At 41.5% G+C, this 46,854-nt stretch carries 43 protein-coding genes and 5 pseudogenes (1 of these 48 only partly in view); 44 read left to right on the forward strand and 4 right to left on the reverse strand.

Annotated elements, in window-relative coordinates; all coding sequences use genetic code 11:
• The 35 genes and pseudogenes from ETB99_RS02200 to ETB99_RS15325 form a co-directional block, all read left to right on the forward strand.
• Positions 1-178: the 3' portion of a proline--tRNA ligase gene (locus ETB99_RS02200; RefSeq protein ID WP_077429652.1), read on the forward strand. 1,517 nt of this gene lie to the left of the window's left edge; 178 of the gene's 1,695 nt are visible here — the last part of the coding sequence; the start codon falls outside the window, past its left edge; the stop codon is at positions 176-178.
• Between the two features lie 83 nt (positions 179-261).
• Positions 262-4,554 (forward strand): PolC-type DNA polymerase III, encoded by a 4,293-nt coding sequence (locus ETB99_RS02205; protein ID WP_171699797.1) that lies wholly within the window; start codon positions 262-264, stop codon positions 4,552-4,554.
• Positions 4,555-4,702: 148 nt separating this feature from the next.
• On the forward strand, positions 4,703-5,173 hold the full coding sequence (rimP, locus tag ETB99_RS02210) for a ribosome maturation factor RimP (RefSeq protein WP_077429654.1): 471 nt from the start codon (positions 4,703-4,705) through the stop codon (positions 5,171-5,173).
• Positions 5,174-5,200: 27 nt separating this feature from the next.
• Complete coding sequence (gene nusA / locus ETB99_RS02215; RefSeq protein WP_006322329.1) at positions 5,201-6,304, forward strand: transcription termination factor NusA; 1,104 nt, start codon at positions 5,201-5,203, stop codon at positions 6,302-6,304.
• Between the two features lies 1 nt (position 6,305).
• Positions 6,306-6,590, forward strand: coding sequence for an RNase P modulator RnpM (rnpM, locus tag ETB99_RS02220; RefSeq protein WP_009732926.1), 285 nt, complete (start codon positions 6,306-6,308; stop codon positions 6,588-6,590).
• Positions 6,580-6,879 (forward strand): YlxQ family RNA-binding protein, encoded by a 300-nt coding sequence (locus ETB99_RS02225; RefSeq protein WP_077429657.1) that lies wholly within the window; start codon positions 6,580-6,582, stop codon positions 6,877-6,879. The genes rnpM and ETB99_RS02225 overlap by 11 nt, the downstream gene beginning before the upstream one ends.
• Before the next feature lie 18 nt (positions 6,880-6,897).
• The gene (gene infB / locus ETB99_RS02230) at positions 6,898-9,081 is read left to right on the forward strand and encodes a translation initiation factor IF-2 (protein ID WP_077429658.1); all 2,184 of its coding nucleotides are present in this window, start codon (positions 6,898-6,900) and stop codon (positions 9,079-9,081) included.
• Positions 9,078-9,356, forward strand: coding sequence for a DUF503 domain-containing protein (locus ETB99_RS02235; protein WP_004891008.1), 279 nt, complete (start codon positions 9,078-9,080; stop codon positions 9,354-9,356). Before infB ends, ETB99_RS02235 begins: the two co-directional genes overlap by 4 nt.
• 14 nt (positions 9,357-9,370) lie before the next feature.
• Positions 9,371-9,730, forward strand: a complete 360-nt coding sequence (gene rbfA / locus ETB99_RS02240; RefSeq protein WP_003394813.1) for a 30S ribosome-binding factor RbfA — start codon at positions 9,371-9,373, stop codon at positions 9,728-9,730.
• 47 nt (positions 9,731-9,777) lie between these two features.
• The gene (gene truB, locus ETB99_RS02245; RefSeq protein WP_006322302.1) at positions 9,778-10,674 is read left to right on the forward strand and encodes a tRNA pseudouridine(55) synthase TruB; all 897 of its coding nucleotides are present in this window, start codon (positions 9,778-9,780) and stop codon (positions 10,672-10,674) included.
• Positions 10,675-10,683: 9 nt separating this feature from the next.
• A complete protein-coding gene (ribF, locus tag ETB99_RS02250; protein WP_077429659.1) occupies positions 10,684-11,655 on the forward strand; it encodes a bifunctional riboflavin kinase/FAD synthetase in 972 nt (323 codons plus the stop codon).
• Positions 11,656-11,737: 82 nt separating this feature from the next.
• Complete coding sequence (gene rpsO, locus ETB99_RS02255; protein WP_004891005.1) at positions 11,738-12,007, forward strand: 30S ribosomal protein S15; 270 nt, start codon at positions 11,738-11,740, stop codon at positions 12,005-12,007.
• Between the two features lie 109 nt (positions 12,008-12,116).
• Positions 12,117-14,225, forward strand: a complete 2,109-nt coding sequence (gene pnp / locus ETB99_RS02260; protein ID WP_077429660.1) for a polyribonucleotide nucleotidyltransferase — start codon at positions 12,117-12,119, stop codon at positions 14,223-14,225.
• Between the two features lie 144 nt (positions 14,226-14,369).
• Positions 14,370-15,332, forward strand: a complete 963-nt coding sequence (locus tag ETB99_RS02265; protein ID WP_171699798.1) for a polysaccharide deacetylase family protein — start codon at positions 14,370-14,372, stop codon at positions 15,330-15,332.
• Positions 15,325-16,566 (forward strand): M16 family metallopeptidase, encoded by a 1,242-nt coding sequence (locus ETB99_RS02270; RefSeq protein ID WP_171699799.1) that lies wholly within the window; start codon positions 15,325-15,327, stop codon positions 16,564-16,566. Before ETB99_RS02265 ends, ETB99_RS02270 begins: the two co-directional genes overlap by 8 nt.
• A 57-nt stretch (positions 16,567-16,623) precedes the next feature.
• Positions 16,624-16,860: a YlmC/YmxH family sporulation protein gene (locus ETB99_RS02275; protein WP_004891000.1), complete on the forward strand. Its 237-nt coding sequence runs from the start codon at positions 16,624-16,626 to the stop codon at positions 16,858-16,860.
• Between the two features lie 114 nt (positions 16,861-16,974).
• Positions 16,975-17,877 carry a dipicolinic acid synthetase subunit A gene (dpaA, locus tag ETB99_RS02280; RefSeq protein ID WP_004890998.1) on the forward strand — a complete coding sequence of 301 codons (903 nt, stop codon included), beginning with the start codon at positions 16,975-16,977 and terminating at the stop codon, positions 17,875-17,877.
• Entirely contained in the window at positions 17,874-18,467 is a 594-nt protein-coding gene (gene dpaB, locus ETB99_RS02285) for a dipicolinate synthase subunit B (RefSeq protein WP_004890997.1), read from the forward strand. The genes dpaA and dpaB overlap by 4 nt, the downstream gene beginning before the upstream one ends.
• 105 nt (positions 18,468-18,572) lie before the next feature.
• Positions 18,573-19,622, forward strand: coding sequence for an aspartate-semialdehyde dehydrogenase (gene asd, locus ETB99_RS02290; protein WP_077429663.1), 1,050 nt, complete (start codon positions 18,573-18,575; stop codon positions 19,620-19,622).
• Between the two features lie 22 nt (positions 19,623-19,644).
• The gene (gene dapG / locus ETB99_RS02295; RefSeq protein WP_077429664.1) at positions 19,645-20,874 is read left to right on the forward strand and encodes an aspartate kinase; all 1,230 of its coding nucleotides are present in this window, start codon (positions 19,645-19,647) and stop codon (positions 20,872-20,874) included.
• Positions 20,875-20,886: 12 nt separating this feature from the next.
• Entirely contained in the window at positions 20,887-21,756 is an 870-nt protein-coding gene (dapA, locus tag ETB99_RS02300) for a 4-hydroxy-tetrahydrodipicolinate synthase (RefSeq protein WP_006322288.1), read from the forward strand.
• A gap of 102 nt (positions 21,757-21,858) precedes the next feature.
• On the forward strand, positions 21,859-23,520 hold the full coding sequence (locus ETB99_RS02305) for a ribonuclease J (RefSeq protein WP_077429665.1): 1,662 nt from the start codon (positions 21,859-21,861) through the stop codon (positions 23,518-23,520).
• Positions 23,521-23,630: 110 nt separating this feature from the next.
• Positions 23,631-24,344 (forward strand): ClpP family protease, encoded by a 714-nt coding sequence (locus ETB99_RS02310; protein ID WP_077429666.1) that lies wholly within the window; start codon positions 23,631-23,633, stop codon positions 24,342-24,344.
• Entirely contained in the window at positions 24,341-24,565 is a 225-nt protein-coding gene (locus ETB99_RS02315; RefSeq protein ID WP_004890988.1) for a YlzJ-like family protein, read from the forward strand. The genes ETB99_RS02310 and ETB99_RS02315 overlap by 4 nt, the downstream gene beginning before the upstream one ends.
• A 64-nt stretch (positions 24,566-24,629) precedes the next feature.
• Positions 24,630-26,864, forward strand: coding sequence for a DNA translocase FtsK (locus ETB99_RS02320; RefSeq protein ID WP_129000157.1), 2,235 nt, complete (start codon positions 24,630-24,632; stop codon positions 26,862-26,864).
• Positions 26,865-27,066: 202 nt separating this feature from the next.
• Positions 27,067-27,792 (forward strand): GntR family transcriptional regulator, encoded by a 726-nt coding sequence (locus tag ETB99_RS02325; RefSeq protein ID WP_077429668.1) that lies wholly within the window; start codon positions 27,067-27,069, stop codon positions 27,790-27,792.
• A 112-nt stretch (positions 27,793-27,904) separates the two neighbouring features.
• The gene (locus ETB99_RS02330) at positions 27,905-28,978 is read left to right on the forward strand and encodes a BMP family lipoprotein (protein ID WP_171699800.1); all 1,074 of its coding nucleotides are present in this window, start codon (positions 27,905-27,907) and stop codon (positions 28,976-28,978) included.
• A 121-nt stretch (positions 28,979-29,099) separates the two neighbouring features.
• Positions 29,100-30,629, forward strand: coding sequence for an ABC transporter ATP-binding protein (locus tag ETB99_RS02335; RefSeq protein WP_171699801.1), 1,530 nt, complete (start codon positions 29,100-29,102; stop codon positions 30,627-30,629).
• Positions 30,626-31,672 (forward strand): ABC transporter permease, encoded by a 1,047-nt coding sequence (locus tag ETB99_RS02340; RefSeq protein ID WP_077429671.1) that lies wholly within the window; start codon positions 30,626-30,628, stop codon positions 31,670-31,672. The genes ETB99_RS02335 and ETB99_RS02340 overlap by 4 nt, the downstream gene beginning before the upstream one ends.
• Complete coding sequence (locus ETB99_RS02345) at positions 31,673-32,626, forward strand: ABC transporter permease (RefSeq protein ID WP_077429672.1); 954 nt, start codon at positions 31,673-31,675, stop codon at positions 32,624-32,626.
• Positions 32,627-32,690: 64 nt separating this feature from the next.
• Positions 32,691-33,152, forward strand: a pseudogene (locus tag ETB99_RS02350) (aldehyde dehydrogenase family protein); the annotation flags it as partial.
• Positions 33,153-33,172: 20 nt separating this feature from the next.
• Positions 33,173-34,087, forward strand: coding sequence for a proline dehydrogenase family protein (locus tag ETB99_RS02355; RefSeq protein ID WP_077429674.1), 915 nt, complete (start codon positions 33,173-33,175; stop codon positions 34,085-34,087).
• An 85-nt stretch (positions 34,088-34,172) separates the two neighbouring features.
• On the forward strand, positions 34,173-35,630 hold the full coding sequence (gene putP / locus ETB99_RS02360) for a sodium/proline symporter PutP (protein ID WP_171699802.1): 1,458 nt from the start codon (positions 34,173-34,175) through the stop codon (positions 35,628-35,630).
• A gap of 301 nt (positions 35,631-35,931) precedes the next feature.
• Positions 35,932-37,176 (forward strand): GntP family permease, encoded by a 1,245-nt coding sequence (locus ETB99_RS02365; RefSeq protein ID WP_171699810.1) that lies wholly within the window; start codon positions 35,932-35,934, stop codon positions 37,174-37,176.
• A gap of 6 nt (positions 37,177-37,182) precedes the next feature.
• A pseudogene (locus ETB99_RS15325) lies at positions 37,183-37,356 on the forward strand (CapA family protein); the annotation flags it as partial.
• 208 nt (positions 37,357-37,564) lie between these two features.
• Here ETB99_RS15325 and ETB99_RS02370 read toward each other — a convergent pair.
• Positions 37,565-37,939: a zinc ribbon domain-containing protein gene (locus tag ETB99_RS02370; protein WP_077429677.1), complete on the reverse strand. Its 375-nt coding sequence runs from the start codon at positions 37,937-37,939 to the stop codon at positions 37,565-37,567.
• Between the two features lie 164 nt (positions 37,940-38,103).
• Between ETB99_RS02370 and ETB99_RS02375 the strand changes: the two genes are divergently transcribed.
• Positions 38,104-38,766, forward strand: a complete 663-nt coding sequence (locus ETB99_RS02375; protein WP_171699803.1) for a DUF975 family protein — start codon at positions 38,104-38,106, stop codon at positions 38,764-38,766.
• A gap of 30 nt (positions 38,767-38,796) precedes the next feature.
• On the opposite strand, the gene ETB99_RS02380 is transcribed toward ETB99_RS02375, so the two are convergent.
• A complete protein-coding gene (locus tag ETB99_RS02380) occupies positions 38,797-39,444 on the reverse strand; it encodes a GGDEF domain-containing protein (RefSeq protein WP_253263523.1) in 648 nt (215 codons plus the stop codon).
• A gap of 472 nt (positions 39,445-39,916) precedes the next feature.
• Between ETB99_RS02380 and ETB99_RS02385 the strand changes: the two genes are divergently transcribed.
• The 8 genes and pseudogenes from ETB99_RS02385 to ETB99_RS02420 all read left to right on the forward strand — a co-directional run bounded on the left by ETB99_RS02385 (position 39,917) and on the right by ETB99_RS02420 (position 45,691).
• Positions 39,917-41,407 (forward strand): malate:quinone oxidoreductase, encoded by a 1,491-nt coding sequence (locus ETB99_RS02385; protein WP_171699804.1) that lies wholly within the window; start codon positions 39,917-39,919, stop codon positions 41,405-41,407.
• A 90-nt stretch (positions 41,408-41,497) separates the two neighbouring features.
• The gene (locus ETB99_RS02390; RefSeq protein ID WP_043966531.1) at positions 41,498-41,677 is read left to right on the forward strand and encodes a hypothetical protein; all 180 of its coding nucleotides are present in this window, start codon (positions 41,498-41,500) and stop codon (positions 41,675-41,677) included.
• A gap of 75 nt (positions 41,678-41,752) precedes the next feature.
• Positions 41,753-42,199, forward strand: a complete 447-nt coding sequence (locus tag ETB99_RS02395; protein ID WP_043966532.1) for a MarR family winged helix-turn-helix transcriptional regulator — start codon at positions 41,753-41,755, stop codon at positions 42,197-42,199.
• A gap of 68 nt (positions 42,200-42,267) precedes the next feature.
• Entirely contained in the window at positions 42,268-42,429 is a 162-nt protein-coding gene (locus ETB99_RS02400) for a hypothetical protein (RefSeq protein ID WP_171699805.1), read from the forward strand.
• A 119-nt stretch (positions 42,430-42,548) separates the two neighbouring features.
• Positions 42,549-42,911, forward strand: a complete 363-nt coding sequence (locus tag ETB99_RS02405; RefSeq protein ID WP_253263524.1) for a HipA domain-containing protein — start codon at positions 42,549-42,551, stop codon at positions 42,909-42,911.
• A 4-nt stretch (positions 42,912-42,915) separates the two neighbouring features.
• A pseudogene (locus ETB99_RS02410) lies at positions 42,916-43,670 on the forward strand (HIRAN domain-containing protein).
• Between the two features lie 931 nt (positions 43,671-44,601).
• Positions 44,602-44,832: pseudogene (locus tag ETB99_RS02415) on the forward strand (PCYCGC motif-containing (lipo)protein); the annotation flags it as partial.
• Between the two features lie 136 nt (positions 44,833-44,968).
• A complete protein-coding gene (locus ETB99_RS02420; protein WP_171699806.1) occupies positions 44,969-45,691 on the forward strand; it encodes a ZIP family metal transporter in 723 nt (240 codons plus the stop codon).
• A gap of 211 nt (positions 45,692-45,902) precedes the next feature.
• On the opposite strand, the gene ETB99_RS02425 is transcribed toward ETB99_RS02420, so the two are convergent.
• Both ETB99_RS02425 and ETB99_RS14905 read right to left on the reverse strand, forming a co-directional pair.
• Positions 45,903-46,352, reverse strand: coding sequence for a hypothetical protein (locus ETB99_RS02425; protein WP_050368667.1), 450 nt, complete (start codon positions 46,350-46,352; stop codon positions 45,903-45,905).
• 183 nt (positions 46,353-46,535) lie between these two features.
• Positions 46,536-46,772 (reverse strand): annotated as a pseudogene (locus ETB99_RS14905) (insertion element protein); the annotation flags it as partial.
• Between the last annotated feature and the right edge of the window lie 82 nt (positions 46,773-46,854).

Consider the following 46,854-nt stretch of genomic DNA (forward strand, 5'->3'; position numbering starts at 1 on the left):
TCGTGCCGAGCGTCCGGGTGTGAAATTCGCTGACAGCGATTTAATCGGCTTACCTGTGCGTGTAACAGTCGGAAAACGTGCAAGTGAAGGAATTGTCGAAGTAAAAGTTCGCAAAACAGGTGAAACAGAAGAAGTACATGTGTCGCAATTAGTGGAGACTTTGCGCCGATATTTGTAAAAGGCAGAGAGGGGGATCCCCCTCTTTCTGTCGTCTATCACTCCCAACCAACGTACAAAAAAAGGGAGGTTTAACGAACAACGATGAGAGAAGAACAAAAAGAGCGATTTTCTATTTTACTACAACAACTACAGCTCACTTCTTCGAGTATAGCAAACGACTTAGCACACGGACGGATTAACAAAGTTGTTGTTAATAAACAAACGAAATGTTGGCATTTTTATTTTCAATTTCCTACGATTTTACGAGCGAATGTATATGCCGAGTTTCGTAAACGATTAATCGAACAATTTCGCCATATCGCCCATGTGCAATGCACAGTTGTAGCAGAGGATCAAACGTTTACTGCTGAAGATGTCGCGATGTATTGGCCGATTTTTATTGACACGATTCAACAAAACTCGCCTCTTCTTTCCTTGCTCGCGCAACAGCAACCGGCAGTAAAAGGAACGAAAGTCACTGTGCAAGCGCGCAACGAAGCAGAAGCGATTGCACTAAAAAAAAGATTTGCGCCATTGTTTACTGAGACGTATGTATCGTTTGGCTTTCCTCACTTACAATTAGAAGCGGGCGTGAAACATGATGCGCAACAGTTTGAACAATTTTTAGCTCAAAAACAAAAAGAAGATGAAGAACGAGCGTTAGCCGCATTTATGGAAGCGATGCCGAAACAAGAAGAGACAAATATAACCGAAGCAAGCGGCCCGCTTGTAATTGGCTATCAAATTAAAGATGAAGAACATATTCGTTCGCTCGATCAAATTGTGGAAGAAGAACGTCGTGTCGTCGTACAAGGATACGTCTTTGATGCCGAGGCAAAAGAACTAAAAAGTGGCCGTACGTTATTGACGTTAAAAATGACGGACTATACAAACTCTATTCTTGTGAAAATGTTTTCACGCGATAAAGAAGATGCGGAATTAATGCAACGTGTAAAAAAAGGTATGTGGGTTAAAGTGCGCGGTAGCGTGCAAAACGATACGTTTGTGCGCGATCTTGTGCTCATTGCGAACGACCTAAATGAAATAAAGCCGAACGAGCGACAAGATACAGCCGAGGAAAAACGTGTGGAATTGCACGTCCACACACAAATGAGTCAAATGGATGCGGTCGCTTCGATTACAAAACTCGTTGAACAAGCGAAAAAATGGGGACATGAGGCGATTGCTGTGACGGACCATGCCGTTGTTCAGTCATTTCCTGAAGCGTATAGTGCGGGAAAAAAATATGGTGTGAAAATTTTATATGGACTAGAGGCCAATATTGTTGATGACGGGGTACCGATCGCTTACAATGAAGCGCATCGACGGCTCATGGACGATACGTTTGTCGTGTTTGACGTGGAAACGACAGGACTGTCGGCCGTATACGATACAATTATTGAATTAGCGGCGGTCAAAGTCAAAAATGGAGAAATTATTGATCGCTTTGAGTCATTTGCAAATCCGCATCATCCGCTCTCGGCAACGACCATTGAATTAACGAAAATTACAGATGATATGGTAAAAGATGCACCAGATGTCGAAGAAGTATTAGAAAAATTTTATCATTGGATCGATGACTGCGTGCTCGTTGCCCATAATGCAACGTTTGATATTGGCTTTTTAAATGCAGGATTTAAGAAAATCAATCGTGGCAAAGTAACTAATCCAGTGATTGACACACTTGAACTTGCTCGTTACTTATATCCAGAGCTAAAAAACCATCGTTTAAATACGCTTTGTAAAAAATTCAATATTGAATTAACCCAGCACCATCGCGCCATTTATGACGCAGAAGCGACAGGGTATTTACTCATTCATTTGTTGAAAGAACTTGATGAAAAAGGAATTCACTACATTGATCAATTAAACGAAGCATCAAAAGAACAAGGAGCGTTTCAACGATCTCGGCCGTTTCATGCCACGTTGCTTGTCCAAAATGAAGTGGGGTTAAAAAATTTATTTAAACTCGTATCGCTTTCACATGTGAACTATTTTTATCGTGTTCCCCGTATTCCGCGTTCCGTCTTGCAACAACATCGTGAGGGTATTTTAGTCGGATCAGGATGCGATAAAGGGGAACTATTTGAAGCGATGATGCAAAAAGGGATCGAAGAAGCAGAGGCGATTGCCCCGTTTTATGATTTCCTTGAAGTGCATCCGCCAGAAGTATACGCTCCGCTTATTGAAATGGAATATGTACGCGACGAAGAAGCCGTAAAAGAAATTATTACAAACATTGTACAGCTTGGCGAACGGCTCGGCATTCCGGTTGTTGCGACAGGAAACGTGCATTACATGAACCAAGAAGATAAAATTTATCGCAAAATTTTGATTCATTCACAATCCGGTGGCAATCCGTTAAATCGTCATGAACTGCCAAACGTTCACTTCCGTACAACAAACGAAATGTTAGAAGCATTTTCGTTTCTTGGTGAACAAAAAGCAAAAGAAATTGTCGTTACGAATACAAAAAAAATTGCCGATCTCATTGGAGAAGTGAAACCGATTAAAGATGAGTTGTACACCCCAAAAATTGAAGGAGCAGACGAAGAAATTCGGCGAATGAGTTACGAACGAGCGAAGAGCATTTATGGGGACCCGCTTCCGGACATCGTTGAGAAACGGTTAGAAAAAGAGTTGAAAAGCATTATTGGTCACGGCTTTGCAGTCATTTATTTAATCTCTCATAAACTCGTAAAAAAATCGCTTGATGACGGCTATCTTGTCGGTTCACGTGGTTCAGTTGGCTCATCGTTTGTTGCGACGATGACTGAAATTACAGAGGTGAACCCGCTTCCGCCGCATTACGTTTGCCCGAACTGCAAACACTCTGAGTTTTTCGATGATGGTTCGGTCGGCTCGGGATTTGACTTGCCTGATAAAGACTGTCCAAAATGTGGCGCGCGGTACAATAAAGATGGGCACGATATTCCGTTCGAGACGTTTTTAGGATTCAAAGGTGATAAAGTACCGGATATTGACTTGAACTTCTCAGGCGAGTATCAACCGCGAGCGCATAACTATACGAAAGTGCTATTCGGTGAAGATAACGTATATCGTGCTGGAACGATTGGTACAGTTGCTGACAAAACGGCGTACGGATTTGTCAAAGGGTATATAAGCGATAAAAATCTTCATGTACGTGCGGCAGAAATCGATCGTTTAGCTGCTGGATGTACGGGAGTGAAACGAACGACAGGGCAACATCCAGGAGGTATTATTGTCGTTCCAGATTACATGGACATTTATGATTTTACGCCAATTCAATATCCAGCCGACGATACAGAAGCAGAATGGCGGACGACGCACTTTGATTTCCACTCTATTCACGACAATTTATTAAAACTCGATATTCTCGGGCACGATGATCCGACAGTCATTCGGATGTTACAAGATTTGAGTGGAATTGATCCGAAGACGATTCCAACAGATGATCCTGAAGTGATGAAAATTTTTAGTAGCACAGAATCGCTCGGGGTGACACCGAAACAAATTATGTGTAACACAGGAACGCTCGGTATCCCAGAGTTCGGTACGCGCTTCGTTCGTCAAATGTTAGAAGAAACAAAGCCAAAAACGTTTTCCGAGCTTGTGCAAATTTCGGGCTTATCGCACGGGACGGACGTTTGGCTTGGCAACGCGCAAGAGCTTATTCAAAACGGCACATGTACGCTATCAGAAGTGATTGGATGTCGTGACGACATTATGGTGTATTTAATTTACCGCGGTTTAGAACCGTCATTAGCATTTAAAATTATGGAATCCGTCCGTAAAGGAAAAGGATTAACGCCAGAGTTTGAAGAAGAAATGCGTAAACATGACGTACCAGAATGGTATATCGAATCATGCAAAAAAATTAAATATATGTTCCCGAAAGCGCATGCGGCAGCCTACGTTCTTATGGCGGTACGCATTGCGTACTTTAAAGTGCACCACCCGCTTCTTTACTATGCATCGTATTTTACCGTACGTGCAGAAGATTTTGATTTAGATGTCATGATTCAAGGATCTGCGGCGATTCGTCGACGCATTGAGGAAATTCAAGCGAAAGGGCTTGATGCGTCAGCGAAAGAAAAGAACTTGCTAACCGTACTTGAAATCGCGCTAGAAATGTGTGAACGGGGTTTTTCGTTTAAACATATTGATTTGTACCGCTCACAAGCAACCGAGTTTATTATTGATGGCAATTCGCTTATTCCGCCGTTTAATGCCATTCCGGGACTTGGGACGAACGTAGCGCATAGCATCGTACGTGCTCGTGAGGAAGGCGAGTTTTTATCGAAAGAAGATTTGCAACAACGCGGCAAAGTATCGAAAACGATTTTAGAATATCTTGAAAGCAGAGGCTGTTTGCAGTCGTTGCCGGATCACAATCAATTATCACTCTTTTAAATGAGTTGCAATTTTTTTGCCAATATGTTATAGTTCTAGTGGAAATGGTAAAGATAATGGACAAAAAGAGTGGGGAAACCCACTCTTTCGTATTGATTCGAGATTCCTTGCTGTTGCAAGGGATTTTCTTGCAGTTAGGAGGACCAATATGAAAAAAGTTACACACATCGTCGAAGAGCTTGTCACCCCGATCGTCACGCATATGGGGTTGGAGCTTGTCGATATTGAATATGTGAAAGAAGGTAAAAATTGGTTTTTGCGTGTGTTTATCGATTCCCCAACGGGAGTTGATATCGATCAATGCGGTGTCGTAAGTGAGCGGTTAAGCGAAAAGCTTGATGAAATCGACCCTATTCCCCACAATTATTTTTTAGAAGTATCATCACCGGGGGCGGAGCGTCCGCTTAAAAAGACGAGAGACTTCGAACGCGCTGTCGGAAAAAACGTTTATGTGAAAACGTATGAACCGATTGACGGTCAAAAAGAGTTCGAAGGGTTGTTGACCGCGTTTGATGGGCAAACCGTGACGGTAGAAGTGAAAGTGAAAACAAAGAAAAAAACAATCACGATTCCATATGAAAAAGTAGCTAGTGCACGGCTAGCTGTCATCTTTTCTTAATTCACATTAGAGGGGGACGACCGGTTCATGAATACAGAGTTGTTAGATGCTTTAACGGCGCTTGAGCGCGATAAAGGCATTAGTAAAGAAGTGTTAATTGAAGCGATAGAGGCGGCGATCGTGTCCGCTTATAAGCGCAATTTTAATCAAGCACAAAACGTTCGCGTTGATTTTAATCAAGAAACGGGAACGATTCGCGTATTTGCTCGCAAAGAAGTCGTTGATGAAGTGTACGATTCACGCTTAGAAATTTCCCTTGACGAGGCGAAGCGAATCAATCCGAATTATCAAGTAGGCGATGTCGTTGAAATTGAAGTAACACCGAAAAACTTCGGGCGCATCGCTGCCCAAACAGCGAAACAAGTCGTCACGCAGCGCGTCCGTGAAGCGGAACGAGGCGTCATTTATGCCGAATTTGTTGATCGTGAAGAAGATATTATGACTGGCATTGTACAGCGGACGGACTCAAAATTTATTTACGTCAGCCTTGGCAAAATCGAGGCGTTGCTTCCGGTGAGCGAACAAATGCCGAATGAAACATATAAGCCGCATGATCGCATTAAAGTGTACATTACAAAAGTGGAGAAAACGACAAAAGGACCACAAATTTACGTATCGCGTACACATCCAGGACTACTAAAACGATTGTTTGAATTAGAAGTGCCGGAGATTTATGACGGTACGGTCGAAATTAAGTCTGTTGCACGCGAAGCAGGAGATCGCTCGAAAATTTCCGTTCATTCGGATAACCCAGAAGTCGATCCGGTTGGTGCATGTGTTGGACCAAAGGGACAACGAGTGCAAGCGATTGTAAACGAGTTAAAGGGCGAAAAAATCGATATCGTTCGCTGGTCAGCCGATCCAGTCGAATTTGTAGCCAATGCGTTAAGTCCATCTAAAGTGCTTGACGTCATCGTGAATGAAGAAGAGAAAGCGACGACGGTCATTGTACCGGATTATCAATTATCGCTTGCGATCGGAAAACGTGGTCAAAATGCTCGTTTAGCGGCAAAATTAACAAATTGGAAAATTGATATTAAAAGTCAATCGGAAGCGGAACAATTAGGTATTTACCCTCGTTCTTCATCATCGTTCCAAGTTGACGAAGAGGAGATTAGTGAGGTGGAATAATATGCCAAAAAAAATTCCGATGCGTAAATGTGTTGTCACAGGGGAAATGAAACCGAAAAAAGAGCTCATTCGCATCGTTCGTTCGAAAGAAGGCGATGTGTCGATTGATCCGACGGGAAAAAAAGCCGGGCGCGGTGCGTACATTACGTTAAGTAAAGAATGCATTTTGCTTGCGAAAAAGAAAAATACACTTGCGCATCATTTAAAAGCGACTATTGACGATTCGATTTACGAACAGCTATTACAGCTTGCTGAGAAGGAGAACGGAGAAACAAATGAATCATAAACCATGGGTCTCTTTTCTCGGACTGGCGAATCGGGCGCGCAAAGTCATTTCGGGAGAAGAGCTTGTTGTAAAAGAAATTCAGCGTAAACGCGCGAAGCTTGTCATTTTATCGGAAGATGCGTCAGAAAATACAAGAAAAAAAATTTCCGATAAATGCGCGTTTTATCGCGTTCCGCTTTGTTACGTAGATAATCGCCACGAATTAGGTGGGGCGATTGGAAAAGGAGCACGGGTTGTTGTAGCGATTACAGATGAAGGATTCGCACAAAAGCTGAAAACGATGCTCTAACATTTTGGGGGTGAATGTATGTCAAAAATGCGTGTATACGAATATGCGAAAAAACATAATGTGTCAAGTAAAGATGTCATCCATAAACTGAAAGAAATGAACATCGATGTATCCAATCATATGACGATGATTGAAGCGGACGTTGTTGAAAAATTAGATCGTTCATTTAACAAAGGACAAAAACAAGAACAAAAACAAGAAGCAGAAAAAGAAGAAAAGAAGGCACCTGTGAAAAAGCCTGTTTTAGAACAGTTTGAAGAAGACGAAGATGAGGTCATTCAAACGAAAGTACCGATTAAAAAAGCAGTAGTTAAAAATCGCGAAGGGAAAAAACACGACTTGCAAATCCAACAAAAAGAAAAGAAAATTTTCAATAACAAAAAAAATAAAAAACAAAAACCTCAGCAAGCTCCACAACAAGAAGTGCAAAAGAAAAAAGAAAAAGAGCTTCCGAAAAAAATTACATTTGAAGGTTCATTAACGGTTGCTGAGCTAGCGAAAAAACTAGGTAAGGAGCCTTCTGAAATTATTAAAAAGTTATTTATGCTCGGCATTATTGCAACGATTAACAAAGATTTAGATAAAGATGCGATCGAGTTAATTTGCTCCGATTACGGTGTGGAAGTAGAAGAAAAAGTAACGATTGACGAAACAGAATTTGAGACAATTGAAATTGTCGATAACCCAGAAGATTTAGTCGAACGTCCACCTGTCGTCACGATTATGGGACACGTTGACCACGGAAAAACAACGTTGCTTGACTCGATTCGTCATACGAAAGTGACAGAACAAGAGGCAGGCGGTATTACACAACATATCGGTGCGTACCAAGTCATGGTGAACGGCAAAAAAATTACGTTTTTAGATACACCGGGTCATGAGGCGTTCACAACGATGCGTGCGCGTGGAGCGCAAGTAACGGATATCGTCATCCTTGTTGTTGCAGCCGATGATGGTGTAATGCCACAAACTGTTGAAGCGATTAACCATGCGAAAGCGGCAAAAGTTCCAATCATCGTCGCGGTCAATAAAATCGACAAACCAACAGCAAATCCAGATCGCGTCATGCAGGAGTTAATGGAATACGAACTCGTTCCAGAAGAATGGGGCGGAGATACAATTTATTGTAAATTATCGGCGTTAACGGGTGAAGGGATTGACAACTTGCTCGAAATGATTTTGCTTGTGAGTGAAATGGAAGAATTAAAAGCAAATCCAAACCGCCGTGCGACAGGAACGGTCATTGAAGCAAAATTAGATAAAGGTCGCGGTCCGGTTGCCACGCTTCTCGTTCAATCGGGTACGTTGCGTGTTGGTGATCCAATTGTTGTTGGTTATACGTACGGACGCGTGCGGGCAATGACAAACGATCTTGGTCGTCGCGTGAAAGAGGCAGGTCCATCTACCCCTGTTGAAATTACGGGATTAAACGAAGTACCGCAAGCAGGCGATCGCTTCATGGTATTCGAAGATGAGAAAAAAGCGCGTCAAATTGGCGAAGCGCGTGCGCAAAAACAAATTGCTCAACAACGAAGTGTAAAAGCGCGTGTCAGCCTAGACGACTTGTTTGAAAAAATTAAGCAAGGCGAAATGAAAGAGTTAAACATTATCGTCAAAGCGGATGTACAAGGTTCCGTCGAAGCGCTCGTTGCCGCATTGCAAAAAATCGAAGTCGAAGGTGTGCGAGTGAAAATTATTCACTCTGGTGTTGGGGCAGTAACAGAGTACGACATTATGCTTGCCTCGGCATCGAATGCGATTGTTATCGGCTTTAATGTTCGTCCGGATGCGAACGCCAAACGTGTCGCAGAAGCAGAAAAAGTAGACATTCGTCTCCACCGCATCATTTACAAAGTCATCGAAGAAATTGAAGCGGCGATGAAAGGGATGCTTGATCCGGAGTATGAAGAAAAAGTCATCGGCCAAGCAGAAGTTCGTCAAACGTTTAAAGTATCGAAAGTTGGTACAATTGCAGGATGCTATGTAACAGATGGGAAAATTACGCGCGATAGTAGCGTTCGCCTCATTCGTCAAGGCATCGTCGTTTATGAAGGACAAATCGATACGTTAAAACGTTACAAAGACGATGTAAAAGAAGTGGCACAAGGATACGAGTGCGGAATAACGATTAAAAACTTTAACGATATTAAAGAAGGCGACGTTATCGAAGCGTATGTCATGCAAGAAGTGGTACGTAAATGATCGGATACGTCGAATGTGAATGCATCATTTACGACGTCCAATCATTAAAAGAAAAGCGAGCCGTGTTGCAACGCATTGTCACACGGCTCAAACAAAAATATAATATATCAGTAGCTGAAGTCGATTATCAAGACGTATGGCAACGAACGAAGCTCGGAATTGTAGCTATTACGGCCGAACGAGCTGCGACAGAACAAGAGCTTCAACGTACGTTGCAATTCATTGATTCGTTTCCAGAAATCGAACGAACAGTTACAACATTCGAGTGGTTTTAATCGAGGTGATGATCATGAGTTTGCGAGCCACACGTGTAGGCGAACAAATGAAAAAAGAGTTAAGTGATATTATCGGTCGCAAACTAAAAGACCCACGCATTGGCTTCGTTACTGTAACAGATGTTCGAGTAACGGGCGATTTGCAACAAGCAAAAGTGTATATTTCTGTTCTTGGGGATGAAGAACAAAAGAAAAATACGCTCAAAGGATTAGCAAAAGCAACTGGATTTATTCGTTCGGAAATCGGTCAGCGTATTCGTTTGCGCAAGACGCCAGAAATTTACTTTGAAATTGATGAAACGATCGATTACGGACAACGCATTGAAAGTTTAATTAAACAAATTTCTGAAGAAAAAGAACATAAAGAAGAATAATGGATAGACATGCGTCTATCCATTTCCGCTATTTTAGAGGTGAAGCGATGGACGGAGTGTTATTGTTACATAAACCTGCGGGCATGACGTCGCACGACTGCGTCATGCGCATTCGTAAGCTATTTCAAACGAAAAAAGTTGGTCATACAGGAACGCTCGATCCTGACGTACGTGGTGTGTTGCCCATTTGCATTGGCAAAGCAACAAAAATTGTTGAGCTATTAACAGCGGAGAAAAAAACGTATGAAGGAGAAGTGACGTTAGGGATAGCAACGACAACAGAAGACGCATCGGGCGATGTTGTTTCAATCAAACCGATAGAGCGGTCGATCGCTCGCCATGAAATTGAACATGTATTGGCTAAGCTGACAGGGGAAATTGAACAAACTCCACCGATGTATTCTGCAGTAAAGGTAAATGGAAAAAAATTGTATGAGTATGCGCGTGCAGGGATTGATGTCGAACGACCGAAACGACATGTACATATTTACGAGTTGCAACTCCTTGATGACAGGCAAGTATTTGCAGGTGAGCGTATATCGTTTCGTTTTCGGGTGACGTGTAGTAAAGGGACATATGTGCGTACACTTGCGGTTCAAATAGGCGAACAACTTGGATACCCAGCGCATATGTCCCGCCTTGTTCGCACAGCGTCCGGATCGTTTACGCTTGATCAATGTGTGACATTTGCTGACATCGAACAACACTTGTCGGCTGGTACTGCACATATGCTACTTTTACCGATTAAACGAGCGTTAGCCCATTTGCCGACATATGTACTGAATGATGAAGAAGAGAGAAAAGTAAAAAACGGAGCGCTTTTGCCAGCCCTGTCTGACATGTCTGCGCGTCTATTGATGATAAATAAGCAAGGTGAAGCATTAGCGATTTACATGCCTCATCCGACAAAGCAAGGCTGTATGAAACCTTTAAAAGTATTGTAGGTGAAAACAATGAAAACGATTTGGCTTTCCCATCCATTAAACGAAAAAAACAATGGTCCGCTTGTCATGGCACTCGGATATTTTGACGGTGTTCATCTTGGGCACCAAAAAGTGATTCAGACAGCGAAGCGAATTGCGGACGATCATCAATATAAAAGTGCGGTTATGACGTTTCATCCGCATCCGTCTGTCGTGCTAGGGCGCTCGAAGCAACATGTTCGTTTTATTACGCCATTAAAAGAAAAAGAAAAACAAATAGCTAAACTCGGTATCGATTATTTATACGTCGTTGAATTTACACCAGCATTTGCACATTTGTTGCCACAACAATTTGTCGATGAATATATCATCGGACTCGGTGTGAAACACGTTGTGGCAGGGTTTGACTTTACGTACGGTCGCTTAGGAAAAGGAACGATGGAAACGTTGCCTTTTCATTCTCGACAGCAATTTACACAAACGGTAATCCCGAAACAGACGTTTGGCGAAGAGAAAATTAGTTCGACATATATTCGCCAGTGTTTAGCTGAAGGGGACGTTGAGCAACTTCCGCATTTGCTTGGGCGATTATATGAAGTAACAGGCAAGGTTGTTCATGGGGATAAACGCGGGCGTACAATCGGATTTCCAACGGCGAACGTTGCGCTTGACGATGATTACATCATTCCGCGTATCGGGGTATATGCGGTAACGGTCACGATCGACGGTAACACGTGGACGGGAGTATGTAACGTTGGGTATAAGCCGACATTTCATACGGAACAGCCGAAAGAGCCAACGATTGAAGTGCATGTATTCGATTTCTCAGCAGACATTTACGGTGCGAGCGTATCGATCCAATGGCATAAACGATTGCGTGATGAACGAGCGTTTTCTTCTGTTCAAGAGTTGATTGAACAAATTCATCGCGATGCGCAAGTGGCACGCGAATATTTTCAAAACCCCCTTGCATTTTATCGGAAAAACATGTATTCTATTTAATGTATGTTAACCATTGCTGGGCAATACGAGTCACCGCCGTTTGCTCGGTAATTGGGGCTGAAAAAAGAGGAGGTGAACAAGGATGGCATTAACACAAGAGCGTAAAAACGAGATCATCAACCAGTTCAAAATTCACGAAACTGACACAGGTTCTCCTGAAGTACAAGTTGCTATCCTTACAGAGCAAATTAACAACTTGAACGATCATTTACGCGTTCATCGTAAAGACCATCATTCTCGTCGTGGTCTTTTGAAAATGGTTGGTCGTCGTCGTAACTTACTTACGTACTTACGCAACAAAGACATCAACCGTTATCGTGAATTGATCAACAAACTCGGATTACGCCGATAAGTAAAAAGCGGGAGCATTCCCGCTTTTTATTAGTATTTGCACCGATATTTGATTATACTAAAACAAATACGATTTTTCATTTGTACATAGAGAGGGGTACTCGGTTTATATGGAACAAGAAAAACATGTGTTTTCGATCGACTGGGCAGGTCGGCCGCTAACTGTTGAAATTGGCGAATTAGCCAAGCAAGCAAACGGCGCTGTATTAGTGCGTTACGGCGATACGGTCGTATTGAGCACAGCGACAGCATCGAAAGAACCAAAAAGCGTAGATTTTTTTCCGTTAACGGTGAACTATGAAGAACGGTTATACGCTGTCGGTAAAATTCCAGGGGGATTTATTAAGCGCGAGGGGCGTCCGAGTGAAAAAGCGATTTTAGCGAGCCGTCTCATTGACCGCCCGATCCGTCCATTGTTTGCGGAAGGATTTCGAAACGAAGTGCAAGTTGTCAGCATGGTCATGAGCGTTGATCAAGACTGCTCACCGGAAATGGCAGCCATGTTTGGGTCTTCCCTTGCGTTAACGATTTCCGATATTCCGTTTGAAGGACCGATTGCAGGAGTGACAGTTGGTCGCGTAAATGGGCAGTTTGTCATCAACCCGTCTATCGCACAAATGGAACAAAGTGATATGCATCTCATTGTTGCAGGAACAAAAGACGCAATTAACATGGTCGAAGCAGGAGCCAATGAAGTACCAGAGGAAGTTATGCTTGAAGCGATCATGTTTGGTCATGAAGAAATTAAGCGTCTTATCGCCTTTCAAGAAGATATCGCGGCAAAAGTCGGCAAAGAGAAAATGGAAGTTGTCCTCTATGAACTTGACGCTCAGCTAGAAGCAGAGATTCGTGCGCGCGTGGAAGGGGAAGTGAAACGAGCTGTTCAAGTACCTGAGAAATTGGCGCGCGAGGCAGCGATTGAACAATTAAAAGCGGAAGTTGTTGCTGCGTACGAAGACCAAGAAGCGGACGAAGAAACGATTAAACAAGTAAAAGAAATTTTACATAAACTTGTGAAAGAAGAAGTGCGTCGCTTAATTACAGAAGAAAAAGTGCGCCCGGATGGACGAAAAGTTGATGAAATTCGCCCGCTTTCATCAGCTATTGGACTTTTGCCACGTACGCACGGATCTGGTTTGTTTACGCGGGGGCAGACGCAAGCACTTAGTGTATGTACGCTCGGAGCACTTGGTGATGTGCAAATTTTAGATGGACTTGGCATTGAAGAAACGAAACGGTTTATGCATCATTACAACTTCCCGCCATTCTCTGTTGGGGAGACAGGAGCGATGCGTGGACCAGGCCGTCGTGAAATCGGGCATGGTGCGCTTGGTGAGCGTGCACTTGAGCCAGTCATCCCATCTGAAAAAGAGTTCCCATATACGATTCGTCTCGTGTCTGAAGTGTTAGAATCAAACGGTTCCACGTCTCAAGCAAGCATTTGTGCAAGTACGCTTGCCATGATGGATGCGGGAGTGCCGATTAAAGCACCTGTTGCAGGTATTGCGATGGGGCTTGTGAAAAGCGGTGAACATTATACGATTTTAACAGATATTCAAGGTATGGAAGACCATCTTGGTGACATGGACTTTAAAGTGGCCGGTACAGAAAAAGGGGTCACCGCCTTGCAAATGGATATTAAAATTAAAGGATTGTCTCGTGAAATTTTAGAAGAAGCGTTGCAACAAGCGCGCAAAGGTCGTCTTGAAATTTTAAAACATATGATGCAAACGATTAGCGAACCGCGTAAAGAGCTATCGCCGTATGCACCGAAAATTTTAACGATGCAAATTAATCCTGATAAAATTCGTGATGTGATCGGGCCAAGCGGAAAGCAAATTAACAAAATTATTGAAGAAACAGGCGTAAAAATTGATATCGAACAAGATGGAACGATCTTCATTTCATCAGTAAATGAAGAAATGAACAAAAAAGCGAAAAAGATCATTGAAGATATCGTTCGTGAAGTGGAAGTTGGACAAGTATATTTAGGTAAAGTGAAACGGATTGAAAAATTTGGAGCGTTTGTCGAATTGTTTAGTGGAAAAGATGGTCTTGTACACATTTCAGAATTAGCGGAGGAACGCGTCGGAAAGGTAGAAGATGTCGTTTCCATCGGCGATGAAATTTTAGTGAAAGTAACAGAAATTGATAAACAAGGTCGCGTAAACTTGTCGCGCAAGGCCGTATTACGCGATCAAAAAGAAGCCGAGCAATAAAATTGGAGCCTTGGGTTCGCATCCCCTTGGCTTCTTTGCTGTGTGTAAAATTTTCTTCTTTGCTGTGTGTAAAATTTTTTCATGCTCGTTCTACCTTGTCCTTCTTACACATACCCTCTTTATTAGAAAAGGAGGGGACGAAGCGTGCGGCGAGCGTTTTTCTTAACGATGATCATATGTATGGCGGCTATGATTGTACAAAACCCATGGACGACAACGTACATCCATGAGTTACGGCATGTGACGGTGGCAAAACAAAGCGATCTGCTATACATTCAAATTACGGAGCGAGCAAAGCAGTATAATATTCCTGCGCAAAATGCGAAAATAGATGCTGTGTGGAAAGCCATTCCTGGATATAATGGGCTAGTCGTAGATGTTGAGGCATCATATAAGCAAATGAAGCAAAATGGGACATTTTCTGAACAACAGCTTGTATATAAACAAGTATCGCCGTCTATTCACTTATCTGATTTGCCCCCATCGCCTATTTATCGGGGACATCCAGACAAACCGATGGTCTCTTTTTTAATTAATGTTGCATGGGGAAGCGAACATATCCCAAGTATGTTACATATTCTTGAAAAATACAACGTACGTGCAACGTTTTTTTTAGAAGGGCGTTGGGTAAAAGAAAACCCACAACTGGCGAAAATGATTGCAGATGCCGGGCATGAAATTGGCAATCATTCATACAACCATCCCGATATGAAAACGATGAGTAAACAAGCCATTCGGGAACAAATCGTCAAAACGAACGATGCAATTGAAGCAGCAACAGGCATCAAACCTCGTCTATTCGCTCCGCCAAGCGGCAGTTATCGTGATGATGTCGTATACATTGCCCATGAGCTTGGGATGTACACGATTTTATGGACGGTCGATACAATTGATTGGCAAAAACCATCGCCTTCTGTTATAGTGGAACGAGTAACATCAAAAGTGCACAACGGAGCGATGATTTTAATGCATCCAACTGTATCAACAGTAAAAGCATTACAACCGTTAATTCAATCATTACAAAAACAAGAATATGTTATCGACGATGTGTCCACATTATTAAATGAGGAAAGAATTGTAAAAAGTAGGAGGAAGGGACTTGATTAAAACATATACGTGTCAAAACGGGGTAAGAGTTGTACTCGAACACATTCCAACGGTTCGATCCGTGGCGATCGGTATTTGGATTGGCACCGGATCACGCAACGAAAATGAACAAAACAACGGCATTTCACACTTTCTTGAACATATGTTTTTTAAAGGAACGAAAACGCGCACAGCGCGCGATATTGCGGAATCGTTCGATCGCATTGGCGGTCAAGTCAATGCGTTTACGTCAAAAGAGTACACGTGCTATTATGCCAAAGTGTTAGATACACATGCGTCATTTGCTTTAGACATACTAGCCGATATGTTCTTCCATTCGACGTTTGTAGACGAAGAATTACAAAAAGAAAAAAATGTTGTATTCGAAGAAATTAAAATGTATGAAGATACGCCAGATGACCTCGTTCATGATCTATTGAGTAAGGCAAGTTACGGCAATCACCCGCTCGGTTATCCGATCTTAGGAACAGAACAAACGTTGGCGGCGTTCACGGGTGATACGTTGCGCCAATACATGTACGAGACGTATACGCCAGATCGGGTCGTCATTTCGATCGCAGGGAATGTCGATGAGTCGTTTATTCAACAAGTAGAAGCTTACTTCGGTTCGTTTACGAGACAAAAAGGGAACGACGTGTATGTAGCACCATCGTTTTACCCGAATAAAATCGCGCGCAAAAAAGAGACAGAGCAAGCGCACGTATGCATTGGATTTAATGGGTTACCAATTGGTCATGAAGATGTTTATAGCTTAGTTATTTTAAACAACATTTTAGGCGGAAGCATGAGCAGTCGTCTTTTCCAAGAAGTACGCGAACAACGTGGATTAGCTTATTCCATTTTCTCATACCATTCCGCATATCACGACGGAGGGATGTTAACAATTTATGGCGGGACAGGCAGCCAACAACTTGATCTTTTATTCGATACGATTCAACAAACAATTGAACAATTGAAACAAGATGGCATTACTGAAAAAGAGTTAGAAAATAGTAAAGAGCAAATGAAAGGGAACTTAATGTTAAGTTTAGAAAGTACGAACAGTCGTATGAGTCGAAATGGAAAAAATGAACTGTTACTCGGCCGTCACCGCTCGCTTGACGAAATTATTGAAAGCATTGATCGCGTAACAAAAGAAAGCGTTGACCGCATGGCACAAACGATTTTTACAGACGACTTCTCCGTTGCGCTTATTAGCCCGGAAGGAACATTGCCAAAAAGCCTGCAACAATAAACTTGCAGGCATTTTTTTTGCCCTTTTTTCTACAATGATAAAGAAAGGGGGCATCATATGCGATTAAGTGAATTAAGCGGAAAAGAAATTGTTGATATGAAGCGAGCAGAGCGGCTCGGTATTTTAGGACAGACTGATTTAGAAATTAATGAACGAACAGGTCAAATTCAAGCACTTTTAATTCCAACAACAAAATGGTTTGGCTTTCGGAAAGATGGAACAGATATACGCGTACCATGGAGCCGTGTAAAAAAGATCGGCTCAGATATGATTTTAATTGATGTCGATGACTAGACACCTCAAGGGGTGTCTTTTTTCATTTTCCGCTCACCGTTTGATGACTGACATCATAAGATGTGAAAGTAACGACGGGCAAAAAACTAGATGTATAAGAGGGTGAATGAACTCATGCTGACAGGAATGCACGTTGCGATCATCGGTGGGGACGCTCGGCAGCTTGAAGTCATTCGGAAATTGATGGAACTTGACGCAAAATTGTCGCTCGTTGGCTTCGATCAATTAGACCATGGCTTTGCTGGAGTAACGAAAATGAAAATTCACGAAGTCGATTTTCACGAAGTAGACGCCATTATTTTACCTGTTCACGGAACGAGCATGGACGGTGAAATTCAAACGGTATTTTCAAACGAAAAAATGACGTTTACTGAAGAATTGCTTCGTCAAACCCCGGCGCGTTGCACCGTTTATTCAGGAATTACAAATGACTATTTAGACCACGTCGTCAAATCTGTTGGTCGAAAACATGTGCAACTATTTGAGCGAGACGATGTCGCCATTTATAACTCGATTCCAACGGCAGAAGGAACGGTCATGATGGTCATTCAACATACAGATGTGACGATTCATGGATCACGCGTTGCTGTTTTAGGTTTGGGACGTGTAGGGATGACGGTCGCTCGAACGTTTGCAGCTTTAGGCGCAAAAGTAAAAGTGGGAGCCCGCCGCTCCGAACATTTAGCGCGCATTGCAGAGATGGCGTTAGAGCCGTTTCATTTAAACGATTTAGAACAACACGTGGAAGATATTGACGTTTGTATTAATACGATCCCATATCCTGTTGTAACCGCAAGCGTCATTGCGAAAATGCCTGCTCATACGCTTATTGTTGACTTGGCATCAAAACCTGGTGGCACGGATTTTCGATATGCGGAAAAGCGCGGCATTCAAGCGCTATTAGCCCCGGGACTTCCCGGCATTGTCGCGCCAAAAACAGCGGGGCAAATTGTCGCAAATGTATTGGCGCAACTTCTTTCTGCAGATTTGAAAAAACGAAAGGAGAATAAAAAATGAACGTACAAGGAAAGCGCATTGGTTTTGGTTTAACAGGCTCTCATTGCACATATGATGCGGTAATGCCGGAAATTGAAAAATTAATTGCGAAAGGGGCAGACGTCATCCCGATTGTTTCGTATACGGTGCAATCGACAAATACCCGATTCGGTAAAGGAGAAGAATGGGTGAAAAAGCTTGAAGAGATGACAGGTCATCAAGTCATTGATACAATTGTAAAAGCGGAACCGTTAGGACCGAAATTACCGCTTGATTGCATGGTTATTGCGCCACTAACCGGAAATTCGATGAGCAAATTAGCGAACGCGCTGACGGATTCGCCTGTATTAATGGCTGCAAAAGCAACGATGCGCAATCATCGTCCCGTTGTTGTTGGCATTTCGACAAACGATGCGCTCGGTTTAAACGGTGTTAATTTAATGCGATTAATGGCAGCAAAAAATATTTACTTCATCCCATTTGGGCAAGATGATCCGTTCAAAAAACCGAATTCGATGGTTGCTCATATGCCATTGTTGCTTGATACGGTAGAAGCGGCGCTCGAAGGTCGGCAAATTCAACCAGTCATCGTTGAATATCGTCGCTCATAAATAAACAGTTGAAAGAAAATTTATAAAAAACGTCTCTCCTTTACGAATGAATGTGCTAAAATAAATGATATTAAAATTGTCTATGAGTTGGAAGGAGAAGAAGAGATGGAGCAAAAAGGATTACATGTCGCCGTCGTTGGTGCGACAGGAGCTGTCGGACAACAAATGATTCAAACGTTAGAAAAAAGAAATTTCCCAATTGCAAAACTATCTTTACTTTCATCGGAGCGTTCAGCTGGAAAAAAAGTCGTATTTAAAGGTGAAGAAATTGAAGTGCAAGTAGCAAAACCGGAAAGTTTTGAAGGTGTGCATATCGCGCTATTTAGCGCAGGCGGATCTGTATCAAAGCAACTTGCTCCCGAGGCGGTGAAACGCGGAGCGGTCGTTGTTGATAATACGAGTGCATTTCGCATGGACGAAAACGTACCGCTTGTCGTCCCTGAAGTAAACGAAGCAGATTTACATTGGCATAACGGAATTATCGCAAATCCAAACTGCTCAACGATCCAAATGGTTGTGGCGCTCGAACCGATTCGTCAAGCGTTCGGATTAAAGCGCGTCATCGTCTCGACATATCAAGCGGTGTCAGGCGCAGGAGCACAAGCGGTAGAAGAGTTAAAAACGCAAACAGCGCACATGTTAAACGGCGAAGAAGTGACGCCGGAAATTTTACCGGTAAAATCGGATCGCAAACATTATCCGATTGCATTTAACGCCATTCCACAGATTGATAAGTTTCAAGACAATGGATTTACATTTGAAGAAATGAAAATGATTAACGAAACGAAAAAAATTATGCATATGCCTGAATTGGAAGTAGCGGCAACATGCGTGCGCATTCCGGTGATGGTAGGGCATTCGGAATCTGTTTACATTGAAGTAGAAAAAGAGGGAGTAACGGTCGCGCAAATCCAGTCGCTCCTAAAAGAGGCACCGGGCGTCGTCTTACAAGACGATCCAAGCGAGCAGCTTTATCCGATGCCGCTGTATGCAACAGGACAAAATGACGTATTCGTTGGTCGCATTCGCAAAGATTTACATCGCGACACAGGATTCCATTTATGGATCGTTTCTGATAACTTGCTAAAGGGAGCGGCATGGAACTCTGTTCAAATTGCTGAAAGTCTTTTAAAATTAGGGCTTGTGAAAGCGTAAAATCGGCATCGAGGTGTTGACGTTGAAAATTATCGTTCAAAAGTTTGGCGGTACGTCCGTTCGTGATGAACACGGTCGAAATTTAGCGCGCAAACATATTGAAAAAGCGTTAGAAGACGGATATAAAGTTATTGTTGTCGTTTCAGCGATGGGGCGAAAAGGGGATCCGTATGCAACGGATACGCTCCTTAGCCTTATTGACGGAGCCAATGCACATGTGACAAACCGTGAAAAAGATTTGTTGATGGCGTGCGGGGAAATTATTTCAAGCGTCGTTTTTACAAACATGTTAAATAAACATGGTATCAAAGCGACAGCCTTTACCGGAGCACAAGCAGGCTTTCGCACGAACAATGATCATACGAACGCGAAAATTATCGATATGCGTTGCGAACGGTTGTTGCGTACCCTAAAAGAGCATGATGTTGTCGTTGTCGCAGGCTTTCAAGGTGCGGCTGAAAACGGAGATGTGACAACGATCGGGCGCGGCGGAAGCGACACGTCAGCTGCTGCGCTTGGGGCTGCACTCGGTGCAGAATGGATTGACATTTTCACTGACGTCGAAGGTGTAATGACGGCGGATCCACGCATCGTAGAAAATGCGCGACCGCTTGATGTTGTAACATATACAGAAATTTGCAATATGGCATATCAAGGGGCAAAAGTCATCCATCCGCGTGCGGTCGAAATTGCGATGCAAGCGAAAGTGCCTCTGCGCATTCGCTCGACGTATTCTGATTCACCAGGAACGCTCGTTACATCGATTGGAAAAAAAGGAAGCGATGTAAAAGAACGATTAGTGACAGGAATTGCCCACGTTTCAAACATTACGCAAATTAAAGTGCCAGCAAAAGAGGGACATTACGATTTACAGGCAGAAGTATTTAAAGCGATGGCGAATGAAGGAATTAGCGTCGACTTCATTAACATATCACCGAACGGGGTCGTATATACCGTATCGAGCGACGTGGCAGATCGAGCGATTACGACGTTGCAAAAGCTTGGCTATGAGCCAACCGTCACGCGCGGTTGCGCGAAAGTATCGACTGTCGGAGCGGGTATTGCTGGCGTTCCAGGAGTAACCGCAAAAATTGTGACAGCACTATCTGAACGAGGCATTCAAATTTTGCAGTCGGCTGATAGCCACACAACCATTTGGGTACTTGTGAAAGAGGAGCATTTAAAAGAAGCGGTAAATGCATTACATGATGCATTTCAACTTGCGGAACAAAAACAATACGATTTTAGTTAGGAGTGAAACATTGTGGTTCAATTTGGTCAAATTGCCACAGCGATGGTCACCCCATTTGACAATAAGGGGAACATCGATTTTGCGAAAACAACGCAATTAGTGAACTATTTAATTGAAAACGGTACAGATTCACTCGTTGTTGCTGGAACAACTGGAGAATCCCCAACGTTAACGACAGAAGAAAAGTTGGCGCTTTTCCGTCACGTTGTCGACGTTGTTGACGGACGTGTCCCTGTTATTGCTGGAACAGGGAGCAACAATACGCGTGCATCGATTGAACTAACGAAAAAGGCAGAACAAATCGGTGTCGATGCGGTGATGATCGTCGCACCGTATTACAACAAACCGAACCAAGAAGGAATTTACCAACATTATAAAGCGATTGCTGAAAGCACGTCGTTGCCTGTCATGGTGTACAACATTCCAGGGCGAGCTGTCGTCAATATTTCCGTTGAAACAATCGTTCGCCTCTCCGAAATTCCAAACATTGTAGCTGTCAAAGATGCAAGCGGAAATTTAGATGCGATGACGGAAATTATAGCAAAAACGCGCGATGATTTTATGCTATATAGCGGAGATGACGGATTGACACTTCCTGTATTAGCTATTGGTGGAAAAGGTGTCGTTTCCGTTGCCTCGCATATTATCGGCAACGAAATGAAAGAAATGATAGAAGCTTTCATGAGCGGAGACAATAAAAAAGCGGCAACGATACACCAACAACTATTGCCGATCATGAAAGCGCTATTTGCTGCCCCAAGCCCAGTGCCAGTAAAAACGGCTTTACAGTTGAAGGGATTAGATGTTGGTTCTGTTCGACTACCACTTGTACCGTTGACGGAACAAGAACGTTTGCAACTCATGCACGTGCTACAACGTTAAAAGAAAGGGAATTCATCCCTTTCTTTTTTATTGTTGAATCAGTTATAATGGATGTAAGTGACTTTGAGCGGGGAAGTTTGGTTGACTGTAGGAGGATTTAAGATGAAACAAGCAGAGAAAATTCGTGTGTTTGCTCTCGGCGGCGTGGGAGAGGTAGGCAAAAACATGTATGTCGTCGAGGTGGACGAAGACATTTTTGTCCTTGATGCAGGACTTATGTTTCCAGAGGACGAGATGTTCGGCATTGATATGGTTATTCCTGATATTTCGTATTTAGTGGAACAACAAGAACGTATTCGTGGCATTTTTTTAACACACGGTCATGACGATCATATTGGCGCAATTGCATACGTGTTGCGAAAAATTACTGTACCTGTGTACGGGGCAAAATTGACGCTTGCACTCATGGAAGAAAAATTGAAAGAGCAAGGGATTACATCGAAAGCGAAGCGCATCGAAATACATGCTGACAGTGAAATTGTATTTGAAAAAGCGATTGTGTCGTTTTTCCAAACGAACCATAGTATCCCGGATTGTCTTGGTGTAAGCATTCAAACATCGCAAGGCGCCATTGTATATACGAGTGATTTTAAATTTGATCAAACACCTGTTGGCATATGTCGCACCGATTTTGGTAAAATGGCGAAAATCGGAGCGCAAGGAGTGCTTTGTTTACTATCCGACAGTACAAACGCAGAAAAACCGGGATATACTGGTTCTGAAGCGATTGTTGGTCAAGAAATTTCCGATGTTATTTACAATGCCCATGGGCGTGTGATTGTCGCTTGCTTTGCCTCGAACATTACACGCATTCAACAAGTGCTAAACGCTGCTCGTGACCATCGACGGAAAGTGGTCATTATGAGCCGTCATATGCATAAGGTGATTGACATTGCGGTGCGCCTCGGGTACTTGAAATTGGATGAAAACATGATTATTTCGATGGGGGAAGTCGACCGTTACAACGATCGTGATTTAGTCATTTTAACGACAGGCAATCAAGGAGAACCGATGGCGGCGTTAGCACGCATGGCGAAACAGGCGCACAAATACATCAATATTAAAGAAGGAGACACAGTTATTGTCGCTTCTTCTCCGATGCCAGGGCATGAGTTATTTATTGCTCGCACAATTGATGCTCTATATCGTGCAGGAGCGAATGTCGTGTACGGACAACGTCAAGTCCATGTGTCTGGGCACGGGTATCAGGAAGAATTAAAGCTTATGTTAAATTTTATGAAACCAAAATATTTTATCCCGGTACATGGAGAGTTTCGTATGCAAAAGGCGCACGGAAAAATCGCCCAAGCTGTCGGTATTCGTCAAGATGCGATCTTTTTGATTGAAAAAGGAGAAGTGATCGAGTTCCGTAACGGTCACGCCCGTTTCGGTGGAAAAGTGCCGAGCGGTCAAATTTTAATTGATGGGTTAGGCATTGGAGACGTAGGAAATATTGTGTTGCGTGATCGTCGCTTACTGTCACAAGATGGAATTATGATCGTTGTTGTAACGTTAAGTAAACAAGAGAAGCGCGTCGTTGCTGGGCCAGAAATGATTTCACGCGGATTTGTATATGTGCGTGAATCCGAAACACTTTTCGAAGAATCGATAAAAATTGTGAAAGAGATTGTGGAAAAAAGTATGGAAGATTACGTCATTGAATGGTCTTCACTAAAAACAAACATTCGTGATGCACTTAGCCAATATTTATTTGAAAAAACAAAACGAAAACCGATGATTTTACCGATTATTATGGAAGTATAAAACAACATGCTCAAAGTCAAGAAAACACCTGCGACGCGCAGGTGTTTTTTGTATGAACATGTCGATGTTCACGCATACTAACGACATCATGTAATGGAAAGGGGATTGTTATGGAAGAACGGGATATATCTCAAGAGGAAACGAAGCCTTCTCCAGCCGAAAATATTGTACAGCTCGGTCAAACGAATATTCCACAACTTTCTTCAGATTCAACGATCCATTGTTTAACGATCGTTGGACAAATTGAAGGGCATATTCAATTACCGCCACAAAACAAAACGACGAAATATGAACATCTTATTCCACAAATTGTAGCGATTGAGCAAAATCCGAATATTGAAGGTTTGCTCGTTGTATTAAATACAGTAGGCGGTGATGTGGAAGCAGGGTTAGCCATTGCAGAAATGTTAGCCTCGATGTCCAAACCAACTGTTTCGATTGTGCTCGGCGGAGGCCATTCGATCGGTGTGCCGATTGCGGTGTCGTGCGACTATTCATTCATCGCAGAAACGGCAACGATGACGATTCACCCGATTCGCCTCACAGGTCTTGTTATTGGTGTGCCACAAACGTTTGAGTATTTAGATAAAATGCAAGAGCGCGTCGTCAATTTTGTTGTTAAACATTCAAACATTAGTGAAGAAAAATTTAAAGAACTTATGTTTTCGAAAGGCAATTTAACGCGCGATATCGGAACGAATGTAGTGGGAACAGATGCTGTGAAGTACGGTTTAATTGATGAAGTCGGGGGACTGTCACAAGCGATGCGCAAATTGCGCGAACTCATTGACCATTCACATCAGCAAGGAGCGATGTTACAATGATTTTACATACGATCGTTCCAGAGTTTATCGTTTTTCAAACGAACGAGGCGGAGTATAAAAAGCAACGCACCGTTCAATATAACGGAGTGACGTTACTTGTGCAACAAACAGAAATGAACGAGTATGAAATTGTGCGTGTATTAAGTAGCGATCCACAACATTATTTAACGTATGAACCGGGCACAAAACTTTATGCGACATCACTACAATTTATGGTATAATAAGAACAAGCAGCCACGCTTCTCTGTTGGCTGCTTTTTCATCTTATATGTTGGAGTGGGCGAAATGGGAAAGAAAAATAAGCGTCGCACAAACAAACAAGAACAATGGAAAAAAACGTTACGTTTTGAACTAATCGGTTTAACGATGTTAGCATGCGTGGTCATTGCGATGGCAAACGTCGGAGCGGTCGGCCGTTCACTTGTTTTTACTACTCGCTTCTTTATGGGTGAATGGTATATTGTTGCGCTATTAGGGGCGCTTGTGACATCGCTATATGTCATCTGGAAGCGATCATGGCCTCCATTTTTCCAACGCGTGCTCGTTGGGCTGTACTTGATTGTTCTTTCCTTATTGTTGTTTAGTCACGAAGCGTTATTTCATATTTTATCAAGAAATGGGAAATTAGCAAATCCAAGCATTATTCGAACGACATGGGAACTATTTTGGGCAGATGTGCATGGAGAAAATAGTTCTTTTTCGGATTTAGGTGGTGGGATGCTTGGCGCCCTGCTGTATACGATCAGTTATTATTTATTTGATCAATTAGGAACAAAATGGATTGCCTCATTATTGATGATCATTGGTGTATTACTTCTTACAGGAAAAACGTTACGTGATACAGCCGGCAAAGGAATTGAATGGTTCCTTTCGTTTATTCGAGCGCAAACGAAAGCAGTAATTGCGGACGCTCGTTCATTTTTAAGCCGTCCGAAAAAAGAAAAACAACAGCCAACTCATATTGAAGTGGTGACAGCGCTCGAGGAAAAAGAAGAAAATGAAATAGAAGAAATTGTTGTTGAAGGACCTGTTATTTCTAATTTTAATGAAGCTGTTGAAGAAGGAAAGCCGATATCATTTACGCAAAATCATGCGACGGATTATGCATTGCCGCCAATTGATTTACTTTTCCCACCAAAAGCGGTCGATCAATCGCGGGAAAAAGAAAATATTTATGAAAATGCTCGCAAGCTTGAAAAAACGTTTCAAAGTTTCGGGGTAAAGGCAAAAGTAACGAAAGTGCATATTGGTCCAGCTGTAACGAGATATGAAGTATATCCAGACGTCGGTGTGAAAGTAAGTAAAATTGTAAGCTTAAGTGATGATTTAGCGCTTGCGTTAGCGGCGAAGGACATTCGCATCGAGGCACCGATTCCGGGAAAATCAGCAATTGGTATTGAAGTACCGAATGAAGAAATTGCGATGGTATCTCTACGCGAAGTGTTAGAAGCGAAAGAAGCAGATAAACCTGAAGCAAAACTGTTAATTGGACTTGGGCGTGACATATCGGGACAAGCGGTGCTTGCTGAATTAAATAAAATGCCGCACTTACTTGTTGCGGGTGCGACGGGAAGCGGGAAAAGCGTATGTATTAACGCCATTATCGTTAGTTTATTGATGCGCACGAAACCACATGAAGTAAAGATGATGATGATCGATCCGAAAATGGTTGAGTTAAGCGTGTACAATGGCATTCCACATTTACTTTCTCCTGTCGTCACCGATCCGAAAAAAGCGTCCCAAGCATTAAAAAAAGTAGTGAGCGAAATGGAGCGACGATACGAGCTATTTTCGCATACAGGAACGCGTAATATTGAAGGATATAATGAATATATTGAGCGGCATAATGAAACAGCGGAAGTGAAACAACCTCTTTTACCATACATTGTCGTCATTGTAGATGAGTTAGCAGATTTAATGATGGTTGCTTCAAGCGATGTTGAAGATTCGATTACACGTCTTGCCCAAATGGCGCGGGCAGCAGGCATTCATTTAATTATCGCAACGCAACGTCCATCTGTTGATGTCATTACTGGAGTGATTAAGGCAAATATTCCATCCCGCATTGCGTTTAGTGTATCATCACAGACGGACTCACGGACGATTTTAGATATGGGTGGAGCTGAAAAATTGCTTGGTCGTGGTGATATGCTCTTTTTGCCTGTCGGTGCGTCTAAACCTGTTCGTATTCAAGGGGCATTTGTGTCTGATCAAGAAGTGGAGGCAGTTGTACAATATGTGATTTCACAACAACAAGCGCAATACGAAGAAACGATGATCGCACAAGATGATGAGCCACAAGAAGCGTTTGATGATGAGCTGTTTGAAGAAGCGGTTCAACTCGTCATCGACATGCAAAGTGCATCTGTTTCGATGTTACAGCGTCGTTTTCGCATCGGTTACAACCGGGCTGCACGACTAATTGATGCAATGGAAGCTCGTGGCATCGTTGGGCCTTATGAAGGAAGTAAACCGCGCGCTGTACTCGTATCGCCAAACGATCAAGCAAAAACGTCATAAAAGAGGCTAAAAACAAGCCTCTTTTTTTGCATAAATGGAACATAATAATGATATATTATTACAATCGCTTACATATGATTTTATACGACTTTTTTCGACAATTTTTTTATTCACTATTTATTTATGAATGAAAAAATGTTATATTATTAATAAGAAATTTGTCTAACATCAGATGTCTGATATCTAAGGTGGGGGATGGTGAATGTCAGTCAAATCGGATCATCGACACTTATATTTACAAGTGATTGATCGGATTAAGAAAGATATTGAGCAAGGGGTATACAAGGAAAAAGAAAAACTTCCTTCTGAATTTGAATTAGCCAAACAATTAGGGGTTAGCCGGGCGACGTTGCGGGAAGCATTGCGGGTATTAGAGGAAGAAAACGTGATCATCCGCCGCCACGGTGTCGGGACGTTCGTGAGTTCCCGACCGATGTTTACGTCGGGTATTGAGCAGCTAAGTAGCGTGACGGAGATGATCCGTCAAGCCGGTCGAAAACCGGGGACGATTTTTTTATCTTCTTCCATACAGAAACCGACTGAAGATGATATAAAGCGCTTTCAATGTGATAAAGAGGAAGATTTACTTGTTGTTGAGCGGGTGCGAACTGCAAATAATGAACCGGTCGTTTATTGTATCGATAAAGTTCCTTGTAAATATTTACCTAAAGGAATTGCTTATGAAAATGAGTCATTATTAGAAATATTACATAATGAAGCGAATCGATACATCGCCTATGCGGTTACCCACATTGAGCCGCTCGGCTACCATGAAAAGGTGTCGCCTATTTTGCAATGTGAGCCAGAAACAGCGCTTTTAGTTTTAAAGCAAATGCATTTTGATGAAAATGACGAGCCGATTTTGTACTCAATTGACTACTTTAAATCAGATAAGTTTAGCTTCCACGTGTTACGAAAACGCGTGTAGCTTCTTATACAAGCGCTTATCCTGTTAAGGAGGTGACATTGGAGGGAGAAGGTTCGTTCACATTTTAACTTTTTTACTTATCCATATTTTTAAATTGAGGGGGTAATGATTGATGAAGAAAAAGCGTTTTGGATTGTCAATGTCTTTATTATTAACTGCCGGCATGCTTCTTGGCGGTTGCGGACAAGCAAAAGAAGAGCCGAAAAAAGAAGAAGGAAAAGCGTCTGAATTTAGCGTAGCAATGGTTACAGACGTTGGTGGAATTGACGATAAGTCGTTCAACCAATCTGCATGGGAAGGGTTACAAAAATTCGGTGAAGAAAACGGCTTGAAAAAAGGAAAAGGCGGCTATGACTACTTACAGTCACAAAGTGATGCCGATTATGCAACAAACTTAAACAAACTTGTACGTAACGACTTTGATCTCATTTATGGTATTGGGTATTTAATGACAGATGCCATTACAGAAATCGCAGAACAAAAGCCAGATAACAAATTTGCGATCGTTGATAGCGTCGTTGAAAAACCGAACGTTGCTAGCATCATATTCAAAGAGCATGAAGGTTCGTTCCTTGTCGGCGTTGTCGCTGGTTTAATGACAAAAACAAATAAAATCGGTTTCGTTGGCGGTATGGAAATTCCGTTAATTGAAAAATTCGAAAGCGGTTTTATTGCAGGAGTAAAAGCAGTAAATCCAAATGCCAAAGTTGAAGTGCAATATGCAGGTGCATTCGACAAAGCGGATAAAGGAAAAGCTATTGCTTCAAGCATGTACGCTTCTGGTATTGATATCATTTACCATGCAGCTGGTGGAACAGGAAACGGTGTGTTCTCAGAAGCAATCGACTTGAAAAAACAAGATCCAAACAAAGAAATTTGGGTGATCGGTGTTGACCGTGACCAATATGAAGAAGGAAAAGTGCCAGGAACAGATAAAAGCGTAACATTAACATCGATGGTAAAACGTGTTGACGTTGCTGTATATGACTTAGCGACAAAAACGAAAAATGGCAACTTCCCAGGCGGTCAAGCAGTTGAATACGGCTTAAAAGAAGATGGTGTAGGTATTGCTCCGACAACGAAAAATAACGTTCCTGAAGATGTGTTGAAAAAAGTTGATGAGTGGAAACAAAAAATTATTAATGGTGAAGTGAAAGTGCCTACAACTCGCGCAGAGTTGCAATAATCAAATGACTGTGTTCTCCGAAGAGTACGTTTCTTCGGAGAACCACTAAATGAAAAGTTGCAACATGTTGCAGCTTTTCATTTAGTGATTTTAACAAGCTCATATAAGGAGTGGATCACGTTTGGAATACGTAATTGAGATGCTAAATATCCGCAAAGTTTTTGGGAATTTTGTGGCCAATGATAACATTACGTTGCAATTGAAAAAAGGGGAAATTCATGCGTTATTAGGCGAGAATGGTGCAGGAAAATCGACGCTAATGAACGTGTTATTCGGTTTATATCAACCAGATGGCGGGGAAATTCGCGTCAAAGGAAAAAAAGTAAATATCGCCAACCCGAACGTCGCCAACGACTTAGGAATCGGAATGGTACACCAACACTTTATGCTTGTTGATACGTTTACAGTAACGGAAAACATCATTTTAGGAAGCGAGCCAACAAAAGGTAGACAAATCGATATTGAAAAAGCAGAGCAAGAGGTGCGTGAGCTTTCTGAACGATACGGTTTAGCTGTTGATCCGAAAGCGAAAATCGCAGACATTTCTGTCGGTATGCAACAACGGGTAGAAATTTTAAAAACGTTATATCGTGGAGCAGATATTTTAATTTTTGACGAACCAACAGCGGTCTTAACGCCGCAGGAAATTCAAGAGCTCATCCAAATTATGAAAGCGCTTGTACGTGAAGGAAAGTCCATCATTTTAATCACGCACAAATTAAAAGAAATTATGGAAGTGTGCGATCGTGTCACAGTGATTCGACGTGGAAAAGGCATCGGCACATTAAATGTATCGGAAACAAACCCGAACGAACTAGCTTCGTTAATGGTTGGACGTGAGGTGCATTTCAAAACAGAAAAACAACCGCCGAAAGTCGGCAAACCTGTCCTTGAAATTGAAAATTTAGTTGTCAAAGACTCGCGTGGAATTACTGCAGTTGATCATTTAAATCTAACGGTACATGCAGGAGAAATTGTCGGAATTGCAGGGGTAGACGGCAACGGACAAACAGAGCTTATCGAAGCGATCACGGGCTTAATTAAATCTGAATCCGGCTCCATTCGTCTAAATGGTAAAGAAATTCGCAATTTAACGCCAAGACAAATTACAGAAACAGGTGTCGGACACATTCCGCAAGACCGTCATAAACATGGTCTTGTGCTTGATTTTCCAATCGGAGAAAACATGGTGCTTCAAACGTATTATAAAGAACCATACTCAAAACGCGGTATTTTGAATTTTAAAGCGATTTACGATAAAGCGCGCCAGCTTATCCAAGAGTTTGACGTTCGTACGCCAGATGAATATACGAAAGCGCGGGCTTTATCAGGAGGAAACCAACAAAAAGCGATTATCGGACGTGAAGTGGATCGTGATCCAGATTTACTTATTGCCGCGCAACCAACGCGTGGACTCGACGTCGGAGCGATTGAGTTTATTCACAAACGTCTGATCGAACAACGAGATAAAGGAAAAGCAGTATTGCTTGTTTCGTTTGAATTAGATGAAATTATGAACGTTAGTGATCGTATTGCTGTCATTTATGAAGGGAAAATTGTCGCCATTGTCGACCCGAAAGAAACGACAGAACAAGAGCTTGGTTTGTTGATGGCAGGAAGCAAACGGAAGGAAGCAGGTGTATCATCATGAGTGAAAATCGTTTAACAAATATTCTCGTTCCTGTTTTTGCGGTTATTCTCGGAATTATTGCTGGCGCCATCGTGATGATCGTCAGTGGATATGACCCAATTGCTGGCTATTCCGCTTTATTGTACGGTGCTTTTGGGGATCGATATTACATTGGGGAAACGATTCGTCAAGTGACACCATATATTTTAGCGGGGTTAGCGGTTGCGTTCGCTTTTCGCACAGGGCTATTTAACATCGGTGTAGAAGGACAACTGATCGTCGGCTGGCTCGCTGCTGTTTGGGTGGGCGTTGCGTTTGAGCTCCCGAAAGTAATCCATCTGCCGCTCGCTATTGTTGCTGCTGCATTTGCTGGGGCACTTTGGGGATTCATTCCGGGATTTTTAAAAGCGCGTTTTCGTGTTCATGAGGTAATCGTCACGATTATGATGAACTATATTGCTTTATACGTGTCGAATGCGATCATTCGCTCTGTTTTATCTGATCAAGGATTTAAGTCGGAAAAAATTCATCCGACTGCATCGTTACGTTCGGAATTTTTACAGTCATTAACTGATTACTCTACCCTTCATTACGGCATTATTATTTCGTTAATTGCAGCTGTTGTCATGTGGTTTTTACTTGAGAAAACGACAACAGGATATGAACTTCGTGCCGTCGGTTTTAACCAACATGCATCACATTATGCAGGTATGAACGTTAATCGCAATATTATATTATCGATGGTTATTTCTGGGGCATTTGCTGGTATTGCTGGAGCGATGGAAGGATTAGGAACATTTGAAAACGTCTCCGTTAAAGCTGGATTCACCGGAGTCGGATTTGATGGAATTGCCGTCGCCCTTCTCGGTGGAAACAATGCGTTTGGCATTATTTTAGCAGCTATTTTATTTGGAGCGTTAAAAGTTGGAGCGCTCGAAATGCCATCAGCAGCTGATGTGCCGACAGAACTTGTAGACATCATCATTGCGTTAATTATTTTCTTCGTTGCATCAAGCTACTTAATTCGTCTTGTGCTTATGCGCTTCAAAAAGGGGGGAAAATAAATGTTACACATCCTTGAAATTATTATTCCTTCCGCGATTTTCTTTGCGGCACCACTTATTTTTACGGCGCTCGGTGGCGTATTTAGTGAGCGTTCCGGCGTTGTAAATATCGGATTAGAAGGATTGATGGTCATCGGGGCATTTACCGGTGTCGTGTTCAACTTAACGTTTGCCGATCAATTCGGACAACTAACACCGTGGCTTGCGATACTTGCCGCAATGATTGTTGCTTCGATTTTCTCGCTTATGCATGCGGTCGCAGCCATTTCACTTCGTGCGGATCAAGTAGTCAGCGGAGTAGCCATCAACTTTTTAGCTTTAGGTTTATCATTGTTTCTTGTGAAAATGTGGTACGGAAAAGGACAAACGGATCAAGTGCAAGTTGGATTTGATAAAATTGACATTCCGATTTTAAGCAAAATTCCAGTTATCGGTCCGATTTTTTTCTCAAACGGATACGTGCCATCTTACTTAGCGATTGTACTCGCCTTTGTGGTATGGTACGTCATTTATAAAACACCGTTTGGGCTTCGTCTTCGCGCGGTTGGGGAACATCCGATGGCGGCAGATACGATGGGAATTAACGTGGCAAAGATGCGTTACATCGCAGTCATGTTAAGCGGTGCCCTTGCAGGAATTGGCGGTTCAATTTATGCGACAATCATCTCGCGCGACTTTAGCCACGCGACAATTTCCGGGCAAGGATTTATGGCGCTTGCTGCAATGATTTTCGGAAAATGGCATCCGCTTGGTGCGATGGGAGCGGCCCTTTTCTTCGGATTTGCGCAAAGTTTAAGCATCGTCGGACAGGCGATTCCGTTTTTGAAAAACGTACCGACTGTTTATTTGCTTATTTTGCCGTATGCTTTAACGATTTTAGCGTTAACTGGATTTATCGGACGTGCGGATGCGCCAAAAGCGCTCGGTACGCCGTATGTCAAAGGAAAACGTTAATTTTGGAAAAGACTTCGGATCCGTCCCGAAGTCTTTTTTTCACGCCTTTGATCAAGCATAATAAATCGATCAAGCGTCGTACGATAAAATTATGAACTACATTGAAATTGGAAAACAAGTGGGGAAACTCGTAACAGGTGGAACAGGAGACGACTCGCAAGGGTTTTTTATTAAACCAACCATTTTTTCGGATGTCGCCCCAACTGCACGCATCATGCAAGAAGAAATTTTCGGGCCAGTTGTTGCGTTTACAAAAGTGCGTACGTTTGATGAAGCGCTTGAAGTGGCGAACAATACAGATTACGGATTAACAGGGGCGGTCATTTCAAACAATCGTGCGCATTTAGAAAAAGCGCGAGAAGAGTTTCACGTTGGTAACTTATACTTCAATCGCGGTTGTACAGGAGCGATTGTCGGTTATCATCCGTTTGGTGGTTTTAACATGTCAGGAACAGACTCGAAAGCAGGTGGTCCAGACTATTTATTGCTTCATATGCAAGCAAAAACAGTAAGTGAAATGTTTTAAGTTTGAAAGAGGTGAATACAATGCTCGCACAACTATCGAAAAACATCTTTTTATACGCTTCGCAAAGTAAAGTGCTAAATCAAGCTGCGAAAAAATGGGGGCTCCGCTTTGGAGCTTCCCAAGTTGTTGCAGGGGAAACGATTGAAAGCGCTATCAAAAAGGTGCGTGAACTGAATGAAAAAGGACTCGTTTGTACGCTCGATCATTTAGGAGAATTTGTCTCTAATCGTGAAGAGGCAATTGAAGCAACACAATATAACATTCGTACGTTAGAAGCGATTCATCGTGCAGGAGTTCACAGTAATTTATCCGTCAAATTGACACAACTTGGTCTCGACATTGACTTTGATTTTTGCTTAAACAATATGCGTCAAATCGTCGAAACAGCAAAACGATACAACAATTTTGTGCGCATCGATATGGAAGATTCGGGGCACTGTCAAGCGACGCTCGATTTATTACAAGAACTACGTCGCACATACGACAACGTTGGAACCGTCATTCAAGCATATTTATATCGCGCTGAACAAGATGTGAAAGATTTAAAAGGGGTATCACTTCGTTTAGTGAAAGGAGCATATAAAGAGCCGCCAGAAGTGGCGTTTCAAGAGAAACAACAAATCGATGAAAACTATATGAATATCATTCGACTCCATTTATTAAGCGGAAGTTATACAGCTATTGCTACACACGATCATCATATTATTGAAAAAGTAAAAACATTTGTAGAAGAAAATAATATTCCACGTAATCAATTTGAGTTTCAAATGTTGTATGGCTTTCGGACAGATATGCAACAACAGCTTGCACAAGAAGGTTATACCATGCGAGTATACGTCCCTTTCGGAAATGATTGGTTCGGTTATTTTATGCGCCGGTTAGCAGAACGTCCGCAAAACGTCGCATTCGCATTAAAAGGTTTCTTTGGAAAATAATTTTTTGTACAAATTGTGAACATATTTTAGTATAATGATAGATGCAAAGGGGTTTTTATAGACAACAAAGGAAGGGGAGATTGTTTTGGTTATTGCATCTGTTGTCGTATATATGGTGGGGATGTTACTCATTGGGTATTGGGCATATAAACGGACGTCAAACTTGTCTGATTATATGTTAGGTGGAAGGACGCTCGGTCCAGCCGTAACGGCGTTAAGTGCTGGGGCGTCAGATATGAGCGGTTGGTTGTTGCTTGGCTTGCCTGGCGCGATGTATGCACAAGGGTTAAGCGCTTCATGGATCGTCATCGGACTAGCTTTAGGGGCGTATGCGAACTGGTTATACGTTGCTCCACGCTTGCGTGTGTATACAGAAGTGGCAAACGATTCGATTACGATTCCAGCATTTTTAGAAAATCGTTTTGGTGATACATCGAAGCTACTTCGCCTCGTTTCAGGATTCGTCATTATGATTTTCTTTACGTTTTACGTCTCATCTGGTCTCGTTTCTGGCGGGGTCATGTTTAAAAACTCGTTCGGTACAGATTATCATACGGGGCTATGGATTGTCGCTAGTGTTGTTATTGCGTACACGTTATTCGGGGGATTTTTAGCGGTCAGCTGGACGGACTTTGTGCAAGGTCTCATTATGTTTATTGCACTTATTCTCGTACCTGTTGTGACATTGATGCATACAGGGGGATTCACAGAAACGACAGCAACGATTCGAGACACCGATCCGAATTTGCTCGATTTGTTTAAAGGAACAAGCGTAGTCGGCATCATTTCTTTATTCGCTTGGGGACTTGGTTATTTTGGACAGCCTCACATTATCGTTCGCTTTATGGCGATTTCATCGGTGAAAGAGATGAAACAAGCTCGTCGGATTGGAATGGGCTGGATGATTTTTTCATCTGTCGGCGCGATGCTCACAGGTCTTTTTGGAATCGCTTACTTTAAACAAGCCGGCATGACGTTAGAAGATCCAGAAACGGTATTTATTAAACTTGGGGAAATTTTATTCCATCCGCTTATTACAGGGTTTTTACTTGCAGCCATTTTAGCGGCAATTATGAGCACGATTTCATCGCAATTGCTTGTGACATCAAGTTCCCTAACTGAAGATTTATATAAAGTTTTATTCCGTCGTTCAGCGTCCGATAAAGAGCTTGTGTTTGTTGGTCGTTTATCGGTGTTACTTGTTGCTGTTGTTGCTTTAATTTTGGCATATGAGCAAAACAATACGATTTTAAATCTTGTTGGCTATGCATGGGCTGGGTTTGGTGCTTCGTTCGGTCCTGTCATTATATTAAGCTTATGCTGGCGTCGCATGACAAAATGGGGAGCGCTTGCAGGAATGATTGCAGGGGCGACGACGGTCATCGTTTGGGCAAACTCTTCATACGCTAGCGTCATGTATGAGATGGTTCCTGGTTTTATCGCAAGCCTCATCGCTATTGTTATCGTCAGTGTATTGACAGCAGCGCCAGATAAACAAGTGACAGAGCAATTTGATACGTTTAAACGTACGATTTCATCATAAGAAAAAGGTGTCCAATTTGGGCACCTTTTTCTTACGTGGAAAATTGTCGAATGGCTCGCTTCATTTCATTTGAAATATGTTCCAAGTCCCATTATAATACCCGTTCCGAGAGAAATAAGTAAAAAACGTCCTGTTACACTGATCACCTCCGACAAAAAGACTATTACAAAAATAATGTATATACGGATGACATCTGTACGTATTTTCGAAAAATTTTACACAGTTTTTATGTTATTTGTGATATATTTACAAAAAATGACGTTACATCATGATATGTTTATAGATTGTATACTTGGAGGGGATCAAATTGAACACATTTGGAGCGATAGCTGCTTTTCTACTAGCTGTTGTATTTATTTTACGAAATGTGCCGGTGGGGTATGGAATGATGGGCGGAGCGTTTATTGGTGCTTTACTAGGGGGAGTTTCTATCGATGAAGCTGTTCGGCTAATGATAGATGGAGCAAAAGAGATGACCCCGTCTATTTTGCGTGTTTTAGCAGCTGGTGTGCTTGCTGGTGTATTAATGCAGTCGGGGGCAGCGGTGGCAATAGCAGAAAAACTCATGCAAGCATGCGGGGAAAAATATGCGCTATTTTCGCTATGTGTTGCAGCGATGATGTTAACAGCGTGTGGGGTGTTTGTTGACGTTGCCATTATGACGATTGCACCTGTTGCGCTTGCGATGGCACATCGACTTGATGTGTCACGTTTTGCTATATTGCTCGCATTAATTGGTGGGGGGAAAGCTGGGAATATTATTTCTCCTAACCCGAATACGATTGCAGCTGCTGAGGCATTTCATGTCCCTCTTTCCTCTCTCATGATGGCAGGCATCGCACCGGCGGTGATTGGTCTTTTTGTCACGTACCAGCTTGCAAAACGGTGGCGGGGTGATGACAAACATATGCCAAAAATTGAAACGGTTGAAAAAGAAACACCTCCATGGCAAAAAGCGATCGTTGCTCCCGGTGTTGCGATAATTCTTTTATTGTCACGTCCGCTCTTTGGCGTGTCAATTGATCCGCTTATCGCTTTGCCGACTGGTGCGGTGATTGGTGTGATTGTTATGAATAAAACGAGGGAGTTGAACGTGTTTCTACGCGTAGGCATGGAAAAAATGAGCGGTGTTGTATTCATGCTTCTTGGTACTGGAACGCTAGCGGGTGTAATCGCGAACTCCGCTTTGCACCAAACGTTTATGCACATGCTCGAATCGCTAGGGTTTCCGCCATACGTCATGGCATCGTTAGCTGGTGCGTTATTGTCAGGCATTACTGCATCTACAACGGCGGGGACAGCTGTCGCAAGCCACGTGTTTGGAAAAGCGTTAGTTGAAGCGGGTGTACCATCGCTTGCGGGAGCAGCTATGGTACATGCGGGGGCAACAGTGCTCGATCATTTACCGCACGGCAGTTTTTTTCATATCACAGCAGCGAGTGTACATATGTCAACGAAAGAGCGCCTTACACTGCTTCCGTACGAAACGCTCATAGGCATAGCCATTGCCACAACATGTACAGTCATTTTTTATCTATTTTTATAAAACTATGTTCTAAATCATCAACAAATAAAAAAAGAATTCATTGAACAATATAAAGAAAAAATAATTGTTTATAGCTTAGGCAACTTTATGTTCGGAGGCAATAAAAATCCGAGCGATAAAGACACGTTCGTTTATCAGCAAAAATTAACAAACCAACATGGCTCGTATATGAAAAATAAAGTATAATGGAAAGAAAAGGAGTTGATTTTATGTACATCGGGGACATTGTATTTCAACTCGTGATGCTCGGCACGTTGCTTGGGGTTTTTGCTGTATTCATTTTTGGTGCTGTGTGGTTGACAAGGTCTATAAAGGGAAAAAGAGGGTAAAAAAGTTCGGCAGGCGCCGAACTTTTTATTCATTACTTATTCTCGCGTATCACTTGGATTTATAATGCTTTTCCGCAAGATGGACAAAAGCGGAAGTTTGCTTGTACGTTCGTTCCACAGTGTGGACAAAACTTTTCTCCTTCGATATGACCGAAACGAGTATTGAGCGGATCTTTTTCCTCGTCTTCTTCTACAATATCGATGATCGACATCCGTTCTTTCCCTGTAGCGTTTTTATAATGATACACAGCTTGAAAAATACCGATACCAATGATAACGAATCCGAAAAAAGGAAAGATTTGTGACCCTGGAATGGGAGAATCTTTCGTAATAGAAAAAGTCATAAACGTCCAAAACATGCCGAATAAAATGGTGGCGATACTGCCGATAAATCCTTGCATGGATGGCCCGCGGCCAGGTTTGATGCTTTTCATTTGTATTCCTCCCTTATAATGGATACACCCATTATATACAAAACATAGAAAATATTCATCTCATTTACTAAAAGATCAATAGCATTTTTCAAATAAGTATGTTAGAGTAAAAAGCGCATAGACTATATGTGTAAGTGTGATCACGTAAAAGGAGGCTTTATCATATGACATTATCATTGTTAAGGCGTGAAGCAAGGGAAGCGTTGAAAGGAAAATGGGGCAGTGCCGTGCTTCTTATGCTTGTTTATGCGTTCGTGACCATCGTTTTCCCTATAGTAGTTGAGGTTGTATTAAGTGGAGGATGGGACGTATGGATTGAACAAGAAAACGTGACAATATCTGTTTCGATCGTCAGTTTGCTTCTTTCACTTGCGCTCATTCCGTTTAGTGTTGTTGTGTATTGGGTATTTTTAGATGTGTATCGCCGTGAACCTGTCCGAATCTCTCCAATGTTTACAGTATATCAAAATGGGAAGTTATCATTAAAACTCATTGGCACGTCCGTTTTATTTGGTATCTTTGTGTTTTTGTGGAGTTTGCTACTTATTATCCCTGGAATTATTAAATCGTTATCTTATTCACAAGCATTCTTTTTATTAAAAGATCATCCCGAATACGGTGCACTTCAAGCGATTAGCGAAAGTAAAAAACGAATGAAAGGATATAAAGGAAAACTATTTTTGTTATATTTGAGCTTCATCGGCTGGGGACTACTCTCGATTATAACGTTCGGGATTGGACTTTTATGGCTCGTTCCGTACGTCTACACATCGCTTGCTGCATTTTATGACCAATTTATTCGTACACAAGAAGCACCGGTTGAATAAAACGAACAAGGGCAACCTTGTTCGTTTTATTTATGTCGAGATGACAACAACACGATTTCTTCCATTTTGTTTCGCTATATATAAAGCTTGATCCGCTTTTGAATAACTATGCTGGAAAGAATGGGTGGCTTGAGCGATACCAAAACTTGCGGTGATATGAATCGTATGATGTTTATATGAAAATGGAAATGTTGCGATGTTTTCCCGTAACATTTCAGCAAGTTGTCGTGCTTGTTTAATGTGGGTGTTAGGTAGAAAAATGATAAATTCTTCTCCGCCCAACCTTGCTGAAAGGCTTGGGGGAGGGAAATAGCGCATCAACATGGCAGATAAGTCTTTCAGCACTTGATCCCCTGCTGGATGTCCGAACTGATCGTTGACATGTTTGAAAAAATCAATATCAATAATTAGGATACTCGCTTCTTTATTGTTTTGTTTATGTAATTGAGCACGAACAAGGTCAACAAAGCGAATACGATTCAACAAACCGGTTAGAGGATCCTGGACAGCTAAAGTTTGTAGAGAGTTGTTTTTTTCAATGAGACGTGTTTGTTCAATATTCATAAGCATGTGTTGTTTATAACTTTTGGTGCAACTTCTCCAGATGATGATGGAGGCTACAAATCCTAGTCCTTCAGGTAAAGCAGTGCGGATTGAGGGATGTATAGACCATTCCATTCGTGCGAATTCATCATAGGGAGATAGGACTATAGAGAGTGTTCAATTGAATGTGTACAAACGTTTCGTGTTGATTTGGGTGGCGGTTTTAAGTGGATGATCATGATCTTGTTTCATCTCCTTCATCTCCTTCTTGTAATATATGTCGAGAAATGTCGGATATATTATGTGTTTATTATAGCATGAAGAAGTTAGATTTCATTTGTATTTTCAGAAAAATATTTAGGACGATGCACCTTTCCAAAAATAAAGCTAGCAAAATATCAAATTATTTTGTAAAATCATTAAAAAGAGAATATTGTTTCTTTTTTTCGAACATATGTGAGTATATTCGTTTTTATTTAATTATTTAATTATATAAACATTTTTGTAATCGTGTAGAATGATAGTGACATACTATAATTGAAATGTGTTATAATAAATGTGGAGAAGTTTTTGGTCGAATCGATGGGAACGTTTAGGGGGTCCAATGATGAAAACAGATGTGATTTTAATTGGTGCGGGGATTATGAGTGCGACATTAGGGACGTTGTTGAAAGAGTTAGCACCAGAGTGGGAAATTGCTGTGTTTGAAAGGCTTGGTCAACCGGCAGATGAAAGCTCGAACGAATGGAACAATGCCGGAACAGGTCATGCCGCACTTTGTGAACTAAACTACACAGTTGAAAAAGCGGACGGATCAATTGATGTAAGCAAAGCGATCAAAATTAACGAACAGTTTCAAGAGTCGCTCCAATTTTGGTCTTATCTCGTTCAAAATAAGCACATTCGCAACCCGAAGGACTTTGTTATGCCAATTCCGCATATGAGTTTCGTGCAAGGGGAAGAAAATGTTGCGTTTTTGAAGAAGCGGTTTGAACAGATGGTGGATAATCCTTTGTTTAAAGGGATGGAGTTTTCTGACGATCCGCAAAAATTAAAAGAGTGGATTCCGCTAATGATGGAAGACCGCATCGTGACAGAACCGATTGCAGCGACGCGGATTGAAGCGGGAACGGACGTCAACTTTGGCGCTTTAACGCGCATATTATTTGAACATTTAGAGCATAAACATGTGAATTTGTATTATAAGCATCATGTAGAGGATATGAAACGAACAAGTGACAACTTATGGGAAGTAAAAGTGCGCAATTTAGCGACTGGTGAAGTTGAAGTTCATCACGCGAAGTTCGTCTTTATCGGGGCAGGTGGCGGAAGCCTACATTTGTTACAAAAGTCAGGTATCCCTGAAGGAAAAGGAATCGGTGGCTTCCCAGTAAGCGGACTATTTATGGTGTGCAACAATCCAGACATTATCGCGCAACATCATGCGAAAGTGTACGGCAAAGCGAAAGTTGGGGCACCTCCAATGTCTGTTCCACATCTCGATACACGTTTTATTGACGGTAAAAAAATGTTATTGTTCGGGCCGTTCGCTGGCTTTTCGCCGAAGTTTTTAAAGAACGGATCGATGTTCGATTTAATTACGTCTGTTAAGCCACATAATGTGTTGACGATGCTCGCGGCAGGAGCGAAAAACATGGCGTTGACAAAATATTTAATTGAACAAGTCATGTTATCGAAAGAACAACGGATGGAAGAATTGCGCGAATTTATCCCGCATGCGAAAAGTGAAGATTGGGATGTCATTATTGCTGGTCAGCGTGTACAAGTCATTAAAGATACGGAAGCGGGCGGCAAAGGCACGCTTCAATTCGGTACGGAAGTTGTTGCCGCCCATGACGGCTCGGTTGCTGCTTTACTCGGTGCATCACCAGGTGCTTCAACAGCTGTTCACGTCATGCTTGAAGTGATTGAAAAATGCTTCCCGAACGAAATGAAACAATGGGAAGCGAAAATTAAAGAGATGATCCCATCATATGGTGTATCGCTAATGAAAAACGAAGCGCTTTTACGCGATGTCCAAACGCTCGCTGCTCAAACGCTTGGCCTAAAAGAAAATATGCCACTTCAAATTGCATAAACATAAAAGGCGGAAGTCGGTGGACTTCTGTCTTTTTTTGTAGCGATCGTGCATGCATTTGTTATAATGGGGGAAAAGGGGGATGAGTGAATGATTTACCTTTGCTTTGTGGTTTTACCGATTATCGCAGGTTTATGGTTTTTTAATTTGGCATTGCTGTTGAAAAAATTGCACCAAGGCCGTGATATTCATAACGAAACGGTGTTAGGTACAGTGTACACAGCGATTTTTGTTTTTTTCTTTATGTACGTATGGATTGGGATGTTATAAACGAGAAAAAAATACTTTTGATTTTTAGTTGCAAAATGCAAATAATAAGCTATAATAAAAGCAAGAGGTGAGAAAATGGAAAATGTTCGCGAACTATTTCACACGATGACGAAACGGCTTGGGTTGTTAGACCGCAACTGCTGCGCCGTTGGCGGGATTGAATTATCGCTTGTGCAAAGCCACATTTTATACGAAATCGACCGCATGAACGAACCGTCGATGCAACAAGTGGCAGATGCGATAGCGATGGATATTACAACGTTCAGCCGACAAATTCAAACGCTTGTCAAAATGAATTTAGTGAAAAAAACACCGTACCCGCAAGACCGCCGCGTCTACATTTTATCGTTAACGCCGGAAGGGAAATACGTCACCGCGAAAATTGACGCAGAAGTGAACGAATATTTAGGAGAAGTATTTTCGCATATGAGCGAATTTGAGCGCGAAACCGTCCTTCGTTCCATTCGCTTATTGAACGAATGTATGGAAAAATCAAGCATTTGTTGCAAACCGCTGTTTTAAGGCAAGAGGAATCTTGCCTATTGCTTGAATAAATAGTTGCATAATGCAAATAAAAGAAGGAGATTCATATGTTCAAAAAATTATTTACACAAAAAGAAAAAGGTTGTTGCGATGTGCAAATTATCGAGGTTAAAGATGACGAGAAAAAGGAAGATTGCTGCGAGGGGAAAGAGGACTGCTGCAAAGAGCAAGAAGATTGTTGCGAAGACGACAAACAAACATGTTGCTAGCAACAAAGTACTAGGGGGGCCTGGTGTTTTTTGCATGGGCAGGATTTTTGGTGAGGATGACGAAGTAAAGAAGTAAAGGAGAAAATTATGAGATAAGTGGTCAAAAAGGAAAGGGGTTTGTGAATATACTAGACGTTAGCCATTGGGAAAAAGATGATAAAAGGCAAGCATCTGGAACAAGACAAAAGTTTTGGTTAGTTAGTCCATATAACGAAAAACGATATTTGTTCAAAATTCCGAAAGAAAATACAGGAGAAGCGTGGGCAGAAGTTGTTGCTTCAAAGTTAGGGGAGTTGATAGGGATAAACACAATGAAAGCACATTTAGCAACTTATAATGGTTTAACAGGTTGTTTACTGGAAAATTTCGTTGTTGCTAATTCGGAGTTTTACGAAGGTGGGGATTTATTTTTTACGATTGCTGAAGATTTTGATCGCTATAACTTAAATTATTACGATTTTTTGAATATAATATGGAGGTGAAAGGATGAGTCGACCTTTTGTACTTTGGCTTATTTGGCAAAACGAAGTACTCGTCAGCGATATCATGTAGGCAATTTAGTGCATCATGAAGGAAAATACATGTTTTATTATGAGAAACATGCGAAGAGAAGAGGAGTTATCGAAGCATTAAAAAACGGATATCATCTACATTTAGCTTTCCCAGATGTAAATAAAGTTTATGTATCCGAGCGTTTGTTTGGTCCTTTCGAAAGACGTTTGCCTGATCGTCGTCGTCCAGATTTTCAAGAAATTCTAAGGGCACACGGCTTATCCGACGATTATACAAATATGGATTTATTACGTGCGACCGTTGGAAGACTTGCGACTGATACGTATGAGTTTGTACCACCCATTTATGTATATGGCAATGAGTTTGACTTTGATTTTTACATTGCTGGATGGAGATATTATGAAGGGGAACGAGTACTTGATCGGTTGCAAGTGGGGGATGACGTGACGCTTCAACTAGAACCGACAAATGAAAAAGATCCGAAAGCGGTTGTCGTATTGACGAAACAAGGCGAAAAATTAGGATATGTCCCCGCTTTTTATAGCGAATTTATGTTTCGGCTTATTGACGAAAGTGGCGGAACATATAAAGCAAATATCCAATTTATTCATCCAAATGCTAATCCGCAGTTAAAAGTAAACGTTTATGTACACGGAACGCTGACGCCAACAATGAAAAAGCTTCAACGAGACATGGTGCATGATATGGAGTTAGTCGTTACGGTGTAGTAGAAAATAACGCAAAACTTTGAGAGCATGGAACAGGCAGCTATCGTCCTTGTTGGAGATGCGAGAGTGAAAATTTTCATGAAGTTTTGTGGAATGGATCCATAGCGGGAGTGGCTATGGATTTTTTGTTCTAACATAATTGCATTATTTTTCACACGACAATAATATAAAGTGAAACGATAAAAAAATGATAAAACAGTAAGTTAACTTAAATAATAGCGTATAATCTTTGATAAATCGTATAAAAAAATGATAATTACCGCCAAAAAATTGGATAAGATTACTAAGATAATAGCATATTCGTTCTTATTTGTCTAGTTGATCACAGCAGTTTGTCCAGAATTATAAAACAATTCCAGATGCAGCATCCTTCTAATTAGACTATTAGAAGGGGATTACAATGATATTGATCAATGGAATGGTGCAGTAGATTTCGTGTTTGTGTCTTTACCTACATCTAAATCGTTTGACATCATCCTTTTTAAAAAAGACATAATAGTTTGCATTGTTGGCGGATGAACCCACTTTCACGAACACGAACAACAGATGATTTCCTTTCCCTAACTGGAAGAAGAAGCGTTTATTATGCCAGAGTGGGGGAGCGATAACAATGTAAGGCGGATTTTAAAGGAAAATCAAGTGCCACCAAAGATCGAAATATGAAGTAGCTGAAAATCAAGCTGATCTTGGAATCAGTATACTTCCTGAAATGCTTTTGTTTCGTGTATCACACATTGTATTTTATTCATTTAGAAAGAGATCATTTATCGTACCATAGGGATTGCGGTAATATCTCTGAAAAACATCTCTTCAGCCGTCAAAAAATTTATTGATTGTGTTAAGTCAAGGTTAAGCAATCACTGTTTTTTTTTATTTTAGAATTATAAAAAATAGAACTATGTGCTAAATAATCAATATAACCAAACAAAAGAAGAGTGCAGGACATAAAAGTAGTATGAATTGCTTTGTCAAAAAAATCAATGAAGATGGTTCTGTTGTCTGGAATGACCACGGTACTCGTTGTGGCGTTTGCTTACAAATCGCCGCGGAATCCATTAAAATGAAACAAGAAGGTATGTCTATAAAGGAAATTCGCCACTACATTGACGAAAAGTACAAAGAAGGTTACGCAAAACCAACTAAAACTCCAATGCCTTTATAATAAACAAACCTCACTTTTCCGAAAACGAAGGCTTTACAATCCTCCCACGGTGGAGGATTTTTTGTTTTCTTAAGGCATATTTTATAAGTTTGGCAGATATAAAAGTAAAGACAACTTAGTACAAGGGGGATGATGGATGAACTCACTTTGGCTTTTAGGGTTTTCTGCTTCTGCTATTGGAATGTTATCTGGCGGAGTGATTGCTTGGTTGTTTAAAGGCTGGCAAAAAGGAACGGCGACCATTTTTTCAGTATGTAGTGGTATGATATTTGGACTGGTCACGATGGAAATTTTGCCTGAAAGCATAGAAATTGGAGGTTGGTTTATTGCTATTGTCGGATTGATTTTTGGTTATTTTATTTATAAGCATCTAGAAAAGGTTTCCCATCATGTGATCATTATTACCAATGACGCTAAAAAAGACTTATTTGTACATTCTGGTCTATTTTTAACATTCAGTATTGCCCTGCACAATTTTCCAACAGGCATCGCACTTGGAGCCAATACTCACGATTCATTGACTAAACCAATGATGACTGCGATCATGCTTCACAATATTCCAGAAGGGATTGCTGTTTTTACTCCCTTGCTGATGGCTGGGTTTGGAATTTTCAGCATCATACTTGGGGCAACCATAGCCTCCGCCCCCATAGGAATTGGAGCCTTCATCGGAAGTAATTATGGGATGGGTGTCCCTTGGCTAGTAGCAATGATTATCGCATTGGCGATGGGGGTAATGCTTTCCGTGACGGGAAAAGAAATTTTTGGAACAGCTTTACGCACATCTACCAAAATATACTGCGTTATCATGGCTGTAATCGGTTTTGTATTGGTTTCATTTTACTTGTTTTTTCTATAAAAGACTTTACTAAAAAGGTGCATGTTAAGTTAACGGGTTCGGTTCAGAAGTACAAAATCAAGAAAAACAGTACAAATAACAGCGTAATTAGCACAAAATTCGAACCAAATTTAACAAAGTAAAAAGCACATTAAAACACTTGGGTTTATTCCAAGCGTTTTAAACTAAAATTATATTGACTTGTTAAATTAAGACTGTTACTAAAATGTTACTACCGTACTTCAATTACAAAGGCATAACTTGAATCTCCCTTTTCCCATCTCGCTGAAACATCATACACATATACACCTTTTTCTTTTGGTAATAGTATCACATTATCATTTATTGGAACATTTTCTGTTTTTTCATTTGTAAGCCATCTATTTACTACTAATGTATTTTCTTTAGGCTCATCTTTGAATTCTATTTTCAATTGGGAATCTGGTGGTACAACCACAGGTTTTAGTTCTTGATTTTTAATGAGTTCTGGCGGGGAACTTGTATCGGCACAAACAGAACTAAGTAATCCATTCCAACAATACGAACCTTGTGCCACTTCTACCTTTTTTTCTCCAACAGTTATGGTTGGTAAAGGTGGTTTAGCACTAAATAGTTCAGTAACAAAATCCCCCCCAATGCCTAACGCAATTAATACTAATAATGTAATTAAAAACTTTTTCATACACTTCCCCCTCATGGGTTAATTTTCCCTTTGCTAATTTTCTGAGTAATCTATATATTCAGTTTAACATAAAATACCAAAATCATTAAAAAGGATTTAGTCAAAAAATATTGATATTTCAGCAAAAAATAAAAAACAAATCGTATACTGATTTGGTCCTATAAAATATCAAATCCCTTAAGGTTATTGCATATAGATTATTTCTTTTAAATCAAATTGTTTTTTTGCAATGCCTAATCGTTGAGCAGGTGTTCCTACTGTCTCCTTTGTTTTGTATGCTAAACAAAAATTGTAGTAAGTCCGAAGTATGGTAAGAGCCATTTGAGCATACTTTGAGTTAAAGTTTGAATAGATATAGCTTTTTCCGTCACCACGTGTTAAAGCCGATGATAAAATCCCCAATATAGCCGGAATAAAATTCCCCACTTACAATAGAACCATAGTGTCAACGAGAGGAGCTATGGTTCATGATTACGAGAGGGGAATTTTTTATGATCAAAGA

It is taken from the genome of Anoxybacillus sp. CHMUD (assembly GCF_013096965.1).
In the GTDB taxonomy this organism is placed as follows: domain Bacteria; phylum Bacillota; class Bacilli; order Bacillales; family Anoxybacillaceae; genus Anoxybacillus; species Anoxybacillus kestanbolensis_A.

What these genes read in the sequence shown, in the direction of transcription:
- ETB99_RS02205 (WP_171699797.1), top strand. Translation starts at nt 262, where the DNA reads ATGAGAGAAGAACAAAAAGAGCGATTTTCTATTTTACTACAACAACTA.
- rimP (WP_077429654.1), top strand. Translation starts at nt 4,703, where the DNA reads ATGAAAAAAGTTACACACATCGTCGAAGAGCTTGTCACCCCGATCGTC.
- nusA (WP_006322329.1), top strand. Translation starts at nt 5,201, where the DNA reads ATGAATACAGAGTTGTTAGATGCTTTAACGGCGCTTGAGCGCGATAAA.
- rnpM (WP_009732926.1), top strand. Translation starts at nt 6,306, where the DNA reads ATGCCAAAAAAAATTCCGATGCGTAAATGTGTTGTCACAGGGGAAATG.
- ETB99_RS02225 (WP_077429657.1), top strand. Translation starts at nt 6,580, where the DNA reads ATGAATCATAAACCATGGGTCTCTTTTCTCGGACTGGCGAATCGGGCG.
- infB (WP_077429658.1), top strand. Translation starts at nt 6,898, where the DNA reads ATGTCAAAAATGCGTGTATACGAATATGCGAAAAAACATAATGTGTCA.
- ETB99_RS02235 (WP_004891008.1), top strand. Translation starts at nt 9,078, where the DNA reads ATGATCGGATACGTCGAATGTGAATGCATCATTTACGACGTCCAATCA.
- rbfA (WP_003394813.1), top strand. Translation starts at nt 9,371, where the DNA reads ATGAGTTTGCGAGCCACACGTGTAGGCGAACAAATGAAAAAAGAGTTA.
- truB (WP_006322302.1), top strand. Translation starts at nt 9,778, where the DNA reads ATGGACGGAGTGTTATTGTTACATAAACCTGCGGGCATGACGTCGCAC.
- ribF (WP_077429659.1), top strand. Translation starts at nt 10,684, where the DNA reads ATGAAAACGATTTGGCTTTCCCATCCATTAAACGAAAAAAACAATGGT.
- rpsO (WP_004891005.1), top strand. Translation starts at nt 11,738, where the DNA reads ATGGCATTAACACAAGAGCGTAAAAACGAGATCATCAACCAGTTCAAA.
- pnp (WP_077429660.1), top strand. Translation starts at nt 12,117, where the DNA reads ATGGAACAAGAAAAACATGTGTTTTCGATCGACTGGGCAGGTCGGCCG.
- ETB99_RS02275 (WP_004891000.1), top strand. Translation starts at nt 16,624, where the DNA reads ATGCGATTAAGTGAATTAAGCGGAAAAGAAATTGTTGATATGAAGCGA.
- dpaA (WP_004890998.1), top strand. Translation starts at nt 16,975, where the DNA reads ATGCTGACAGGAATGCACGTTGCGATCATCGGTGGGGACGCTCGGCAG.
- dpaB (WP_004890997.1), top strand. Translation starts at nt 17,874, where the DNA reads ATGAACGTACAAGGAAAGCGCATTGGTTTTGGTTTAACAGGCTCTCAT.
- asd (WP_077429663.1), top strand. Translation starts at nt 18,573, where the DNA reads ATGGAGCAAAAAGGATTACATGTCGCCGTCGTTGGTGCGACAGGAGCT.
- ETB99_RS02305 (WP_077429665.1), top strand. Translation starts at nt 21,859, where the DNA reads ATGAAACAAGCAGAGAAAATTCGTGTGTTTGCTCTCGGCGGCGTGGGA.
- ETB99_RS02310 (WP_077429666.1), top strand. Translation starts at nt 23,631, where the DNA reads ATGGAAGAACGGGATATATCTCAAGAGGAAACGAAGCCTTCTCCAGCC.
- ETB99_RS02315 (WP_004890988.1), top strand. Translation starts at nt 24,341, where the DNA reads ATGATTTTACATACGATCGTTCCAGAGTTTATCGTTTTTCAAACGAAC.
- ETB99_RS02320 (WP_129000157.1), top strand. Translation starts at nt 24,630, where the DNA reads ATGGGAAAGAAAAATAAGCGTCGCACAAACAAACAAGAACAATGGAAA.
- ETB99_RS02325 (WP_077429668.1), top strand. Translation starts at nt 27,067, where the DNA reads ATGTCAGTCAAATCGGATCATCGACACTTATATTTACAAGTGATTGAT.
- ETB99_RS02330 (WP_171699800.1), top strand. Translation starts at nt 27,905, where the DNA reads ATGAAGAAAAAGCGTTTTGGATTGTCAATGTCTTTATTATTAACTGCC.
- ETB99_RS02340 (WP_077429671.1), top strand. Translation starts at nt 30,626, where the DNA reads ATGAGTGAAAATCGTTTAACAAATATTCTCGTTCCTGTTTTTGCGGTT.
- ETB99_RS02345 (WP_077429672.1), top strand. Translation starts at nt 31,673, where the DNA reads ATGTTACACATCCTTGAAATTATTATTCCTTCCGCGATTTTCTTTGCG.
- ETB99_RS02355 (WP_077429674.1), top strand. Translation starts at nt 33,173, where the DNA reads ATGCTCGCACAACTATCGAAAAACATCTTTTTATACGCTTCGCAAAGT.
- ETB99_RS02370 (WP_077429677.1), bottom strand. Translation starts at nt 37,939, where the DNA reads ATGAAAAGCATCAAACCTGGCCGCGGGCCATCCATGCAAGGATTTATC.
- ETB99_RS02375 (WP_171699803.1), top strand. Translation starts at nt 38,104, where the DNA reads ATGACATTATCATTGTTAAGGCGTGAAGCAAGGGAAGCGTTGAAAGGA.
- ETB99_RS02380 (WP_253263523.1), bottom strand. Translation starts at nt 39,444, where the DNA reads ATGGAATGGTCTATACATCCCTCAATCCGCACTGCTTTACCTGAAGGA.
- ETB99_RS02385 (WP_171699804.1), top strand. Translation starts at nt 39,917, where the DNA reads ATGAAAACAGATGTGATTTTAATTGGTGCGGGGATTATGAGTGCGACA.
- ETB99_RS02390 (WP_043966531.1), top strand. Translation starts at nt 41,498, where the DNA reads ATGATTTACCTTTGCTTTGTGGTTTTACCGATTATCGCAGGTTTATGG.
- ETB99_RS02395 (WP_043966532.1), top strand. Translation starts at nt 41,753, where the DNA reads ATGGAAAATGTTCGCGAACTATTTCACACGATGACGAAACGGCTTGGG.
- ETB99_RS02400 (WP_171699805.1), top strand. Translation starts at nt 42,268, where the DNA reads ATGTTCAAAAAATTATTTACACAAAAAGAAAAAGGTTGTTGCGATGTG.
- ETB99_RS02420 (WP_171699806.1), top strand. Translation starts at nt 44,969, where the DNA reads ATGAACTCACTTTGGCTTTTAGGGTTTTCTGCTTCTGCTATTGGAATG.
- ETB99_RS02425 (WP_050368667.1), bottom strand. Translation starts at nt 46,352, where the DNA reads ATGAAAAAGTTTTTAATTACATTATTAGTATTAATTGCGTTAGGCATT.